Here is a 57,671-nt window from a genome sequence, read left to right as displayed (position 1 = left end):
CCAGCTCGGACTCCAGCTCCGCCACCCGGCGCCGCGCCGGCAGCGCGACAAGACCCCAGCAGAGCAACGCTCCGAGCAGGAAGGCGAGCGAGCTCCACAACCAGACCTGCCCAAAGATCGACATGGGCATCTCCCTCCGCGCCCCGCGCTTGCCGACGGGGTGCTCAGGCTACTGGGAGCGACCCGACCCGTTCTCGACCAGGGTGATGTCGCTCACCGCGTTCGCGCTACCACGTAGCGTGCCAGCATGTCCAGCGCGTCGCGCGCCGGGCCCTCTGGCAGGCTGACCAGCTCGGCACGTGCGCGGTCGGCGTACTCGGTGAGCGTCCGCACCGCGTGCTCCAGGCCGGGGGACTTGCGCAGCAGGGTCAGCGCCTCCTCCACCGCCTCGTCGTCGGGGAGCGGGCCGGCGAGCAGCTCCCGCAGCCGCGGATCCGGCTCCCCCGGTCCGTGCAGCGAGGACAGCGCGTAGAGCATCGGCAGCGTCCGCACGCCCTCACGCAGGTCGGTACCCGGCGTCTTGCCCGACTCGTCGGCCGGCGACGCGATGTCGATGATGTCGTCGGAGATCTGGAACGCGGTACCGATCAGGTCGCCGTACCTGTACAAGGCCTCGGTGTGCTCGGCCGGAGCCCCTGAGAACATCCCGCCGTAGCGGCCCGCCGTGGCGATCAGCGACCCGGTCTTCTGGGCGACGACCCCGAGGTAGTGGGTGATCGGGTCGTCCCCCTCCACCGGCCCGACGGTCTCCCGCATCTGCCCGGTGACCAGCTCCCCCATCGTCTCCGCGATGATCCGCGCGGCGTCGCTGCCCAGGTCGGCGACGAGCGCCGAGGCGTGCGCGAACAGGAAGTCGCCGGTGAGGATGGCGATCGTGTTGTCCCAGCGGGCGTTGACGCTCGCCGAGCCGCGGCGCATGGTCGCCTCGTCCATCACGTCGTCGTGATAGAGCGTGGCCAGGTGCACCAGCTCGACCGCAGCGGCCGCGGCGACCACGTGGTCGTTGATCTTCCCGCCGACCGAGGCGGCAAGCAGCGTGAACAACGGGCGGAAACGTTTGCCACCCGCCCTGACCAGGTGGGTGGCGGCCTCGTTGACGAACTCGATGTCGCTGCGCACCACCGCGTGCAGCAGGTCCTCGACCTTCACCAGACCCGTGGAGATCGTCTCAACCAGCTCCGGGTCCGCGCGGTCGAGACCGAGCGAGGCAGGTAGCCGCGGCACGGCATGGTCGGCTGTCACGTCGGCATCGCTCCATTCGAATTCCCTGGCCACAGCCTAATCTCCGGACCACCGACCGACGGCACGAAGGCGGCCCCGGGTGGCGATGCTCACCCGGGGCCGCCTGTTCGACCGAGTTCTACCGGAGGGCGAAGGTGCCGGCGTTCGCCCAGTCGAGGGCGAAGGCCGGAACCAGCCCGAGCAGCAGGGTGACGACCACCCCCAGCGTGATCGCCGCCGTGGTGAACGCACCCGGCACGACCACCGAGGGCCCGTCCGGCGCCGGCTCGCTGAAGTACATGAGCACGATCACCCTCAGGTAGAAGAACGCCGTGACCGCCGAGGCCACCAGGGCGACCACCACCAGCGGTGCCATGCCGTCGGACAGCGCTGCCGAGAAGACCACGAACTTGCCGATGAACCCGCTTGTCAGCGGGATGCCGGCCATCGCGAACAGCAGGAAGGCGAACACCGCCGCGACCAGCGGGGCCCGTTTGGCGAGGCCCGCCCACTGGCTGAGGTGGGTCGCCTCGCCGTCCGCGTCCCGCACGAGCGAGATCACCCCGAACGCGGCGAGCGTGGTGAAGCCATAGGTGAGCAGGTAGAACAGCGTCGAGGAGACGCCCTCAGGCGACAGCACGATCGCGCCGATCAGCAGGAAGCCGGCATGCGCGATGGAGGAGTACGCGATCATCCGCTTGATGTCGGTCTGGGTGAGGCCGAGCACCGCGCCGATGACCATCGACACGATCGCCACGCCCCACAGCACGCCACGCCACTCCCACTGCGTCGACTCGAGACCGACCGTGAGCACCCGCAGGATCGCGCCGAACGCCGCCACCTTCGTACAGGCCGCCATGAAGGCCGTGATCGGCGTCGGCGAGCCCTGGTACACGTCCGGCGTCCAGGTGTGGAACGGCCCGACCGAGCCCTTGAACAGCAGGCCCACGATCAGCAGCGCCATGCCGCCGAACAGCAGCGTGTCGGAGCGATCGGAGCCGGCCGCGGCGTCGGCGATGTCGGCCAGGCGAACCGAGCCGGAGTAGCCGTAGAGCAGCGCCAGCCCGTAGAGGAAGAACGCCGAGGAGAACGCGCCGAGCAGGAAGTACTTGACGGCCGACTCCTGGGAGAGCAGCCGGCGCCGCCGGGCGAGGCCGCACATCAGGTACAGCGGCAGGCTCAGCACCTCGAGTGCCACGAACATCGTCAGCAGGTCGTTGGCCGCGCAGAACACCATCATCCCGCCGAGCGCGAACAGCGTGAGCGGGAAGACCTCGGTCTGCATCTGGTACTTCGCCGCGTCGCGCCGGTGCGGCTGGGCGCCGAGCCGCTGCTCGCGGTCCTGCACCGTGCCCGGCCGGATCGCCGCCTGGGCGACGAACGCGCCCCCCGGCTCCACCGACCGGTCCGCGATCATCAGCACCGAGCCCAGCCCGAGCGCGAGCAGCGTGCCCCAGAGGAACAGCGCCGGCCGGTCGACCGCGATCGAGCTCGACAGGGTCAGCTCTCCGCCGACCGGCGCGTCGGTCATGTAGACCGCCATCGCGAGCCCGGCGCCGACCAACGCCAGCAGCGTGAGGAACACCTGGGCGGACCACCGCTGGTGCCTCGGCAGGAAGGCCTCGAGCAGGACCCCGACGCAGGCCGCTCCGAGGATGATCAACATCGGCAGGATCGCCGGGTAGTTGATCGGCGCGAGCGTCTCCTTCCCCGGTGGGTCCTGGGCGAGGAAAACCAGTGCGGACAACTCAGTTGCCTCCATCCGAAACACCCACCGCGTCGAGGGTGGCCTCGACCGACGGCGTGATCACGTCGAGCACCGGCGCCGGGTAGAACCCGATGCCGACGACGAGCACGAGCAGCGGGGCCAGCACCAGCTTCTCCCGGCCGCTCAGGTCCAGGATCGCCCGGCGCGCCCCGACCTCCGGGGCCACAGCGGTACCCGGGCCGCCGGTCACGTTCACCAGCGCGCTGCCGCGGACCGGACCGTGGAACACCCGCTGGTAAAGCCAGAGCACGTAGAGCGCGGCGAGGATCATGCCGACGGTCGCGAGGATCGTGTACACCGGCTCCGGCCCGTACGCCCCGACCAGCACCAGGAACTCGGAGATGAACGAGTTCGTGCCGGGCAGCGACAGCGAGGCAAGCCCCGCGACCAGGAACACGCCAGCCAGCGCCGGGGTGATCTTGGCCAGGCCGCCGTAGTCGGCGATCAGCGTGGAGCCACCGCGGGCGATGACCATGCCGATCACGAGGATCAGCATGCCGGTGGAGATCGAGTGGTTGAGCATGTAGGACACCGCGCCGACCTCGGACTGCGTCGTGAACGCGAAGATGCCCAGCGCGATGAAGCCGAAGTGCGCGATCGAGACGTAGGCGATGAACCGCTTCATGTCCCGCTGCCCGGTCGCCAGCAGCGCGCCGTACAGCACCCCGGCGACACCCATGACCAGCACGAGCGGCGCCAGCGTCGTGCTGGCGTCCGGCGTCATCGGCAGCAGGTAGCGCAGGAAGCCGAACGTGCCGACCTTGTCCAGGATGCCGACCAGCAGCACCGCGACGCCGATCGGCGCCTCGGCCGCCGCGTCCGGCAGCCACGTGTGCAGGGGCACCAGCGGCGCCTTCACCGCGAACGCGAGGAAGAAGCCCAGGAAGATCCAGATCTGGTTGCTCAGCGGCGCGTCCGAGACCACCCGCACCAGCGTCGCCCAGTCGAAGGTGCCCTCGCCGAGCTCGTCGGAGGCCATCGAGTAGGCCCCGATCGCCGAGGCGAGCATGATCAGGCCGCCGAGGAACGAGTACAGGAAGAACTTCACCGCCGCGTACTGCCGCCTGGCCCCGCCGTAGGAGCCGATCAGGAAGTACATCGGGATCAGCATGATCTCGAACAGGACGTAGAACACGAACACGTCGGTGGCGGCGAACACCGCGATCGTGATCGCCTGCTGCAGCAGGATCAGCGACAGGAACCCGCCGGCCGTGCGCTCGGCCGGGAGCTTCTCCGTCCAGCCCGCGCCGATCACCAGCGGCACCAGCAACGCGATGACCGCCACCATGACCAGCGCGATGCCGTCCACGCCGAAGGACAGGTGCACGCCGAAGGCCGGGATCCAGTCGAGCGAGAAGTGCTGCTGCAGCCGCGCGCCGGCCGGGTCGTACGCGATCCAGGAGGCCACCGCGACGCCGAACTCGACCAGCGAGAAGGCGAGCGCCGCCTGCTTGGCGAGCGTGTCGTTCTTCCGCAGGAACACCACGGCGATCGCGCCGACCAGCGGGATCAGCAGGAGCGCGACCAGCAGCGCCGCGCCGGAAGAGGAGGTCATACGTACCTCACCGCCAGGAATGCCACCAGGACGAGGATCGAGCCGCCGAGGATCGAGGCCGCGTAGGAGCGGACGAACCCGGTCTGCATCCGGCGCAATCGTCCGGAACTGCCGCCGAGCATGGCGGCGATGCCGTTCACCAGCCCGTCAACTCCCTTGTTGTCCACATAGACCAGTGCGCGGGTGAGCCAGGTACCCGGCCGGGCGACCAGGGCCTCGTTGAGCGCGTTGCCGTACAGGTCGCGCCGGGCCGCCCGAACCGGGAAGGACACCGGGTCGGGCTTGACCACCGGCACGTCGCGTCGGCCGACGACCGCCCAGGCCAGCAGCACTCCGAGCAGCGACAGGCCGACGGTCAGCCACGGCACGAGCGCGTGCGGGATGACCGTGTGCTCCGCCTCCTCCAGCGCACCCAGGGTCGGGGAGAGCCACTCGGCGAGCGTGTCGCCGCTGGCGAAGAACCAGCCGGCGCCGACCGAGCCGATCGCGAGGATCACCATCGGCACCCACATGACCGCGGGCGACTCGTGCGGGTGGAAGTCGCGGCCGTCCTCGGACTTCAGCTCCTTCCAGCGCTGCTTGCCGAAGAAGGTCATCAGCATCAGCCGGGTCATGTAGAAGGCGGTGAGCCCGGCGCCCAGCAGCGCGGCGCCACCGAAGACCCAGCCCCGCCAGCCCTCCTCGCCGAACGCGGCCTCGATGATCGCGTCCTTGGAGAAGAAGCCGGAGAACGGCGGGATGCCGATCAGCGCGAGGTAGCCGAGCGCGAAGGTGCCGAAGGTCCAGGGCATGATCCGGGCCAGGCCGCCGTACTTGCGCATGTCGACTTCGTCGTTCATAGCGTGCATGACCGACCCGGCGCCGAGGAAGAGCCCGGCCTTGAAGAAGCCATGGGTGAGCAGGTGCATGATGCCCAGCGCGAACCCGAACGGCCCGAGGCCGACGGCCAGCATCATGTAGCCGATCTGGCTGACCGTCGAGTACGCGAGGACCTTCTTGATGTCGTCGTAGGCGCAGCCGATGACGCACCCGATCAGCAGCGTCAGCGCGCCGATGATCACGACGACCAGCCGGCCGTCCTCGCTCTGCAGGTAGATCGGGTTGGCCCGGGCCACCAGGTACACGCCGGCGGTGACCATGGTCGCGGCGTGGATCAGGGCCGAGACCGGGGTCGGGCCCTCCATGGCGTCGGGCAACCAGGCCTGGAGCGGGAACTGGCCGGACTTGCCGCAGGCGCCGAGCAGGAGCAGCAGCGTCAGCGCGGTGATCGTGGCCGGCGAGAGCTGGTCGAGGCCGGCGAAGACCTCCGTGTACTGGGTAGTGCCGAGCTCGGCGAACATGATGAAGATCGCGATGGCCAGGCCGACGTCGCCGACCCGGTTCATCAGGAAGGCCTTCTTGGCCGCGGTCGCCGCCGACGGGCGGTTCGTGTACCAGCCGATGAGCAGGTACGACGCCAGGCCGACGCCCTCCCAGCCGAGGTAGAGGGTCACGAACCCGTTGCCGAGCACCAGGATCAGCATCGCGGCGACGAACAGGTTGAAGTACCCGAAGAAGCGCCGGCGGTCCGGGTCCTCGGCCATGTAGCCGATCGAGTAGATGTGGATCAGCGAGCCGACCCCGGTGATCAGCAGCACGAAGCTGATCGAGAGCGGGTCGATCCGCAGCCCGAACTCGACCTGGAGCTGTTCCACCGGGATCCAGTCGAAGAGCGAGACGTTCTGCACGCGCTCGCCCTCCTCCAGCCCGGTACTGGAGAAGAACAGCATCGCGCCGTAGACGAACGACGCGAGCACGGTCAGGCAGCCGAGCAGGTGGCCCCAGGCGTTGGTGGCCCTGCCGCCCAGCAGCAGCACTGCCGCGCCGACGAGCGGGAACAGGATCAGCAGCCACGCCGATCCCGCCAGCCCCGACGCTTCGGTTACCTCGGCGACCTGCTGCGCCGCCAAGTGCGTACCAGTCACGGCCTTCCCCTCAGTACTTCAGCAGGTTGGCGTCGTCGACCGAGGCCGAGCGGCGGGTGCGGAAGATCGACATGATGATCGCGAGACCGACCACGACCTCGGCCGCGGCCACCACCATCACGAAGAAGGCCATGATCTGGCCGTCGAGCGAACCGTTGATCCGCGCGAAGGTCACCAGCGAGAGGTTCACCGCGTTGAGCATCAGCTCGATGCACATGAACACCACGATGGCGTTGCGCCGCACCAGCACTCCGACCGCACCGATCGTGAACAGCAGCGCGGAGAGCAGCAGGTAGACGGTCGGGGTCACGACGACTCCCCTTCCCGGGTGGACGGATTGAGGGCGCGACCCTCGGCGGTGTGCGAGGTTCCGGCGACCGCCTTGCGCTCCTCGTGGAGCTCCTCGGCCGCGACCGAGTCGATGAGCCGGGACAGCGACTCCGGCGCGACCGAGCCGTCGGGCAGCAGCGCGGGAGTGGCCACCGAGGTCGAGGTGGCGAACACGCCGGGGCCGGGCAGCGGCGATGGCCGGTCGTGCTCGCCGCGGAAGCGCGCCTCGACCAGCTCGCGCTGGGTCTTGCGACCGCGGGTGTGCCGGTCGACGTAACCGAGGACCATGGCGCCGACCGCGGCCGTGATCAGCAGAGCCGAGGTCAGCTCGAACGGGAACAGCCAGTCGGTGAAGATCGACCGGCCGATGTTCTCCACGTTCCCGTTGCCGCCGTTGGCCTCCTGGCCCTGGAGCCCCACCGGGGTGACGTCGGTCAGCGCCCGGGAGATCGCGGTGACGACCAGGGCGGCGAGCCCGACGCCGAGCACCGTGGCGGCCAGGCGCTGGCCGCGCAGGACCTCGACCACCGAGTCGGAGGAGTCGCGGCCGACCAGCATCAGCACGAACAGGAACAACATCATGATCGCGCCGGTGTAGACGATGATCTGCACGAAGCCGAGGAACGGCGCCTGCTGGACCATGTACATGATCCCGAGGCAGAGCATGGTCAGCACCAGGAACAGCGCCGAGTGCACGGCGTTCTTGGCGAAGATCATGCCGAGCGCGCCGAGCAGGGCCAGCGGTCCGAGCACCCAGAAGGACGTGGCCTCGCCGGTGGACATCACGTTCTGGACGCCCTGGGCGAGCGCCGCCGAGGAACTCACTTGACTTCCCCCTTCACCGGGTCGGGGTAGCCCCACTTGCGCGCCAGGCGCGGTCCGTCGACGTAGTAGTCCTGCTCGTCATCGCCGAGGCGCATCGGGTGCGGCGGCTGCTCCATCCCCTTGAGCAGCGGGGCGAGCAGGTCCTCCTTGGTGTAGATCAACCGCTGGCGGTCGTCGTCGGCCAGCTCGTAGTCGTTGAGCATGGTCAGCGACCGGGTCGGGCAGGCCTCGATGCACAAGCCGCAGCCGATGCAGCGCAGGTAGTTGATCTGGTAGTCCTTGCCGTACCGCTCGCCCGGGGAGTACCGCTCCTCCGCGGTGTTGTCCGCGCCCTCGACGAAGATCGCGTCCGCCGGGCAGGCCCAGGCGCACAGCTCGCAGCCGACGCACTTCTCCAACCCGTCCGGGTGGCGGTTGAGCTGGTGACGCCCGTGGTAGCGAGGCGCGGCCGGCGCGCCCGCCTCCGGGTACTCCTCGGTGACGACCTTCTTGAACATCGTCGAGAAGGTGACACCGAAGCCCTTGAACGGATCAAAGATCCCCATCGTTCGACTCCTTCTCGGCGTCAGTCCGGCCTTCGCTCCCGGCGCCGACCGTGGCCGGACGGCGGCGGTTGCGGCCCCGGACCGCCTTGCGCTTGGGCGCGGTGGGTATCTCGAGGTCGAGCGGCGGGACCGGGTAGCCGCTGCCGGTGACCGGCACCTGGTCGGGGTCCTCCTCCGGACGGCCCCGGTCGAACACGAAGCTCAGCCCGATGATGATCAGTACGATGATGCCGCCGAAGGTGAGGATCTGGCCGGTGCTCACCTCGGCCTCGCCGCGGATCGCCCGCAGGCCGGCGATCAGCACGATCCAGATCAGGTTGAGCGGCACCAGCACCTTCCACCCGATCCGCATGAACTGGTCGTAGCGGAACCGGGGCAGGGTGGCCCGTACCCAGATGAAGCAGAACAGCAGCAGGAACGTCTTGCCGAAGAACCAGAGGACCGGCCACCAGCCGCTGTTGAAGTAGTTGTCGCCGATCAGCGAGATCGGCCACGGGGCCATGTACCCGCCGAGGAACAGCGTCGTGGCGAACGCCGAGACGATCACCATGTTCACGTACTCGGCGAGGAAGAACAGCGCGAACTTCATCGAGCTGTACTCGGTGTGGAACCCGCCGACCAGCTCGGACTCCGCCTCGGGCAGGTCGAACGGGGCACGGTTGGTCTCGCCGACCATCGAGATGAGGTAGATGACGAAGCTGAACGGCAGCAGGAAGAAGAACCATCCGGTCTGCTGCGCGCCAACGATGTCCCCTGTGGACAACGACTGCGCGTAGAGCACCACGCCGACGATCGACAGGCCCATCGCGATCTCGTAGGAGATCATCTGCGCCGCCGAGCGGAGGCCACCGAGCAGCGGGTAGGGCGAGCCCGAGGACCAACCGGCGAGCACGATGCCGTAGATGCCGAGCGAGGAGCACGCGAGCACCACGAGCACGCCGACCGGGAGGTCGACCAGCTGCAGCACGGTCCGCTCACCGAAGATCGAGACCTCGGGCCCGATCGGCATCACCGAGAACGCCATGATCGCCGGGATCACGGTGATGATCGGGGCGAGGAAGTACACCTTCCGGTCCGCGCCCGCCGGGATGATCTGCTCCTTGAACGGCAGCTTGATCGCGTCCGCGACCGACTGGAGGTAGCCGCCGGGGCCGACCCGGTTCGGGCCGGGCCGCTGCTGCATCCGGCCGATCGCCTTGCGCTCCCAGATGATCAGGAAGATGGTCATGACCGGCCCGATGAGGAGCACGATCACGACCTTGATCAGGATCAGCCAGAGCGGGTCGTCGGCGAGGAGTTCGGCCCTGGTCACGCTGACTCGCCTCCTGGGTTGCTCGTCGCGCCGGGCAGCAGGTTCTCGACGCTGACCGACACCACGTCGCCGTGCCCCGCGCCGAGCGTGCGCCGGACTGTGGACGGGCCGGAGTTCGCGGGCAGCCAGACGACTCCGTCCGGCAGGTCCGCGTGCTCGACCGGCAGGGTGATCGAACCGTGTGCGGTCTTGACGGTGACCACCGGGTTCCCGTTGAGGCCGATTCGGGCCGCCAGGTCGGGCGAAACCCGGGCGACGGTCGGTCGCGCCGTGCCCGCGAGGTGCGGCTCGTCGGACTGCATCGTCCCGTTGTCCAGCAGCTGGCGCCACGTCGCGAGCAGGGCCTGACCCTCGTCGATCGTCACCGCCGGCGGCACCGCCACGGCCGGTCCCGGGGCGGTCGGGCGGACCGTGGGCAGCCGGGCCAGGTCGGTCGCCGCGGCCTGCGGGGTCTGGGTGAACAGGTCGACGTCCATCTCGACGCCGAGCGTGTCCAGCACCCGGCAGTCCGACAGCGAGCCGGTGGTCGCCAGCGTCGTGCCGAACTCACGCCGCCGTCCCTCCCAGTTCAGGAAGGTCCCCGGCTTCTCGACGGCCGCGGCCACCGGGAGCACCACGTCGGCGCGTTCGGTCACCGCGCTCGCCCGCAGCTCCAGGCTGACCACGAAGCCCGCGTTGTCCAGCGCCGCCACGGCGAGGTCGGGGTCGGGCAGGTCGTAGGGGTCGACCCCGGCCACGACCAGACCGTCGAGCTCGCCGGCCGCGGCCGCCGCGACGATTCCGGTCGTGTCGCGCCCCTGGCCAGCCGGGAGCGTGCCGGTCGGCAGGCCCCACGCCTTCTCGACCTCGGCCCGGGCCGCCGCGTCGGTGACCGGCCGGCCACCGGGCAGCAGCGTCGGGACCGCACCGGCCTCCAGCGCGCCGCGCTCGCCGGCACGCCGCGGGATCCAGGCGACCTTCGCCCCGGTGGACTCGGCCAGCCGGGCGACCGCGGTGAACAGACCCGGAATCTGGGCAGCCCGCTCGCCGACCAGGATCACCGCACCGGCGGCGCCGAGCTTGGCCGCCACGTCCGGGGCGTGGGTCGCGAGACCCTCGACCGCGGCTGCCTCGGCGCCGGGCAGGCAGGCGAGCAGCGTCCCGGTGAACGGCTTGTCCGGGCCGTGCGGCTTGATCGTCTTGAGCACGGCCGGGGAGGACCACTGTCCGATGTGGAACACCTGGGCGCCGCGCCGGCGGGCCGCCTTGCGCAGCCGCAGGAAGACGATCGGCGACTCCTCCTCGGGGTCCAGCGCCACGCACAGCACCGCTGGCGCCGCCTCGATCGCCTTGAACGTCACCCCGGTGTCGGGGTTGGTGCCCACCACGTGCGAGGTGAGGAAGTCCAGCTCCTCGGCCGAGTGCGCCCTGGCCCGGAAGTCGATGTCGTTGGTGCCCAGGGCGACCCGGGCGAACTTCGAGTATGCGTAGGCGTCCTCGAGGGTCAGCCGGCCGCCGGCCAGCACGCCGACGCCCTTGCCGTCGCGGGCCTTGGCCAACCCGTCGGCGGCCACCCGAAGCGCCTCGGTCCAGGACGACTCGACCAGCTCGCCCGTCGCGGCGTCACGCACCATCGGCCGGGTGATCCGGTCGCCGGCGGACACGTAGCGGAACGCGAACCGGCCCCGGTCGCAGATCCACTCCTCGTTGACCTCGGGGTCCTCGGCGGCGAGCTTGCGCATCACCTTGCCCCGGCGCCAGTCCGTGCGCTCCGCGCAGCCGGAGCTGCAGTGCTCGCAGACACTCGGCGTCGACACCAGGTCGAACGGACGGGAGCGGAACCGGTAGGCGGCACTGGTGAGCGCACCGACCGGGCAGATCTGGATCGTGTTGCCGGAGAAGTAGCTCTGGAACGGCTTGTTCTCCGCGACGCCGATCTGCTGCAGCGCGCCGCGCTCGAGCAGCTCGATGAACGGGTCGCCGGCGATCTGGTCGGAGAACCGGGTGCAGCGCTGGCAGAGCACGCAGCGTTCGCGGTCCAGCAGCACCTGGGTGGAGATCGGGATCGGCTTGGCGAAGGTCCGCTTGGCCTCCACGAACCGGGAGTCGGTGCGGCCGTGCGCCATCGCCTGGTTCTGCAGCGGGCACTCGCCGCCCTTGTCGCAGACCGGGCAGTCCAGCGGGTGGTTGATGAGCAGCAGCTCCATCACGCCCTGCTGCGCCTTGTCGGCGACCGGCGAGGTGCGCTGGGTCTTGACCACCATGCCGTCGGCGACGGTCATCGTGCAGGAGGCCTGGGGCTTGGGCATCGGGCGCCCGCCCATCTCGACCTCGACCAGGCACTGGCGACACGCGCCGGCCGGGTCGAGCAGCGGGTGGTCGCAGAACCGCGGGATGATCGTGCCGAGCCGCTCCGCCGTGCGGATGAGCAGCTCGCCCTTGGGCGCGACGACCTCCACCCCGTCGATCGTCAGCCGGACGTGCCCCTCGGGTACCGGGGCCGCCTCTGGCTTCTCTTCAATCGCAGTCATCTCAGTGGGCTCCCGCAAGCGCTGGGGTGGTCTTCGCCTTCGAGTTCTGGTCGCACAGCGCGAGGAACTCGTCCCGGAAGTACTTGATGCCGCTGGTGATCGGGCTGACCGCGCCGTCACCGAGCGCGCAGAACGAGCGCCCCAGGATGTTGTCGCAGATGTCGAGCAGCGTCTCGATGTCCGAGGCGGTGCCGTTGCCCTCGACCATCCGCTCGAGGATGCCCGCGAGCCAGTAGGTGCCCTCCCGGCAGGGGGTGCACTTGCCGCAGGACTCGTGCTCGTAGAACTTCGTCCACTTCATCACCGCCCACGGGACCGACACGGTCTCGTTGAAGACCATGACCGCGGTGGTGCCGAGCATCGAGCCCGCCTCCGCTGCGCCCTCGAAGTCCAGCGGGACGTCGAGGTGCTCGGCGGTGAACAGCGGCGTCGAGGAGCCACCCGGGGTCCAGAACTTCAGCGGGATGCCGTCCTTCATGCCGCCGGCGAGCTCGAGCAGCTCGCGCAGCGTGATGCCCAGCGGCGCCTCGTACTGCCCCGGCCGCTCGACGTGCCCGGAGACCGAGTAGATCTTCGGCCCGGGCGAGCGCTCGGTGCCCATCGTGCGGAACCAGTCCGCGCCGCCGTTGACGATGAACGGCACGCTGGCGATCGTCTCGACGTTGTTGACCGTGGTCGGCGCGGCGTAGAGGCCGGCGGCCGCCGGGAACGGCGGCTTGAGCCGGGGCTGGCCGCGACGGCCCTCGAGCGAGTCGAGCAGCGCGGTCTCCTCGCCGCAGATGTAGGCGCCGGCGCCGGCGTGGACGGTGATGTCCAGGCCGAACCCGGAGCCCAGGATGTCCTGGCCGAGGTAGCCGGCGTCGTAGGCCTCGCGCACCGCCGCGTTGAGCCGGCGGATGCAGTGCATGGCCTCGCCCCGCACATAGATGAAGCAGCGGTGCGAGCGCATCGCGTAGGCCGCGATGATGCAGCCCTCGATCAGCGAGTGCGGGTCGGCCATCATCAGCGGGACGTCCTTGCAGGTCCCCGGCTCGCCCTCGTCGGCGTTGATCACCAGGTAGTGCGGCTTGTCCTCGTTGGGCGGCATGAACGACCACTTGACGCCGGCGGGGAAGCCCGCGCCGCCGCGACCACGCAGGCCGGCGTCCTTCACCAGCTGGACCAGCTGCTCCGGGGTGCCGGTCAGGGCCTTGCGCAGCGCGGTGTAGCCCTCGAGCTGCTCGTAGGTGGACAGCCGCCACGAGTTGGGCGACAGCCAGCGCTTGGTCAGAACCGGGGTCACCGGGTCGGGCCTGGGGGTCGTCTCGGTGGTGGTCACTTCTTTTCGACCTCCGGGAGTGCCGGCGTGTTCTCCGGCATGGTCGGCGCGGTCCAGCCGCGGTCGGCGGCGAGCTGGGCACCGCGCAGGGTCTCCACCGCGGCCGACGGACCGTCCACATGGGAACGATAGGTCGCCTCGTCCTCGGGGAAGAACCCGGCCAGCTGCAGCGCGACCGATCGCAGGTCGGTCAACGGCGCGCCTCGGGTCGGCGCCGGCTTCTCGCCACGACGCAGGGCGTCGACGAGCTCGACCGCCGACTCCGGCGTCTGGTTGTCGTAGAACTCGTAGTTGACCTGCAGCACGGGGCCCAGGTCGCAGGCGGCGAGGCACTCGGCGTGCTCGATCGTGATCGAGCCCGGTTCACCCGGCGTGCCGGAGGTGTCCTCGTGCCCGAGCGGGCGACCCTCCTCGCCTAGGTGCTCGCCCAGGCGCTGGAAGATCGCGTCGCCGCCGAGCATCGCGCACAGGGTGTTCGTGCAGACGCTGACCAGGTGCTCGCCACACGGCTTGCGCTTGAACATCGTGTAGAACGTGACGACCGCGCTGACCTCGGCGTTGGTGAGGTTCAGCTGCTGGGCGCAGAACTGGACGCCGGCCTGGCTGACGTGCCCCTCGACCGACTGGACCAGGTGCAGCATCGGCAGCAGGGCCGAGCGGGACTCGGGGTAGCGGCCGATCAGGATGGCGGCCTTGGCCACGATGTCCGGCCCGAACACCGACAGGTCCGGGGTGGCCTCGGTGATCAGGCGCTCGGTCTCCGCGCGGCTGAGCGCGGACGCGCCGTCCACCACGTCGACCTCGGGACCGGCCGCGACGTGGGTCTCCCCCACGCCGACGTTCGAGCCCCCGTAGCTCTTGCCCAACGACAGCGGGTCAGTGCTCGAAGTCACCGGTCAACTCCTCCCATCACCGGGTCGATCGACGCGATGGCCGCGATCACGTCCGCGACCAGTCCGCCCTCGGACATCGCGGGCATCGCCTGCAGGTTCACGAAACTTGGGTCGCGCACGTGGACGCGCATCGGCCTGGTGCCACCGTCGGAGACGATGTGGTAGCCCAGCTCGCCGCGCGGCGACTCGACCGGCATGTACACCTGGCCGGCCGGGACCTGGAAGCCCTCGGTGACCAGCTTGAAGTGGTGGATCAGCGACTCCATCGACTGGCCCATGATCTTGCGGACGTGCTCGAGGGAGTTCCCCATGCCGTCCGAGCCGATGGCGAGCTTCGCCGGCCAGGCGATCTTGCCGTCCTCGACCATCACCGGGCCGGGCTCGATCTTCTTCATGCACTGGCTGATGATCCGCAGGCTCTGGTGCATCTCCTCGACCCGCAGCAGGTAGCGGGCGTAGGAGTCGGCCGCGGTGGAGGTCGGCACCTCGAAGTTGTAGTCCTCGTAGCCGAGGTAGGGCTCGGTCTTGCGCAGGTCCCAGGGCAGCCCCGCGGAACGCAGGACCGGACCGGTGACGCCGAGCGCGAGGCAGGCGTCCACTGGCAGGTATCCGACGCCGATCAGCCGGTTCTTCCAGATCGGCTGGCCGGAGAGCAGCTTGTCGTACTCCGGCAGGCGCTTGTTCATCGTCTTGACGAACTCGGCGACCGCCAGCTCCCAACCGTCCGGCATGTCCTGGGCGAGCCCGCCCGGCCGGATGAAAGCGTGGTTCATCCGCAGGCCGGTGAGGAACTCCAGCAGGTGCAGGCACTCCTCGCGCTCGCGGAAGCCCGCCGTCATCGCGGTCATCGCGCCGAGCTCCATGCCCCCGGTGGCCAGCGCCACCAGGTGCGAGGCGATGCGGTTGATCTCCATCAGCATCACGCGGAGCACCTGGGCCCGTGCGGGCACGGTGACCCCGAGCAGCTTCTCGATGCCCATGCAGTAGGCGGCCTCGTTGAACAGCGGGGAGAGGTAGTCCATCCGCGTCACGAACGTGACGCCCTGGGTCCAGGTGCGGTACTCGCAGTTCTTCTCGATGCCGGTGTGCAGGTAGCCGATCACCGACCTCGCCTGGGTGACGGTCTCGCCCTCGAGCTCGAGCACCAGCCGCAGCACGCCGTGCGTGGACGGGTGCTGGGGCCCCATGTTGATGACGATCCGCTCGTCGCTGGTCGCGTCCTCGAGGACGTCGTCCCAGTCGCCGCCGGTGACGTTGTAGATCCGACCCTCGGTGGTCTCACGCTCGGTGGCGTAGGCACCGGCGTAGTTGTCGTCACCGCGGCCGGTGTCGGCCTGGGTGCCGGTGGTGAAGTCCGAGATCTTGTCGGTCACGAGTACGACCTCCGCTGGTCCGGTGGCGGGATCTCCGCGCCCTTGTACTCGACCGGGATGCCGCCGAGCGGGTAGTCCTTGCGCTGCGGGTGGCCGTCCCAGTCGTCCGGCATGAGAATCCGGGTGAGCGCCGGGTGCCCGTCGTAGACGATGCCGAACATGTCCCAGGTCTCGCGCTCGTGCCAGTCGGCGGTCGGGTAGACCGAGACGACCGACGGGCAGTGCGGCTGGCCGCCGTCCTCCGGCGACCAGTCGATGGCGACCTCCAGCCGGATACGGCGGCGGAAGGTCATCGAGGTGAGGTGGTAGACGGAGTGGAGCCGCTGCGGGATCCCGATCCCGTAGTCCACACCGGACACCGAGCTGCACAGCTCGAACCGCAGCAGCGCGTCGTCGCGCAGCAGCTGGCAGAGCGCGACCAGGTGCGCCGGGTCGACGTAGTAGGTGATCTCGCCGTGGGCGACGGTCACCTGGAGGATCGCCTCGACCGGCACGTCGTTCTCGCGCATGGCGCTGATCAGCTGGTCGGTGAACTCGTCGAACCAGCCGCCGTAGGGACGCTCGGCCGGCGGGGCGACGTAGGCCGGGAGGCGCAGCCCGCCGAAGCCCGAGGTGTCGCCGGAGCCGGACACGTTGAACATGCCCCGCCGCTCGCGGCCGGCCACCAGCGGCTGACGCGGGCCGAGCGGCATCGCGTCCTCCTCGTGGCGGCGCAGCTCGGTGTCGGCGGGCCGCTCGGCGCTGGTCTGCTCGTCGCCGGGTACGGGGTTGGCGTCCGGCCTGGTCTCGTCGGGCATGTCGTTCACTTCTTCGCAAACTTGACGGAGGACGCGACCAGCTCGGTGCGGTCACCGCGCTCGGCGCGCAGCGCGGCGCGCTTGGCGTTGATCGGCTCGTCCTGGATCTTCGCGTGCAGCTTGAGGATGGAGTCGAGCAGCATCTCCGGCCGCGGCGGGCAGCCGGGCAGGTACATGTCCACCGGGACCACGTGGTCGACGCCCTGGACGACCGCGTAGTTGTTGAACATGCCGCCGGAGGAGGCGCAGACGCCCATGGCGAGGACCCACTTGGGCTCGGCCATCTGGTCGTAGATCTGCCGCAGCACCGGGGCCATCTTGTTGGTGACCCGACCGGCCACGATCATCAGGTCGGCCTGTCGGGGGGTGGCGCTGAACCGCTCCATGCCGAACCGCGCGATGTCGTAGCGCGGGCCGCCGGTCGTCATCATCTCGATGGCGCAGCAGGCCAGGCCGAAGGTGGCCGGCCACAGGGAGTTCTTGCGCCCCCAGTTGACCAGCTTCTCCAGGCTGGCCAAGAGGATGCCGTTCGGGAGTCGCTCTTCGAGACCCATGTCGATCGCCTCCGTCAGTTCCAGTCGAGGCCGCCGCGCCGCCAGACGTAGGCGTACGCGAAGCCGAGGGTCGCGATGAACAGCACGATCTCCACCAGCCCGAAGAAGCCGAGCGCGTCGGCGGAGACGGCGAAGGGGTACAGGAACACCATCTCGATGTCGAAGAGGATGAACAGCATCGCGGTGAGGTAGTAGGCCACCGGGACGCGCCCGCCGCCGATCACCGGCTGGGGCGAGGGCTCGATGCCACACTCGTAGGCCTCGAACTTCGCCCGGTTGTAGCGCCGCGGGCCGACCAACGGGCCGAGCAGGGCCGAGAACACCGCGAACGCCGCCGCGAGAACGAAGAGCAGAAACAGCGGGAGGTAACTTCCCAACCCCGCCGAGACGTTCTCGTTCTGTGCTACAGATGTGCTCACAGCTTGGAGTACTGGCACGTCGCCGTCCTTTCCCGCTCCTCAGTCGGGCACCCTATGGGGTGGGCATCGCGTCGCCGCCGGTTAGGCAGACCTAACCTGATCGGCCAGGTCGCTTGTGAAAATCTTCACAAGCGACCTCGTGAATACCTTCACAAGGTTCATGTTCGAGTGTAGGACCCGAGGTTTCGCGCCGCGCGAGCAGCTACCCCTTGAGTGTGTGGGAAGTTCACCCCACCCGCACCGCACGGCCCCCGCCGCCACCGGATGGGGTGGTAGCGGGGGCCGACTGTGTGAGTTCAGCAATGAGACGCGCCGTGCGGGTGGGCTCGGGCCTTTGTTTGTTCCCCGACCGGGTGATGCCACTCCCGACCGGGCGGTCCTGCTCCGGCTTCGGACGAGCTGGCCCGAGGTGGGAGCGGCGGTTCGACCCTCTACAGCCGGAAGGGGCGCCCGGCCAGCGGCCGGACGCCCCTTCCCTGGGGAAAGACCTCACTCGCTCTGGAAGTAGGCCAGCAGTCGAAGGATCTCGAGGTACAGCCAGACCAGCGTGGTCATCAGACCGAAGGCGACGTACCAGGCGTACTTCGACGGGGTCCCGGTGCGGATCATCTGGTCGGCCATGTCGAAGTCCAACAGGAAGTTGAACGCCGCGATGCCGATGAACAGCAGGCTCACGATGATGGCGATCGGGCTGCCGTCGCGGATGCCCATGTTCACGCCGAACAGCGCGAGCACCAGGTTGATCAGCATCAGGCCGGCCGCGCCGACCGTGGCGCCGATGATCCAGCGGGTCAGCTTGGGCGTGACCTTGACCGCGCCGGTCTTGTAGACGACGAGCATCGTGATGAACACCAGCGCGGTGCCGAGGATCGCCTGGAGGGCGATGCCCTCGATGAACATCTCGAACACGCCGGTGACCGCGCCGAGGAACACGCCCTCGGCCGCCGAGTACAGCAGGACGAGCCCCGCGTTCGGCGTCTTCTTGAAGATGATGACCAGCGACAGGACCAGGCCGACGATCATCCCGCCGATCATCGGCGGGAACGGGCTGATGGTCTCGCTCAGCACGGCGACGGCGGTGATGATGCCGGTGATGAGTGCGAGGCCGAGGGTCGCCGCGGTCTTGGTGACCACGTCGTCGACCGTCATGGGGCGATCACCCGTGGTCGGCGGGGCCTGGTAGCCGCCGTATCCCGGCATGTTCGCCTGCGGCTGGGTCTGGAAGCCCGCGTAGCCGCCGCCGAACCCGCCCTGCGGCAGGTTCCGGAACGCGGGATTACTGGTTGAACGCACCTGTTCCTCCTGGGCCTGATGGCTCCTGCACCGGATTCAACGCCGAACCACGCCGGTGAGTTCCCGATGGGTAAAGTCAACTTTACCTCTAGCGGCGGAGCCGCCCAGCGGCAACCCGGGAAACCCGCACGACGCGGCCCACACTAGACCGTGCGACACAGCCGGCTCGGGTTCTCACCAAATCGTGACCGCCCCACCCGGCCCAGCGTCCCCCGTCCCGGCTACTACCCTCGCCTAGCCTCTACTCACGGCGACAGGGGGAGGACGCATGAGGACGGCGGCGGGACGTCGCTGGGAACCGATCGCCTTCGGCGTCGCGCTCACGCTCACCTTCCTGATCCTCGTCGGCCTCGGCACGATGGGGCCGGTCTGGCACGACGACACCGACCCGCTCGCCGCGGACACCGGCACCCGGCCCTCCTGGATGCGCAAGCTCGCCGCCGGCGAGAAGCCGCCCCAGTTCGTCCTGTTCTCCTTCGACGGCGCCGGCTCGCACCCGCACTGGCAGCGCTTCCTGCCGCTGGCGAAGCGCTCGGGTGCCCGCGTCACCGGCTTCCTCACCGGGATCTACCTCCTGCCCGACGACCGGCGCGGGCAGTACACCGGCCCCGGGCACGAGCGCGGGCGGGCCGCGATCAGCTTCGGCGGCTCCGACGACCAGGTGGCCGTGCGCATCGAGGACCTCAACGCGGCCCTGGCGGCCGGGCACGAGATCGGCACCCATTACAACGGCCACTTCTGCCGCGGAAACGAGCCGAGCGCGGCGAGCTGGACCAGGGCCCAGTGGGAGGCCGAGCTCGGCCAGTTCCTCACGTTCGTCCGCCGCGCCGCCGAACACGGTCTGCTGGTCGACGAGGACGACATCAGGGGCGGGCGCACCCCCTGCCTGGAGGGCGAGCTCGACGCGCTCGCACCCGTGCTCGCCGCGCACGGGTTGACCTACGACTCCAGCCGCACCTCCGACGGCATCGCCTGGCCCGCCCGCCAGCAGGGGATCTGGGAGTTCCCCGTGCCGATCGTGCGGGTGCCGGCGCTCGACGGCGAGAAGGTCCTCATGCAGGACTACGACCTCTGGTACGCGCTCAACGGCGCCCAGGAGGACCCCTCGCGTGACGCGGAGCTCACCGAGGCGACCCTGGACACCTACCGCGCCGCGTACCAGGCCGCGCGGAACACCAACCGGGCCCCGCTCACCATCGCCACCCACTTCAACGACTGGTCGGGCGGGGCGTTCAGCCGCGCGGTGGAGCAGTTCATGGCCGAGGTGTGCGTCCGCGACCAGACCGTGTGCGCCACCTACAGCCAGGTCGTCGAGTGGATGGAGCTGCAGGACCCCGAGGTGCTCCGCCGGTTCCGCGACCTGCCTGCGGCGCAGGTGAGCTGACCGGCCGCGGGATCGGCGGTCGGCCCGGCCCCGGCGTGGAATGCTGGCACCGGCACGCGTACGGAAGGGACGGGCAATGACCACCTACCTGGTCACCGGGGCCACCGGACTCATCGGCCGGCACCTCGTCGCCGAGCTGCTCGAGCGCGAGGACACCGAGCGGGTGTGGCTGCTGGTCCGCGAGCGCTCGCAGGACCGGTTGGCCGCCGCGTCGCGGGGGTGGCCGAACGTGGCGAAGACCCGCACCGTGTTCGGCGACGTGCGTGAGCCGGAACTCGGGGTGGGCGCGGAGCAGCTCGCCGAGCTGGCCGGCGCCGTCGACCACCTCGTGCACCTGGCCGCGCTCTACGACATCGCCGCGGACGACGACGCCAGCATCGCGGCCAACGTCGAGGGCACGCGGCACGTGATCGACCTGGCCAGGACGATCCAGGCCGGGTGCCTGCACCACGTGTCGTCGGTGGCCGTGGCCGGCGACCACCGGGGCCGGTACACCGAGGCCATGTTCGACACCGGCCAGCGGCTGGTCACCCCTTACCACCGGACGAAGTTCGAGTCCGAGCGGCTGGTGCGCACCCAGACCGACGTGCCGTGGCGGGTGTACCGTCCGGCGATCGTGGTCGGGAGCTCGGTCACCGGTGAGATGGACAAGATCGACGGGCCGTACTACTTCTTCGCCGCGCTCAGCCGGCTCCGCGGGCTGCCGAACGTGCCGCTGGTGTTCCCCGACATCGGGGACACCAACATCGTGCCGGTCGACTACGTGGCGGCGGCGATGGCGCACCTGGTCACCGCGCCCGGCCTGGACGGGCGGGCGTTCCACCTGGTCAGCCCGGAGCCGCAGTCGGTGCGCCAGGTGTACGACGCGTTCGCCCGAGCCGCCGGCGCGCCGCTGGCGGCCGCCGAGCTCAACCACCGCCTGTCCCAGCCGCTGATCGGTATGGCCAAGCTGGCCGAGCACCTGCCGGGGGTCACGATCGCCCGCGACGCCGTGCTCGACCGGTTCGGCATCCCGCCGATCCTGCTGTCGACACTGACCTTCCAGCCCCGCTTCGACTCGACGGCCACCCGCCTCGCTCTGGCCGACAGCGGCGTCGACGTGCCGCCGCTCGAGGAGTACGCGGACGTGCTGTGGCGCTACTGGCGCGAACACCTCGACCCGTTCCGGGCGCGCCGGCACGGCGGACGACGCGGCTCGCTCGAGGGGCGGCGGGTGGTCATCACCGGCGCGTCCTCGGGGATCGGCCGGGCGGCCGCGCTGAAGGTGGCCGAGGCGGGCGCGGTGCCGCTGCTGGTCGCCCGCCGGCAGGCGGAGCTGGAGGAGGTCCGCGCGGAGATCGCGGCCGCGGGCGGGCAGGCCTTCGTCTACCCGTGCGACCTGACCGACGACGAGTCGGTGGCCAAGGTCGTCGAGCGGATGCTCGTCGAGCAGCCGGGTGTCGACATGTTGGTGAACAACGCGGGCCGGTCGATCCGGCGCTCGGTACAGCTGTCCTACGACCGCATGCACGACTACGAGCGGGCGATGGCGATCAACTACTTCGCCGCGGTGCGGCTGATCCTCGCGCTGCTGCCGCACATGATCGAGCGACGGTTCGGGCACATCGTCAACGTGTCCTCGATCGGGGTGCAGGGCATCGCGCCGCGGTTCTCGGCCTACGTCGCGTCCAAGGCGGCGCTGGACTACTTCAGCAAGATCGTCGCCACCGAGACGCACGGCGCCGGCATCACGTTCACGACCGTGCACATGCCGCTGGTGCGCACGCCGATGATCCGGCCCACCAAGATCTACGACGCCTTCCCGGCCAAGTCGCCGGACCAGGCCGCGGAGATGGTGCTGGAGGCGTTGGTCAGGCGGCCCAAGCAGCTCGGCACGCCGACCGGACGGATGATCTCGGCCGCCTACAGCGTGGCGCCGGGTCTGGTGGACGCGATCGCCTACCAGGGGTACCGGATCTTCCCCGACTCCACGGCGGCCGGTGGCGACGGCCGGGTCAAGATCGGGAAGGGCGAGCGGCACCTCGGCGCGGCCGCCACCGCGCTCGCCCGGCTGACCCGCGGCTTCCACTGGTGACGCAGTCCACTGCGGACTGAACGGGAAGAGGAACTGTTGCGGCCGGTAGCGTGCCGAGTACGGTCACCTCATGGGCGCCGCCGATGATCGTGACCCCGACGAGGTCAGCTTCGCCGTTGTTCGCCACGGCTTCGACCGCACCGCGGTGCGCGAGCACGTGGCGGAGCTGCTGGAGCGGATCGAGCGGGCCGAGGCCGACCGGCTCGAGGCACAGGCGCAGGCCGCCGAGCTCCAGGGTGAGCTGGAGATCGCCCGGCGGGAGATCACGGCGCTGACCGAACGGCTGGACTCGTTGGGCACTCCAGAAGGCGCCGACAGCGAGCGGATGGTCGAGGTCGCGAAGGCGCAGGCCGCCGAGATCACCGCCCGGGCGAAGGCCGCGGCGGAGGACACCTGGTCGGCGGCGGAGCAGGCATCGGCCGCGCTGCGTGACCGGTACCGAGCCCTGCTCACCGAACTCGACGAGCAGCACCGCCAGCTGACCGCGAGCCACACGTCGATCATGAGTACCGCGCAGGCCCAGGCCGAGGAGCTGACGACCGTCGCCGAGCGCCGCCGCCGCGAGCTCGACGCCGAGGCGGAACGCGACCGCATCCGCATCGACCGCGAGTTCTCCGAGTCGATCACGTCGAAGCGCGAGGCGCTGACCCGCGAGCTGGAGGCCAGGCGAACGGCGTGCGAGCGGGAGGTCGGCGAGAAGCTGCGGGCGGCGGACGAGGAGGCCCGGCGCCGGGTGGAGTCGGTGACCGAGCAGGTGACCCGGTTGACCGAGGTGCGCAGCCAGCTCTCCGAGCGGCTGCGCGGCACCCAGCAGCTGCTCGAACGCAGCGCCGCCCTCCTGGAGCCCTCGGACCTGGAGAAGGAGCACGACCCGGACGAGCGGCTGACGATGCCCGACCCGGCCGGAGCCGGGCCGACCACGAACGCCGCCACCAAACGGACCGTCCCGCCGCCTCGCGCCAAGCGGTCCCACCCGGCCAAGCGCTGACACCCGACCGGCGCGACGCGGTCAAGCCAGGACGTGTCCCGCAGTCCCGTCGACAACCGGGTTGTACTCGGGGCGAGCTGGCGCGAAGACCGCGATCGAGGGCTGTACGTACCTGCCTACGCCGCAGCCGGGGACGCGGCGTCGCAGGTGGCGAGGATGAGGGCGGCCACCTGGTCCGGGTCGTCGACCATCGGCACGTGCCCGCAGCGGTCCAGCCACACGTGCCTGGCTCGGGGCAGGGCCTCGGCGGCGCGTCTGGCCTGCCGCGGCCAGAGGATCCGGTCGCGGGTCCCCCAGCCGACCGTCGCGGGGACGGTGGGCGGCGGGCTCGCGTAGACGTAGTTCCGGCCGGCGGCGGCCACCAGGTCGAACGCGGGAGCACCGACCATGGCGACGAGGTCGCCGAGCATGGTCTCGGCCGTCATCCGCGAGGGGCGACCGTAGAGCAGGCTCGCGGCGGCCATGCGGGGGTACTTCCACCTCAGCACGGCCGAGCCGAGGGGCAGCCGGCCGCTCTGCCTGATCATCCGCAGCACCGCCAGCGCCCAGACCCGGTCCCAGCGGGTCCAGAAGCCGGCCGGCGCGAGCGCGGTCGCCGAGCGGACCAGGCCGCGCGAGGCGAGCTCCAGGCTGAGCACCCCGCCCAGCGAGTTGCCCGCCACGTGCGGCCGGTCCAACCCCATGTCCTCGAAGACCTCCGCGCAGGCCGCCACCGCCGAGGGCATCTCGTAGCCGCGACCCTCGGGCAGCAGCGGGGAGCGGCCGAACCCGGGCAGGTCGAGGGCGATGACGTCGTGCCGGGCGGCCAGCAGGTCGAGCACCGGCTCCCAGGCCTGCCAGCGGTGGCCGATGCCGTGCAGCAGGACCAGCGGGTCGCCCTGACCCCGCCGTTCGAACGCGACCTCGATGGGCTGCCGAGACATGCGGAGGATGTTACCGCGATTTACAGGTAATCAGGGAGCCTCGGTGAGGAAGTCGGGCATGGCGGCCGGGAACCGGGTCTGGAAGTCGAGGACGCCCACCCACTCGGGGCGCACAATGATCCGCTCCATCGGCGTGCCGCGTCGACGCAGCTCGCCGAGGTAGGCGTCGGCCTGATCGGCCGGCATGCCGCGCCGCATCATCGTCTCGTACTCCGGCACGACCCCGTCGACCTCGGTGATCTCCGCCCGGCCGCGGACCAACAGGACCTCCGGCGGAGGGCCGGCGGTGTCGATGGTGAGCGCCACCGCGGGCCGGGCGCGCAGCGCGCGGGTCTTGGCCGAGGGCCTGAACCCGGCCATCACGACCTCCTCCCCGGTCCAGAGGAAGTTGATCGGCAGGACCCGGGGCGTGCCGTCGGGCGCGACGAAGGCCAGCCGGGCGGGGATGTCGGCCGCCAGCAGCCGCCGGGCGAGGTCGGTGTCGAGCAGGGCCGGGTCGCCCTGCCGCACGGCGGCTGTCACAGCGCGCCGCCGAGGTGGCGAACCAGGTCGTCGAAGGCCGACTGCCAGCCCTCGATGTGCCCGTCCCGCGACTCGTCGGTGCGGAAACCGGTCTGGTGGAAGGTCATCTCGGTCTTCCCGTCCAGCTCGGCGAACGTGACGGTGACCAGGGTGTCCTCGGCGTCCTCGCCGTCCCAGGCGAAGCTGAACACCAGCCGCCGCGGCGGCACGACCTCGAGGTAGACGCCGCTGCACCAGTACTCCGCGCCGTCGGCGGAGTTGCGCATGCCGATGCGCCAGGCGCCGCCGCCGGTCACGTCGACCGCCACGGACTCCGCGGCGACGCCGGTGGGCCCCCACCACCCCACCAGCTGCTCGGGGTCGGTCCAGCAGCGGAACACCAGCTCGCGCGGCGCGTCGAAGACCCTGGTGATCGCCAGCTCGCGCGCGGTCTCACTCATCGTCGCCATCCTTGTCGTCCTCCTTCTCCCGTAGTTCTCGCAGGCGCTCGTCGAGGCGGTCGAAGCTGTCCTCCCAGAACCCGCGGTAGCTCTCCAGCCAGTCGGTCGCATCCCGCAGCGGCGCCGCACGGAGCCGGCACGGCCGCCACTGCGCGCTGCGGCCCCGCTCGATCAGGCCGGCGCGCTCCAGGACCTTCAGGTGCTTGGACACCGCCGGCAGGCTCATCTCGAACGGCGCGGCCAGGTCGGTGACCGTGGCCTCCCCGTCGGCCAGCCGGGTGAGGATCGCCCGGCGGGTGGGATCGGCCAGCGCCGCGAAGGTGCTGCTCAGTTGATCGACACTCATGCTCAACCGCCTAGTTAATTAACCGATAGGTTCAGCATGCGGGTTCGACGCGGCCCTGTCAAGGGCTATGCCCACCATGCGCAGAGTCTGCGCTGGTCAGAGGAGCGCGCAGAAAAAACCCGAATGCCCGCCACACAATTGCCGACACGCTCCGTGTCAAATCAAGTGCGAACAGTCGCGGAGTGAGGGAAGCAGAAATAGTGGTGATCTGTGTGCCCCCGACCGGATTCGAACCGGCACTCCACCCCTTTTAAGGGGGCTGCCTCTGCCAGTTGGGCTACGGGGGCAGCCGCAGCCTAGGGCGCGACCACCTGGTATGGATGGGTTTTCGCGAACTTGCGCTCGCTGGCCCAACCGGCGATACGCCATTTAGCTCTACCGCAACATGGTCCGGTAAGGCTACCGGGTGCGCGTACTGCCCGGTAAGGGAATTAGCCCCTGGACACGCGGTCGAACTCGGCCCGCGGATTGTTGATCTGACCCATCGAGATGACCTCGCGCCGTAACAGTCCACTCAGTAACCAGTCGGCTACTACCCGGAATTTGCGGTTGAAGGTCGGTACCCGTGCGACGTGGTAGCCGCGGTGCATGCCCCAGGCCAGGAAGCCCTTGGCCTTGATGTTGTAGACGTCCGCGACTCCCTTGTGGAGCCCGAGGCTGGCCACCGAGCCGACGTTCTTGTGGTAGTACTCCTTCGGCTGACGACCCCGGAGCACCGCGATGATGTTCTTGGCCAGGAGGTGGGCCTGGCGGACTGCGTGCTGGGCGTTGGGCGCGCACAGCGCGGCCGGGTCCTCCTCGATCCGGGAGAGGTCCGGCACGGCGGCGTTGTCGCCCGCGGTCCAGGCGTCGTCCAGACCGTCCACCCGCAGCGCGGCGGTCGCCTTGAGCCGCCCGCGCTCGTCCAGCGGCAGGTCCGAGTCCGCGAGCACCGGGTTGGCCTTCACGCCGGCCGTCCACACGATGGTGTCGCTGTCGAACTCGGTGCCGTCGGACAGGACAACGTGACCGTTCTCGAACGACTTCGCCAGTGTGGACAGATACACCTCGATGCCCCGGCGCTCGAGCTGTAGGACGGTGTACACGCCCAGGCTCTCCCGCACCTCGGGCAGGATCCGCCCCGCCGCCTCGACCAGCACCCAGCGCAGGTCGTCTGGCTCGATGTTGTCGTAGTACCGGGTGGCGAACCGGGCCATGTCCTCGAGCTCGGCCAGCGCCTCGATGCCGGCGAAGCCGCCGCCGACGAACGTGAACGTCAGGTACTTGCGGCGCTGCTCCGGGTCCAGCGTGGTGCTCGCGGCGTCCAACCGCGACATCACGTGGTTGCGGAGGAAGATCGCCTCGCCGATGGTCTTGAACGCGATGCCCTGCTCGACGAGGCCGGGGATCGGCATCAGCCGGGCGACCGAGCCGAGCGCCACGACCAGCACGTCGTACTCGATGTCCTCGCTGTGCCCGTCGGGCGCCTCGATCGTGACGGTCCGCTGGGCGTGCGCGATCCTGGTCACCCGCGCGGTGAGCACGTGGCAGCGCTTGAGCGCCTTGCGCAGTGGCACCACCACGTGCCGCGGCTCGATCGAGCCGCCGGCGGCCTCCGGCAGGAACGGCTGGTAGGTCATGTGCGGCTGGGGGTCGACGACCGTCACCGACGCCTCCGCACCGCGCAGCTTCCGCTGCAGCCCCAGCGCGGTGTACAGCCCAACGTAGCCGCCGCCGAGAATCAGGATCCGCGTGGTCTTCCCTCGCCCCATACCACCATGGTGGCACCTCGACCGGGCGTGCGCCCGTCACCAGGGGTGTGACAGTCATCGCCCGGCCGCCTCGGTTGACCAGTGCGCCCAGCATCGCACCGACCCGGGCGAAACCCGCGACCACGCCCGGTGTCCAACCCCGCCTCGGCACCGCTCACCGCCCCCGCGTCATCATCTTGGCGTCCGGTACGCCGACCATGAGGCCCCCGCCGGGCCCGAGGTCGTCCGAGCCGCTGGGGAGCGGGGCCTCGAGGTCGGCGAGGACCACGCGCTCCCCCTCCTCGAGCCCGTCGGTGATCTCGGTCCGCAGCGGGCCCACCACCCCCAGGACGACCTGGCGGACCGAGATCTGCTCCCCCTCCAGCACGGTCACCGTGGAGGCCGGGGCGCCGCCGAGCGCCGAGGTCGGCACGGTCAGCACGTCCTCGGCGCTGGCCACCACGATGGCGACGCCGGCCGCACTGCCCGCCGGCATCGATGCAGGCGGCTCCTCGACGGTGATCGTGACCGGGTAGGCGACCGACTCCAGCCCGTCGTCGGGCAGCCGCCCGATCCGGGTGACCGTCCCCGGCACGCCGGTCGTCGAGCCGGTCGGGGTCACCGTGGCCGACTGGCCGACCCGCACCGCGGCGACCCGCTCCACCGGCACCGTCGCCTCGACGACCGCCGCACCCGCTCCGACCAGCACCAGCACGGCGTCGCCCGAGGCCACCTCGTCGCCCTCGCCGGCGTTCACCGACGCGACGGTGCCCGCGATCGGGGCGGTCAACGTCGCCCGCGCGAGCGCCTGGTTCGCCGCCACCAGCTCGGCCTCCGCCTTGTCGACCGCTGCCTGGTCGGCGGCGATCGTGGCGGCGGTCGGGACGTCCTCCTCCCGCTCGTCCGGCCGCTCCGCCTGCGACGTGGCGGCCTCCAGGGCCGCCGTCAGCTCGGTCATCCGCTGCTGGAGGGTGTCCTGCGCCTCGGCCACCGCCTCCTGGGCGGACCGCGCCGCCGCGAGCGCCGCCGGGCACTCCTCGCCGGGCTCGACACAGGCCTCCGCCTGCGCCGCCGCGGCCGTCGCGGCGGCCGCGAGCGCGCGGTCGGCCGCGGTCTTCGCGGTCCGCACGGCCTGCTGCAGCTCGGGCAGCTCCGCGGCGGGGTCCGGCTCCGACTCGGCGGAGTCGTCCTCCTCGAGTGCCTCCGCCTGCCGCTGCTGGTCGGCCGCCAGCGTGGCGCGCGCCGCCGCGACCTCGGCCTCGGCGGCGTCCACCGCACCCTGAAGCCCCGAGGTGTCCAGCGCACCCAGCCGCTGGCCGGCCGAGACGCGGTCGCCCTGGGCCACGGACAGCTCGGCGAGCCTGCCGCCGGTCCCGAACGAGACGTCGGCCCGGTTCACGAAGTCCACCGTGCCGCTGGTGGACACCGTCTGCGAGACGTCACCGACCGAGGCCGTCGACACCCGGTACCGGCTGGTGGGGTCGTCCTCGGCGGCCAGTGCCAGCCCACCCAGGGCGGCGCCGAGCCCCACCACGCCCGCCACGGCCACCCACCTCAGAACCCTCCGCATGCCAAACTCCTCTCACTCGCCGCGCAGGGCGTCGATGGGGGTGAGCCGCGCGGCGCGACCAGCCGGGTAGACGCCGAAGCCCAAGCCGATGACCAACGCGACACCAATGGCGACCGCCGCCGCGAGCACGGACAGGCTCACCGGCTGGTCGATCAGGTCGGGCAGCAGGAACGCACCGGCCGTCCCGATGCCGACCCCGAGGACCCCGCCGACCGTGCCCAGCACGCCCGCCTCCACCAGGAACTGCCGCCGGATCGCCCCCGCGGTGGCGCCCAGTGCCTTGCGCAGGCCGATCTCGCGGACCCGCTCGGTGACCGCGACCAGCATGATGTTCATGACGCCGATCCCCCCGACCAGCAGGGAGATGGCGGCGATCCCGCCGAGCAGGATCGTCAACGTGCGGTTCGTGGCGTTCGCCGTCTCCAGCAACGACTCCTGGGTGGCGATCGAGAAGTCCGGCTCCGCCGCGGTGACCCCGTGCAGGGTGGTCAGCAACGCGCTGGTCTCCTGGTGGGCGGCGCTCAACAGCTCCCCCGACCTGGCCTGGACGTAGATCGTCGACACCGACGCGGTGGCCGAACCGGTGAGCCGCTTGGCGGTGCCGACCGGGACGATCGCGACGTCGTCCTCGCTCGACTCGGTCCCGGTGGTGCCGGTGGAGGCGAGCACGCCCACCACCGTCGCCGGCGTCCCCCCGATGGTCACCGTCCGGCCCACCGGGTTGCCGACCAGGAACAGCTCGGCCGCGGTGTCCGGTCCGAGCACGACGACGTCGGCCGAGCCGCTGACCTCCTCCTCGGTCAGGAACCGGCCCGCGTCCAGGGTTCGGCCCCGTACCGCGGGCCATGAGGTGGTGGTGCCGACGAGGTTGGTCGTCCAGTTCGTGGTCCCCGCCTTCAACGTGGTCGAGTCGCTGGTGACCGGCGCGACATCCGCGACGTCCGGGGCGACCGAGCGGTCGGCGAGGGCCGTCGCGTCGGCAAGGGTCAACGTCGAGGCCGACCCGAAGCCGCCGCGCACCCCACCCTCGGAGGTGTCGCTGCCCGGCGAGACGATCAGCAGGTTGCTGCCCAGCGCGTCGATCTGCCGGCGCACCTGGTCCTGCGCGCCGAGCCCGAGCCCGACGGTCAGGATCACCGAGGAGACACCGATGACGATGCCCAGCATGGTGAGCGCCGACCGGAGGCGGTGCGCGCGGATGGCGTCCAGCCCGCTTGCGAAGGTGTCAGTCCAGTTCATGCCGCCAGCACCCCGTCCCGGATCAGCACGGTTCGCTGGGCTCGCGCCGCGACGTCCGGCTCGTGGGTGATCAGCACGATCGTCCGGCCGGCGGCGTGCAGCTCGGTGAACAGCGCGAGCACCTCCGCCGAGGAGCCGGAGTCGAGGTTGCCGGTGGGCTCGTCGGCGAGCAGCAGCGCCGGGTCGGTCACCAGCGCGCGGGCCACCGCGACCCGCTGTTGCTGGCCACCGGACAGCTCTCCCGGCCGGTGCTCGGTCCGGTCGGCCAACCCCACCCTGGCCAACGCGGCCAGCGCCCGCTCCCGCCGCTGCGGACGCGGCACGCCGGCGTAGGCAAGCGGCAGCTCCACGTTGCGTGCCGCCGTCATCGTGGGCAGCAGGTTGAACTGCTGGAACACGAACCCGATGTGCTGGTTGCGGATCGTCGCGAGGTGGCTGTCCGGCAGCTCGCCGACGTCCCCGCCGGCCAGCCAGTAGCTGCCCGAGGTCGGCACGTCGAGGCAGCCGAGGATGTGCATCAGCGTGGACTTGCCGGAGCCGGAGGGACCGGCGACCGCGACGAACTCGCCGTCCTCGATGGTCATCGACACCCCGCGCAGCGCCTCCACCTCCAGCGCGCCGGTGGCGTAGGTCTTGCGCACGTCCCGCATCCGGATGATCGCCGCCATCACGGCCCCTTGCGGACGACCGGGCCGCCGGGGCCGGTACCGCCGCCGGGCAGGATCTTCATATCCCCCGGTTCGCCCTGCTCGTCGTTCCCGCCCGGGCCGCGCACGAAGCCGGGGAGCTCGACCTCGTCGCCCTCCTCGAGCCCGGACCGGATCTCGGTGTTCGGCCCGTAGGCGGTGCCGACCTCCACCTCGGTGCGGACCGTACGGCCGTCGACCACCAGGTCCACAAAGGTCGCGCCGTCCTCCTGGCGGATGGCCTGGCTCGGCACGGTGAGCACGTCCTCCCGCTCCTCGACGACGACCGCGACGGTGGCGGAGGAACCCGCGAACAGATCCTCGTGCTCGCCGGCGACCTCGACGGTGACCGGGAACGAGGCCACGCCCGCCTCGTCGACCTCGGCGACCAGCGCGACCGAGCGCACCGTGCCGTCGACCGGCTCGGCAGCGTCCACCGGCACGACCTCCGCGGCCATGCCGGCCTTGACCTCCTCCACCGCCGTGGCGGCGAGCTCGGCCTCGACGACGAACCGGTTCGGCGAGACGACCGTGATCGTGCCGGAACCGCTCTCCGGCGAGGCGGAGTCGGACTCGGAGTCCGGCGGCGCGTCCCCGCTGACCTGGTCGCCCACCGCGATGTCGACCTCGACGACCGTGCCGGCGATCGTGGCTGTCAGCTCGGCCCGTTCGAGCGACTCGCGGGCCGCGGCGAGCCGGCTGTCGGCGGAGACCACCGCCGCCTCGTCCGCGGCCAGCTGGGTGTCCGAGGCACCCGCGGCCTCGTCGTCGTCGCGCCGAGCCTGCGCGGCCTCGAGCTCGGCCGCCGCGGCCGCCTCCTCGGCCCGCAGGAGCTCGTCGTCGACGGTGGCCACCACCTGACCCGCCCGCACCGTGTCGCCCTCGGCGACCAGCACCTGGTCGACCTCGCCGGACACACCGAAGGTGAGGTCGGCCCGGTGCGCCGGCTCGACCGTGCCGGTGGCCGAGACCGTCCGGCGCTGCGGGCCGACCGAGGCTGCCGCGGTCGTCGTGGAGCCCTCGGCCTCCGACGGCTCCGGCCACCACAGCCACCATGCCCCCGCCCCGGCGGCCACGAGCACGACCGCGACCGCCAGCCACACCACCCGACTTCGTTTACGCGGCAACCGGATGCGCACCACTACTCTCCCTCGTCGCTCGACAGCGTCGAGGGACGAGCGTGGTGTCCGGGGCTGTGTCCTGCCTTCGGTGTGCCTGTGGATCAGCTATGAAGCCCGGCGGCGGCCTTCGCGTCGGTCAGCACCGCCTCGACCATCGCCGGGGTGAGCCTGCCGGTGAAGGTGTTCTGCTGGCTGACGTGGAAGCACCCGAACAGGTCCAGCGGCGTCGGGCCGGTCAGTCGCACGTGGACACCGTGGCCGAACCGCGGCCGCGGGCGAGGAACCTCCCAGCCGGCCGCGGCGAGCACGGGAAGCAACGCCTGCCAGCCGAACGCGCCGAGCACGACGACCGCCCGCAACGTCGGGCGCAGCAGGGACAGCTCCCGCGCGAGCCAGGGCCGGCAGTTGTCCCGCTCCTGCGGCGTCGGCTTGTTCGCCGGCGGCGCGCACCGGACCGGGGCGGTGATCCGCACGCCGTAGAGCTCGAGGCCGTCGCCGAGGTGGGTGGAGGTCGGTTGGGAGGCTAGTCCGACGGCGTGCAGCGCGGCGTAGAGCACGTCCCCCGAGCGGTCACCGGTGAACATCCGGCCGGTGCGGTTCGCCCCGTGCGCGGCGGGAGCCAGGCCGACGATCGCCAGCGCGGCGTCCGGCGGGCCGAAACCGGGAACCGGCCGCCCCCAGTAGGTCTGGTCGGCGAACGCCGCCCGCTTGACCCGCGCGACCTCCTCCCGCCAGGCCACCAGGCGCGGACAGCGGCGGCACGTCGACACCGCGCGATCCAGCTCGTCCAGGTCCGCCACACCCCAGATTCAACACGTAGGGTCGGATCATGAACGACGAGCCCACCGCGGAGCCCAACACCGAGGAGAAGCCGGCCGAGCCGACCGACGACCTGGTCAGCACGACGCACAGCATCACCGTCAAACGCCGCAAGCTGACCTACACGGCGACCACCGGCCGGGTCGTGCTGCGCAAGGAGGTCGTCACCGACGGCAAGTTCGAGGGCCACCAGCCCAAGGCCGAGGTGTTCCTCACGGCGTACACGGTGGACGGCGCGGATCCCACCCGCCGGCCGGTGACCTTCGCGTTCAACGGCGGCCCCGGCTCGTCGAGCGTGTGGCTGCACCTCGGCCTGCTCGGGCCGCGCCGGGTGGTCTCCGGGGACGCCGGGGACCTCGCGCCGCCGCCCTACGGGCTGGTCGACAACGCCGAGACCCTGCTGGCCCACAGCGACCTCGTGTTCATCGACCCGGTCGCGACCGGGTACTCGCGGGCGGCGAAGGGCGAGAAGCCGGGCGAGTTCCACACCTTCAAGGGCGACATCGAGTCGGTCGGCGAGGTGATCCGGCTCTGGACCTCCCGCAACGGCCGGTGGATGTCACCGAAGTTCCTCGCCGGGGAGTCCTACGGCACCACCCGCGCCGGCGGGCTCGCCCACCACCTGCAGACCCGGTACGGGATGTACTTCAACGGGCTCATGCTGATCTCCGCGGTGCTCGACTTCGCCACCCTCGACTTCACCGTCGGCAACGACCTGCCGTACACGTTGTTCCTGCCGACCTACACCGCCATCGCGCACTACCACGGGCTGCTCGGCGACCGCCCGCTGCGCGAGCTGCTGGACGAGGCCGAGGAGTTCGCGGCGCGCGACTACCCGTGGGCGCTGGCCCGCGGCAACCGGCTCTCCGCGGAGGAGCGGGCGGCCACCGTGGCCAGGATCGCGGAGCTGACCGGGCTGTCCGAGGACTACGTGGACCGGGTGGACCTGCGGATCGAGCACGTGCGGTTCTTCACCGAGCTGCTGCGCGACCGCAGGCTGACCGTGGGCCGCCTCGACGCGCGCTTCACCGGATGGGCGCCGGACTACGGGCGCGAGCACTTCGACGACGACCCCTCCGGCTCGGCGCTGATGGGTGCCTACACCGCGGCGCTCAACCACTACCTGCGGGCCGAGCTCGACTACCCCAACGACCTGCCGTACGAGATCCTCAGCATGGACACCCACGCGGCCTGGTCGTTCAAGGAGTTCGAGAACCAGCACGTCACGGTGACCGACAAGCTCGCGGCCGCGATGCGGGCCAACCAGCACCTGAAGGTCCACGTCGCGTACGGCTACCTGGACGGGGCGACCCCGTACTACGCGGCCGAGCACACCGTCGCGCACCTGCAGATCCCCGAGGAGCTGCGCGGCAACGTCTCCGGCGCCTACTACCAGGCCGGGCACATGATGTACGCCCACGAGCCGTCCCGGATCCAGCAGTCCCAGGACCTCGCCGACTTCGTCGCCGCCGCGTCCAACCGCTGAGCACGCCCACGAGAACGAACAGGGCGCCCGTGCGGATCTCCGCACGGGCGCCCTGTCGCTTTCGAGAAACTAGCCGAGGAACTCCTCGCCGCGGGTGACCGCGGCCCAGGCGTCGACGGCGCCGTTACCGTAGAAGCCGTTGAACTCGAGGTCGCCCTCACACGTCGCCGTGTAGGTGTCGTCGCGGCCCTCGTCGAGGTAGTCCACCGTGCGGGGCTCCGGGCACGGGATGGCGAACGCGGTGCCCTCGAGCACGGCGCGGACCGAGGTCGGCCGCATCGAGACCGAGCCGCCCGAGTACCTGCCGTACTCGCTGACGATCAGCGCGGCCACGCCGCTGGCGTGCGGCGAGGCCATCGAGGTGCCCTGCAGGAACTGGTAGTACCCGCAGACGGTGCCCTGGCAGTCCTTCTGCACGCCCAGCGCGACGCCGTCCGGGGTGATGTTCCCGTTGGGGTCGATCGTGCCCTCGGCGACGCCGACGTTCTTCGGGTACGTCGAGAGGATCATGTTCTCGTTGGTGCGGAACCACGGCGTGCCGAAGTAGTCGCGGTAGAACCCGCCCGGCGCGGACACCGAGATCAGCTCGGTGCCGTAGCTCGAGTAGTCCGCCTTGGCGCCCGAGGGACCGTACGCGGAAACCGTGATCGCGTTGGGCCCGTCGACCGGCATTGACTTGCAGGTGTCGTTGTCGATCACCCGGTCGTAGTTGGTGCCCTTGGGGTAGTTCGGGCTGTCCTTGTCGACCTGCGGACGGCCGGTGTCCTCGTGCCCGTTGCCCAGCGACACGATCTGCGTGACGCCCTTGCGGTGGGCGTAGTTCATCGCACGGGTCATCGCGGTGATGATCGTGCGCTGCTGCGCCTGCTGCGCGGGGGTGTCGGCCGGGTTGTCCAGGCAGTTGTACCGCCACGGGTCGACGTAGAACGACATGTTCACGATGTCCAGGCCGGCGTCACCGGAGTAGGTGATCGCGTCGACCACGGGCTGCAGGAAGAACGACCCGGAGTCCTGCCCGCCGCGGATGTTGACGATCGACACGTTGGGCGCGACGCCGGAGACCCCGAGGCCGTTGGCCGCCGCGGCGATCGTGCCGGCGACGTGCGTGCCGTGGCCGCCGTCGTCCCAGTTCGCCGGGTCGACGCAGCCGCGGAACTCGCACGGGCCGTCCACGACCTGACCGAGTTCGTCGGTGGGGATGTCGCGGGTGAAGTTGCGCGACCGGGCGGCGTCGAAGTTCGGCTTGATGTCCGGGTGGTTGCCGTCCACGCCGGTGTCGAGCACGCCGACCAGGACCTTCCGGTTACCCGCCTGCACGGTGCGGGCGAGGTCCGAGCGCACCGACGTCAGGCCCCACAGCTGGGAGTCGAGCGGGTCCATGCCGACGGCGGCCTTCTTGGCCTTGACCGCCCGGGACGCCGCCGCGCCCTGCCGGTTCTCCTTCTCGACGACCGACTCGTCCGGCGCCCGGCGCGCGCTCGGCGACTTGCCGACGACCAGCGACCGGCTCGAGGAGAGCACGTCGCGGGTCTTCGCCAGCCGCTGGGTGAAGCCGTTCTCCGGCGCGGTCGCGGTGACCAGGCCGACCGCCGCGTTGCTGCGGAGCACCTTGCCGCCCGCGGCCCGCACCGCGCGCTCCGCCTTCGCCACGGACACCCCGTCCGCGGCAAGCACGTTGTACTCCACCGTCCTGCCGGACAAGCCCGGCTGGGCGGTGGCACTCGGCACCGCGAAGACCGTCACCCCGGCGAACACCGGTACGGCCAGCAGCGCCAGCACTGTCCTACGTCTCACGAAAACTCCTCCTCGCTCGCTACCTCATGCCCCGACTGCCCCGCATCAGGGCACGACCGACCGTTCCTCGGCGAAGTGGCACGCGCTCGGATGCCCCGCCACGCGCGTGACCAGCTCGGGCACCTCCTCGGCGCAGACATCCTGCGCCTTCCAGCACCTCGTGCGGAACCGACAACCGGATGGAGGATCCACCGGGCTCGGCACGTCGCCCTCGAGCCGGATGACCTGGCGCTGCCCGCGAACGGTCGGGTCGGCCACCGGGACGGCGGAGAGCAACGCCTGGGTGTACGGGTGCGTGGGGTGGGAGTAGATCTCGTCCTCGGTGCCGATCTCGACGATCTTCCCGAGGTACATCACCGCCACCCGGTCGGACAGGTGCCGCACGACCGAGAGGTCGTGCGCGATGAACACGTAGGAGAGCCCGAACTCCGACTGCAGGTCGCCCAGCAGGTTCATCACCTGGGCCTGAATCGACACGTCCAGGGCGGACACCGGCTCGTCGCAGATGATGATCTCTGGGCGCAGCGCGAGGGCGCGGGCGATGCCGATGCGCTGGCGCTGCCCGCCGGAGAACTGGTGCGGGTAGCGGTTGATGTGCTCGGGGTTGAGCCCGACGACGTCCAGCAGCTCCCGCACCTTCGCCCGGCGCTCACCCTTGGGCGCGACCTCGGGGTGGATGTCGAATGGCTCGCCGACGATGTCGCCGACGGTCATCCTCGGGTTCAGCGAGGTGTACGGGTCCTGGAGCACGATCTGGATGCTCCGCCGGAGCTTGCGCAGCTCCGCGCCCCGCATGGCGAACATGTCGCGGCCCTTGTACAGCGCGGTGCCGCTGGTGGGCGGCTCGAGGCGCATGAGCACCTGGGCCAGCGTCGACTTCCCGCAGCCGGACTCGCCGACCACGCCGAGCGTCTCGCCGCGCCTGAGCTCGAAGGAGACCCCGTCCACCGCCCGTACCTGGCCGATGACGTGCTTGAACAGCACACCCACCCGGACCGGGAAGTGCTTGACCAGGTCACGCACCTCGAGGATCGCCTCCCCGGGGGCGGGCTCGGTCGCCGCGCGCTCCGACACCGTCTCAGACACGGCCGACCAACTCCTCCGCGAAGTGGCACTTGCTGGTGCGACCCAGGCCGAGCCGGTGGTCGCCCGGGACCTCCGTGCGGCAGCGGTCCTCGGCCATCGGGCACCTCGGGTGGAACGGGCAACCGGGCGGGATCGCGAGCAGGCTCGGCGGCAGGCCGCGGATCGTCTTCAGCTCGGTCCCCTTGAGGTCGAGCCGGGGCAGCGACTCCAGCAGGGCCGCGGTGTAGGGGTGGCCCGGGTTCCGGTACAGCGACACCGCGTCCGCGTGCTCGACGATCTTGCCGGCGTACATCACCGCGATCCGGTCGGCGACCTCGGCGACGACCCCGAGGTCGTGGGTGATGAGGATCAGCCCCATCTTCCGTTCGACCTGGAGCTCCTTGAGCAGGTCCATGATCTGCGCCTGCACGGTGACGTCGAGCGCGGTCGTCGGCTCGTCGGCGATCAGCAGCTCGGGGTCCAGCGCGAGCGACATCGCGATCATCGCCCGCTGCCGCATGCCGCCGGAGAACTCGTGCGGGTACTGGCGCACCCGCCGTGCCGCGTTGGGGATCCGCACCAGGTCCAGCAGCTCGACGGCGCGCTTGCGGGCGTCCTTGCGGGACATCCCGAGGCGCACCCGCAGCTGCTCCTCGATCTGGAAGCCGACGGTGAACACGGGGTTCAGCGCCGAGAGCGCGTCCTGGAAGACCATCGCCAGGCCCTGGCCGCGCAGCTCGGTCCGCCGACCGTCGGACACCTTCAGCAGGTCCTCGCCGCGGAAGCGGATCGCGCCGGACCGCACCACGGCCGGCGGGACGTCGAGGATGCCCATGATCGCCTGGGCGGTGACGCTCTTGCCCGAGCCGGACTCGCCGAGCACCGCCAGGGTCTCCCCGGCGTCGACGTGGTAGCTGACCCCGTTGAGCACCTTGGCCACCCCGTCGCGGGTGTGGAACTCGACGAACAGGTCCTCCACCTCGAGCAGCGGGGCGTCGGGCACCACGCCGGTGCCCTCCCCGAGGTCACCGGTACCGGACATGGACTGAACCGCCATTCGGCTACCTCAGCTTCGGATCGAGTGCGTCGCGGACCGCGTCGCCGAGCATCACGAACGCCAGCACGGTGAGCGTGAGGATGCCCGCCGGGAACAGCAACAGGTGCGGCGCGACCCGGATGTAGTTGCGGGAGTCGGAGATCATCACGCCCCAGGAGACCGCGGGGTCGCGCAGGCCGATGCCCAGGAACGACAGCGTGGCCTCGATCGCGATGAACGAGCCGAGCAGGATCGTGGCGTAGACCAGGACCGGCGCGAGGCAGTTGGGCAGCATGTGCCGGAAGATGATTCGCCAGGGGCTCGCCCCGAGCGCCCTGGCCGCCTTGACGTAGTCCTGCTGCTTGGCCGAGATCGCCGCCGAGCGGATGATCCGCATCGAGATCGGCCAGGTCAGCAGCGCCAGCGCGAGAACGACCATGCCGACCAGGGCGAGCGCGCTGTCCACCCCGGTCGAGCGGAACGCGTTGAGGATGACGATCCCACCGAGCACGAACGGCAACCCGGAGAAGACCTCGCCGACCCGGGACAGCAGCCCGTCCAGCCAGCCGCCGAAGTAGCCGGCGAGCAGGCCGATCGTCCCGCCGATCAGCACGGTCAGCAGGCTGCCCGCGACGCCGACCAGCAGCGACCACCGGGTTCCGTACACCACGCGGGCGTAGATGTCCTGGCCCTGCACGTCGTAGCCGAACCAGGCATCACCCGAGGGTGGCTGGCGGGAGCGGGTCAGGTCCCGGTGGTTCGGGTCGACGGAGGTGAACCACTGCGGGAACAGCGCCACCACGGTGAGGAACAGGATCACCACGACCGCGATGATGAACAGCGGCCGGCGGCGCAGGTCGCGCCACGCGTCGGACCAGAGGCTGCGGGGCTTGCCCGGCCGGCCCGGCTGGCCCGTGGTCGGCTCGGCGTGCTCGAGAGCCGTGACGTAGGCGCCGCCCGCGTCCGCCTGCTGGGTCGCGATCGTCGGGTCAGTCATAGCGGATCCTCGGGTCGAGAACGGCGTAGAGCAGGTCGATGATCAGGTTCATCAGGAGGAACACGATCACCAGCAGGACCACGACCCCGGTGACCGTGACGCCCTCCTTCTGCAGGATGGCCTCGTAGACCAGGCCACCGACACCGGGGATGCCGAAGATGCCCTCGGTGACGATCGCGCCGCCCATGAGGCTGCCGAGATCGGTGCCGAGGAACGTGAGCACCGGGATCGCGGAGTTGCGCAGGAGGTGCACCCCGACGATGCGCCGCTTCGGTTGCCCCTTGGCCAGCGCCGTGCGCATGTAGTCGGCCCGCGTGTTCTCCGCGATCGAGGTCCTGGTCAGCCGGGAGACGTAGGCCATCGACAGGCTGCCGAGGACGAAACCGGGGAGGAGCAGGTCGTAGAAGCTGGGGTCGGTGCCGACCACCGGTGGGAACCACTCGAGCTCGAAGCCCATCAGGATCTGCAGCACGAAGCCGGTGACGAACACCGGAATCGAGATGAGGAACAGCGTGGCCACCAGGACCAGGTTGTCCAGAAAGCCGCGGCCGTAGAGGCCGGTCAGGATCCCGGCGGCGAGGCCGATCACGGCCTCGATGCCCACCGCGACCAGCGCCAGCTGGACCGAGACCGGGTAACGCAGCTCGATCAGCTCGCCCACCGACAGGCCCGAGAACGTGGTGCCGAAGTCGCCCTGGAGGAGGTTGCCCAGATAGAGGAAGTACTGGACGACGATGTTCTCGTCCATGTTGTACTTCTCGGTCATCATCTGGATGAACCCGGGTTCACACCGTCTCTCGCCGCACATGCCGGCGAACGGGTCACCGGGTACCGCCCACACCAACACGTAGATGAGAAACGTGGTCCCGACGAACACCGGGATCAGCTGCAGCAGCCGCCGCAGGACGTACCGGCCCATTGCTGACTCTCCCTAGACCGGCCAGACAGGGCTGGCCCACCGGGTAACCGGTGGACCAGCCCCGTCCGAGCCAGGTTGTTAGGCAATCTCGACGTAGGACAGGTCAAGCTCGCGGTCGGGGGTCATCCGAACGTTCTTCACCTTCGTCGACCACCCGTACTGCGCGGGCGTGTTCCACAGCGGGACCGCCGGCATGTCCTCCGCGATCATCTCCTCGGCCTCGTGGTAGAGCTCGTAGGCCTCCTCCTCGGTCGGAGCGCTGTCGGCCTCGGCCAGCTTCGCGTCGACCGCGGGGTTGGAGTAGCCGTTGTCGTTGGAGGAGCCACCGGTCCGGTAGATCGGGTTGAGGAAGTTCTCCACCAGCGGGTAGTCGGCCAGCCAGCCCGAGCGGTAGACCTGGGTCATCTCGCGGGCGTTGATCTTCTCCCGGACCTCACCGAAGGTCTGCACCGGCACGAACACGCAGTCCAGGCCGAGGGTGTTCTTGATGCTGCCGCAAGCCGCCTCGATCCACTCCTTGTGACCGCCGTCGGCGTTGGAGGTGATCTCCAGCCGCCCGGAGAAGTTCGAGGCCTCGAACAGCCGCTTGGCCTCGTCCGGGTTGAACTTGCACAGGTCACCGCAGGCGCCGTCGGTCCAGCCCGGCACCTTCGGCACCGCGTAGCCGTCGACCGGCTTGCGGTTGCCCTCGAAGATCGTCTTGGTGATCGTCTCGCGGTCGATCGCCATCGAGATCGCCTTGCGGAAGTCCGCGTTGGCGTACTTCGGGTCGTACAGCGGGAACGCGATCGCCTGCAGCGACAGGATCTCGGCGCTGCCCGAGCGGCCCTCGAGGTCGGTCTGCCAGATGTTCCCGGCCAGACCGGACGGCGGGATCGTGTCCAGGAAGTCGAGCTGGTTGCCCTTCACCGCGGCGTAGGCGGCGTCGGCGCTCTCCGGGAACGTGAACCGGACCGTCTTGATCTTGCCCTTGTCCTCGCCCTTGTAGTCGTCGTACCGCTCGACGACGACCTCCTGCTCGGGGACGCGGGAGATGAACTTCCACGGCCCGTTGCCGACCGGCTTGGCCTCGTAGGCCGCCTTGTCCTTGAAGAACGACTCCGGCAGCGGGCTGAAGGCGGGGTAGCCGAGCTTCACGCGGAAGATCGGGTGCGGCTGGGTGAAGGTGACCTTCAGGGTGAGGTCGTCGACGGCCTCGAGACCGGTCATGGTCTTCGCCGGCGGCGTGGGAGCGGGCTTGGGGCCCTCGGGACCGTCCGGGTCGGGCAGGTTGACCTGGTCGAAGCCCGCGACCTGGGCGAAGAAGCTCGCACCCTGCTGCCCGTTGGGACCGTAGGCGGTGTAGTTCCACGCGTCGACGTAGCTCTTCGCCGTCACCGCCGAGCCGTCGTGGAACGTCCAGCCCTCCTTGAGCTTGAACGTCATCACCTTGCCGCCCTCGGACGGGGTGATCTCGTCGGCGTGCGCATTGCGCGGCTCCCCGGAGACCGGGTCGTAGTCCACCAGACCGGTGAACATGGCGTCGACGATCTTGCCACCACCGGTCTCCGTGGTGTCGCCGGGCACGAGGGGACGCTCCGGCTCCGTACCGAAGACCGTGATCTCGCCGGTCTCGTTCTTGCTGTTGTTGGCGCCGCTGCCGTCGCCGTCGTCCCCAGACTCATCACCGCCGCAGCTCGTGATGACGAGCGCCGTCGCGAGCGGCATCACCACAGCGGCCATCCAGCGCGGTCTACGCATCTGGTCTCTCCTCCAGTCACCTTTCACAGATCGCGGGTCGCCGTCGAATCCGTGACCCGGGAGCACGCGCGCGCCCGGAATGTGAGGGGACGTTAACGGTGCGGATGCGCCTTCTCACCCCCGGCTGCGTCACAAACCAGTCACAATCGAGCGCGCTGCGTTAAAGCACGACTCATCGGAATTGTCCGGTAACGGGTAGCGATCACCGGACGCGTCATAACTGGGAAAAAGCAATACCGTCGAGTATGTCGTGTTCGCTCACGAGCAGCTCGGCGATACCTGCCGCCTCGGCGAACTTTTCCGCCAGGACCTGGGTGATCAGCGCGCCGGCGCCGATCACGTCCACCCGACCGGGGTGCATGGACCCGATGGCCGCTCGCTCGTCATGGCTGGCGGCGAGCAGCCGGCCGGCCACCTCGTCGATCTCCGCGTCCGACAGCCGGGACAGATGGGTGCGTTCGGAGTCGTACTCGGGCAGGTCCTGCCGCACGGCGGACAGGGTGGTGATCGTGCCAGCGACCCCGACCCACGTGCGCGCGTCCGCGACCGGCACCACGTCGAAGGCCTTCTGCAGCGTCTCGGCGGCCAGCTCGCGCCCGGCCGCGACCTCCTCGGGGGTCGGCGGGTCGCCGCGCAGGCACCGTTCGGTGAGCCGCACGCACCCGATGTCGACCGACAGCGCGCCGGTCACCTCGGCGCGCACGCCGTCCCACGTGCCGGTGACGACCTCGGTGGACCCGCCGCCGATGTCGGTGACCACGAACGGACCGTCGTCCGGGTCGAGGTCACCGACCGCGCCGGTGAAGGAGAGCCCGGCCTCCTCGTCGCCGGTGATCACCTCGGCGGTGACGCCGAGCACCGACTCGGTCATCGCGAAGAACTCGTCCCGGTTGCTCGCGTCCCGGGTGGCCGAGGTGGCCACCATGCGGACCCGCTCGGCCCCCCTGCGGCGGCAGATGGCGGCATAGTCGGTCAGCGCGGCGCGGGTGCGGTCCAGCGCGGCCGGAGCGAGCCGGCCGGTGGCGTCCACCCCCTGGCCGAGCCGCACGATCCGCATCTCGCGGTGCACGTCACGCAGGCTCCGCCGGCCGTCCTCGTGCACGGTCACGTCGGCCACCAGCAGGCGGATGGAGTTCGTCCCGCAGTCGATCGCGGCGATCCTGGGCATGGCAAGAGCCTATTGAAGGCCGGCGCCGCGCACCCGTCGGCTCGAACGCCGTGGCGCCTTACCGCCAGCCACGCGGGGTCCCCGGCCCCCAGGCTGTGCCGCATGGATCTCAACCTGAAGGACAAGGTCGCCGTGGTCACCGGCGGCAGTCGGGGCATCGGTCTGGCCATCGCCGAGCTGCTGGTCGAGGAGGGGGCGCGGGTCGTGGTCGGCTCGCGGACGCTCAGCCCCGAGCTCGCGGCGCTGGACGCCCTGCCGGTCGCGGTGGACCTCGCGACCGCGGCCGGCGCCGACGCGCTGGTGGACGCGGCGGTTCGGCGGCACGGCGGGATCGACGTCCTGGTCAACAACGTCGCCCACTCCGAGCCGGCGGCCGGCGTCGCGGAGTTCAGCGACGAGCAGTGGCGGCGAATCCTCGACCTGACCCTGTTCGCCGCAGTCCGCACGACCCGTGCGGCGCTGCCGGCCATGCGCGGGCGGCACGGCGCCTCGATCGTCAACATCGGATCACTGAACGCCCGGGTGCCCGCCGGGATGATCGCCCCGTACTCGGCGGCGAAGGCGGCTCTGGCCAACCTGGGCACGGCGCTGTCGGAGGAGCTCGCCCCGGCGATCCGGGTGAACACGGTCTCGCCGGGACCGGTCCGGACCCCGCTGTGGACGGCGCCGGGCGGCTTCGCCTCGCTGATGGGTGAACCGGGGATGACCCCCGACCAGGTGATGGACGAGGTGATCCCGGCGGCGATGGCGATCACCACCGGCCGGGTGTCCGAGCCGCGGGAGGTAGCCGGGCTGGTGGCCTACCTCGCCTCGCCGATCGCCGCGAACATCACCGGCGCCGACTTCGTGATCGACGGCGGGATGAACAAGGCGGCCTGACTCCGGCACAGCTGGCGGCCGACGACGGCGGCGGTCCCGGCGTGGCGCGAACGCCTCGTCCGGGACCGCCGCGTCGGTGCCCGCTCAGCAGGGCTCGGTCGTCGTCGTGGTGGTCGTGGTCGGCTCCGACGGCGGGGGCGACTCCGGCGCGCTGTCGTTCGGCGTCGTCGTCGTGGTCGTCGTCGTGGTCTCCTCCGACGACCCGCACGGGGTGGTGGTCGTGGTGGTCGTGGTCGTCGTCGTGGTGGTGGTCGTCGTGGTCGTGGTGGTGGTGGTGGTCGTCGAGCTGCTGTTGTTGCCCGAGCCACTACCCGAGGGCTTGCCGCCCGGCTTGGGCTTGTTGCCCGGCTTGGCTCCCGACTGCTTGCCTCCGGAGGGCTTGGCGGCGGAGGGCTTCGCGCCGGGCGTGTTGGCCACCACCGACGACGGGCCCAGGGCGTTGATACCGGGGTCGACGGGGTAGCTGTCCAGGACCGGCGCCCCGTTCTTGTACGCATCGGCCCAGACCAGCACCGTGGTGACGTAGGTGTCGGAGTGGTTGTAGCGGAAGACGGCCGTCGCCCTGTCCTGCGGGTCGGACAGGTCCATGCCGCCCGAGCACAGGTACTTCCCGGCGGCCAGCGTCGCGTCCCACACGTTGTGCGGGTTGGACAGGCCGTCGTTGTTGCCGTCGGCGGCGTAGCCACGCCAGGTCGACGGAATGAACTGCATGGCCCCGACCGCGCGGTCCCAGCGGGAGTCGCCGTCGAGGCGACCGCCGTCGGTGTCCTGGATCGCGGCGAAACCACCGCCGTTGAGCGGGGGCCCCAGGATCGGGTCGATCGTGTTGCCGGCGTGGTCGACCTTTCCACCCCGAGCGTGGCCGGACTCGATCCGGCCGATGCTGGCGAGCAGCGACCAGTGGATCTTGCAGTTGGGCTGCTCGCTGGCGAGCATGTCGGCCGCGTTCTGGTAGGCGTCGAGCATGACGCCCGGCAGGCCGAGCTCGTCGACCGGGAGGTCGCCGGCGGTGCCCATGTCGAGCAGGCGGCCGATGTCGCCGGCGCTGGCCAGCACCTCGTCGCCGATCCGGTCGTCCTCGCCGAGCTCGCCGTCCGCGCTGACCTCGCTCGGGTCGGTCATGCCGTGCAGGCCTCCGCCGACCGCCGCCGCGGCGTGAACGGAGTTGGACTCGGCGCCGACTGGCTCACCCGCCACCGCGGCCGCGACGAGCAACACGGTGCTGGTCGCTGCCGCCACCTTGCGGCGGCGCCGCCTGGTCCGGCGCTCGTCCTTCGCGGTCGACCTCTTCCTCTTCGCCCCGCTCACCAGTACCGATCCCCTTCGCTGAGCTAGGTGACACCCGACCCCGTGGCGAGGTCGCAGGCAGTGGCAGCCCGTACGCCGACTGCCACCGTCTCACGAACCATCATCGCAAGAAAGGGGTGATCCGACAGTCAAGACGATCGTCTTGGCCTCGCCGCCCGGAATCCATGAACGCTGGGTTGCCCTTTAGGGAATCATGTCTGACCAGATTGTGCCTGGTCAGACCACGCAGTTCCCGGACGGCCACTCCTCGCGCAGCAGCTCCAGGACCTCGTCGCCGAACGGGTTCACCCCGGGGCCCGCCGCAAGTGCATGTGCAACGTGCACATGCAGGCACTTCACGCGTCCCGGCATGCCGCCCGCGCTCACGTCGGTTCCCAGCGGCTCGATGGCGTCCCGCAGCGCCAGGTACTCGCGGTGGGCGAGCAGGTAGGCCGCGGCCAGCTCCTCGTCCTCGCCGAGCCGGGCGGTCATCTCCCGCATCAACCCGCTCGCCTCGAGCCGGCTGACCAGCGAGGTCAGCCGCGGGCAGGTGAGGTAGAACAGCGTCGGGAACGGGGTGCCGTCCTCCAGCCTCGGGCTGGTCTGAACGACGGCGGGGTGCCCGCTCGGACAGCGGGCGGCGACCGCGCGCATGGCCCTCGGCGGGCGGCCGAGCTGCTCGGCCACCACCGCCCGGTCCGCGGCCAGTCCGCCTCCCCGGGTTTCGTCACGGTCCCCTGGGGTGTCGGTTGGGGAGGTCGACAGCGGTTCGGTCATTCGTCGGACACCGCGTTCCAGAGGGTGAGGTACCAGGACTCCTCGAGCACCTGGTCCCGCTCCTCGCCGTTCTGGCCGCCCTCGGCGTCGCCGGGCAGCTCGACCATGTACGGGGTCTCCCCCGGCATCACGTAACGCAGCCGCCGCCGGGCCTCGGCCTCCACCTGGGCGGGGTCCTCGAGCTCGGCCTTGCGCCGCTTGAGGCCCTCGACCTGCTCCCGCAGTTCGGCCTGGCGCTGCTCCTGGATCTGCACCTCGTCCCGCTGCGAGAGGTACGTGCGCAGCGGGACCGACACCGTAAGCGCGAGCGCGCACACCACGATCGCGAGCACCGCCGCCCGACGGGTGGTGGACAGGCCGAACGCGGCCGCGGCTCGTACTGTGCGCCCCGGCCGCTCCGGCACGCGGTCCGGCTCGGGGGTCACCGGCCGAGCCGGGCGCCCGTCCCGGGGGCGGGTGCGGCGGACGCTCTGCGGACGCCGCGCCGACCGGCCGGCGCGGGAGTCGCTGGTTCCACCGCCCCGCCGCCGGCCGCGTTCGCCGTCGCGCCCGGCCATGGGCTCAGGACTCCGGGGTGAACCGGGGGAAGGCCAGGTCGCCGGCGTACCGGGCGGCGTCGCCGAGGATCTCCTCGATGCGCAGCAGCTGGTTGTACTTCGCCGTGCGCTCGCCCCGGGCCGGGGCGCCCGACTTGATCTGGCCGACGCCGGTCGCGACCGCCAGGTCGGCGATCGTGGTGTCCTCGGTCTCCCCGGAGCGGTGGCTCATCATGCTGCGGTAGCCGTAGGAGGTGGCCAGCGAGATCGCGTCCAGGGTCTCGGACAGGGTGCCGATCTGGTTCACCTTGACCAGCAGCGCGTTCGCCGCGCGGCGGGCGATGCCCTCCTCGAGGCGCTCGGGGTTGGTCACGAACAGGTCGTCGCCGACCAGCTGCACCCGCTCCCCGATCTCGTCGGTCAGCCGCACCCAGCCGTCCCAGTCGTCCTCGGCCAGCGGGTCCTCGATCGAGACCATCGGGTAGGCGTCGAGCAGCTCGGCGTAGTAGCCGAGCATCTGCTCGGCACTGCGCTTGGTGCCCTCGAAGGCGTAGGAGCCGTCGGCGAAGAACTCGGTCGCCGCCACGTCCAGGGCCAGCGCGATGTCCCGGCCGAGCGTGAAGCCGGCCTTCTCGACGGCGACCGCGATCAGGTCGAGCGCCTCGCGGTTGTTGCCGAGAGCGGGAGCGAACCCACCCTCGTCGCCGAGGCCGGTGGCGAGCTTCTTGCCCTTGAGCACGCCCTTGAGCGCGTGGTAGACCTCCACGCCCCAGCGCAGCGCCTCCCGGAAGGAGTCGGCGCCGATCGGCGCGATCATGAACTCCTGGATGTCGACGTCGGTGTCGGCGTGCGCACCGCCGTTGAGGATGTTCAACATCGGCACGGGCAGCACGTGCGCGTTCGGGCCGCCGATGTAGCGGAACAGCTCCAGCCCGCTCGACTCGGCGGCGGCCTTGGCCACGGCGAGCGAGACGCCGAGGATGGCGTTGGCGCCGAGCCGGGACTTGTCCGGGGTCCCGTCCAGGTCGACCAGCTTCTGGTCGACGATCCGCTGGTCGACCGCGTCGACGCCGGCGAGCTCCGGGCCGATCTCGTCGAGCACGGCCGTCACGGCCTTCTCGACGCCCTTGCCGTTGTAGCGCCCCGCGTCCTTGTCGCGGAGCTCGACCGCCTCGTGCTCGCCGGTGGAGGCACCGGAGGGCACCGCGGCACGGGCGAGGGTGCCGTCGTCGAGCGCGACCTCGACCTCGACGGTGGGGTTGCCTCGCGAGTCCAGGATCTCGCGCGCACCAACCTGCTCGATAACCGCCACGTGCCTGCTCCAACCGGGATGGGGGACGTTCCAACGCAGGTGTCGGCACACCCACACATCGCAGCGTAGCGGGGGGCCGGAGTGGGTCGACGGAGGCTCGCGCGAAGGTGGTTCTCGGAACAGGGCAGCTTTGGGTAGCGTTGACATCGACCATGGGCGAGGACCGGCAGGACACGTTTGAGGCGTTCCGACGCGCGGAGGCGCTGGTGGCGGCGCGCCGGCCGCTCGACGCCCTGGCGGCGTTGGGCCCGGTCCTGGACGCCGAGCCGGACTCCTCGTCGGTGCACCTGCTCGCCGGCCGCGCCTACCTCGGCTCGGCCCAGCTGCGGCGTGCCGAGCAGGCGTTCCTGCGCGTGCTGGAACTCGACCCGACCGACCACTACGCGCGGTTCGCGCTGGGCAAGGCGCTCCAGCGGCAGGGCCGGATCACCGAGGCGCAGACCCAGCTCAGGCTGGCCGTGGCGATGCACCCCGTGCCCGAGTACCAGGAGGCGCTCGGCGAGGTCAGCGCCAGGATCGCGGTTGAGCGGGACCGCTGACCCGTTGCTCAGCCGAGTTCCCGCGCCGCCTTGGCGTAGGCGTCGGCGCCGCTGAAGACGTCCTGGCCGTAGGCGACCGAGCGGTTGTAGGTCAGCACCGCGCGCCACCAGCCGTCGGCGGAGGAGAGGTCGCCGCCGCTCGCGCAGAGGTACTTCGCGGCGGACAGGGCGGCGTCGTCGATGTTCTGCGGGTCGGGCGCCTCGCCGTCCCCGTTCGCGCGCGCGCCCCAGCGCGACCAGGTCGTGGGCAGGAACTGCATCGCGCCGACCGCGCGGTCCCACTCGACGTCGCCGTCGAGCCGGCCGTCGTCGGTGTCGGGGATGGCCTTGACCCCTTCCGACCCGTCGAGCGGGATGCCCACGATCGGGGGCGAGAGTCGACCGTCGTCTCCGATCGTGGTGCCGCCGTAGCGGCCGTGGTGGGACTCCACCCGGCCGACGCCGGCGAGGGTGGTCCAGCTCAGCCCGCACTCCGGGGCCGAGGCACGCACGGCCAACTCCGCCTCGGCGTAGGCCACCAGGGTGCGCGAGGGGATCTGGGTCTTCTCCGACACCGTCGTCGCCCAGTCGCGGACGGCGGCGGTGGTGGGCCGGACCGTGGTCCGGTCACCGCCCGGTGCGATGGCCGCGGCCTGCGGAACGGCGCTCCTGGGGAGCACCTGCTGTTGCGGCACTTCGAACGCGGGGTCCGCGGGCGGGCGGCGCGCGGACTCCTCGGAGCGGTCCAGCACGACGACGCCGACGAGGCCGGCGACGAGCACGATGACGATGAACAGCGGGCCGACCACCCGCCTGCGGTGCGGTCCCCGCGGCGGGCTCGAGGGCTCGATGGGCGTGGTCGACGGTGGAGTTGCGGATACGGCCACGCCCTCAGGCTACGTAATCCGCCGCCGCCGATGTGGGGTCCGGGCCGGAAGTTACCGCTTTCCGTGCCCCATTAACGTCCTGAGCTGGGCAAATAGCTCAAAAAGGACCCGTTCGGACGACCTTGGGTCGCCGGCGCCCCGGTAGCTGCCCGCTGGGAGGCCCTCGTCTAGGGCTTGCGGGCGAGGACCGCGTAGAGCAGCGGGATCCGCGGCGCCTCGGCCGGCAGCGACCACCAGCCGTCGGGGTCGCGCTCCATCGACGGCCAGCGGGGCCACGGCAGGCGCGGGTCCTCGCGCACCCGCTCGATCCGCAGACCGGCGCCCGCCAGCGCGGTCACCACCTCGCCGACGCCGTGCCGCCACTCGTAGGCCACGGTCCCCTCGGTCAGCGCCGGACCGTCGGTGTAGGTGAACGTGGCGTCGCGCCTGTCCGCGCCGCGCCCGGCCAGGTAGTCGCCGCGCAGCGTCAGCCCCTGGTCGCCGTCGGCCGGTGGGACCACGCCGAGCGAGTAGAGCAGCGGGTGGAACTCCACGAGGTAGCAGCACCCACCGGGGCGCAGCAGCTCGGCCACGACAGCCGCCCACGGGTCGAGCTCGGGCAGGTAGCACACCGCGCCCTTGCCGGTGTAGACGACGTCGAAGGTGCGTCGGCCGAGCGCGTCGGCGGCGTCGTACACGTCCGCCCGGACATAGGAGATGTCCAGTCCGCGCTCGGCGGCGAGCCGGCCTGCCTCGCGCACCGACTCCCCGGAGATGTCCAGCCCGACCGGCCGCGCACCCTTCTCGGCGAACGCGAGGGTCTCCGTGCCCAGGTGGCACTGCAGGTGCAGGACGTCAACACCGGCGAGCTCCGGCAGGTCCACCCACTCGTAGTCGGCGAACCAGCCGGCGGCCGGGCGGCTGCCGTCCAGGCCGTAGAACGAGCTCACCACGTGGATCGGGGTCCTGGCGTCCCAGTTGACCCGGTTCGCCTCGATCATCGCCTCGGTCTCGGCATCGAACGTCGACACGGCATCACTCCAGCGGGGGCAGCTCGGGCGGGGTGGCGGCCGGGTTCTCGGCCAGCGCGTCCAGCGCCAACCGGATCGCGGTGTCCAGCTGCGGGTCGCGACCGGCGACGTGGTCCTGCGGTGCCATCGGAACCTCCACGTCCGGGTCGACGCCGTAGTTCTCCACGCCCCAGCCGGGCCCGCGCAGCCAGGTGGCGTACTTGGGCTGTGTCACCAGGGTGCCGTCCACGAGTCGGTAGCGCATGTCGATGCCGATCACACCGCCCCAGGTCCGCACGCCGACCACGGGCCCGATCCCCAGCGCCCGGATCGCCGCGTTGACGATGTCGCCGTCGGAACCGGAGAACTCGTTGGCCACGGCCACCACCGGGCCGCGCGGCGCGTCGCCCGGGTAGCTCTGGGCGCGGCGGCCGTTGCGGCTGACCTGCCAGCCGACCACCGTCCGGCCGAGCTTCTCCACCACCAGCTGCGACAGGTGCCCGCCCCGGTTCTCCCGCACGTCGACGATCAGGGCCTCCCGGCGGACCTCCAACCGCAGGTCCCGGTGCAGCTGGGCCCAGCCGTTGGCCACCATGTCCGGCACGTGCACGTAGCCGATGCGCCCGTCGCTCGCCTCGTGCACGTGAGCGCGCCGGCCGGCGACCCAGTCGTGGTAGCGCAGCGTCATGTCGTCCAGCAGGGGCACCACGACGACGCTGCGGGCCGGTCCGCCGCCGGCCGGCCCGATGGTCAGCTCCACCGGCTTGCCCGCGGTCCCGAGCAGCAGTGGGTACGGCCCGGTGGAGGACGTGACCGGACGGCCGTCGACGGCGAGGATCGCGTCGCCCTCGCGGACCGCGACGCCCGGTGCGTGCAGTGGCGAACGGGCGCGCGGGTCGGAGGTCTCGCTGGGCAGCACCCTGGCGACCCGCCACCGGCCGTCCTCGTCGAGGGTCAGGTCGGCGCCGAGCAGGCCCACCCGGCGTGCGTCCTCGACGTCCCGACCGGGCGGGGTGACGTAGGCGTGGGAGGTCCCCAGCTCGCCCTGGACCTCCCAGAGCAGGTCGACCAGCTCGTGGTGCGAACCGAGCGTGTCGACCAGCGGGCGGTACCGGTCGCCCACGGCGGTCCAGTCGACCCCGCCCATGTCGGCCCGCCAGAAGTTGTCCCGCATCAGCCGCCAGGCCTCGTCGAACGACTGGCGCCACTCCGCACCAGGGTCGACCTGCACGCGGACGCGCGACAGGTCGACGCGGACCTCGTCGGCGCTGTCGGAGTCGCCGTCGGACTTGCGGTCGGCTGGCTGCACCCGCAGGTTCCGGCCGTCCCGCAGCACCAGCCGCTCCCAGTCGCCGGTGACCCACACCTCGTCGACGCCGTCGGCGAGCTCCTCCCGCTTGCGCTTGGCGAAGTCGTACCGCTCCAGCACCGGCCGGTCGCCGTCCTCGTCGAGCTCCTCGTCGCCGAGCACCCCGGTCAGCGGCGGGCGCAGCCAGACCAGCCCGCCCTTCACCGCGCGCAACGAGCGGTACCGCGCGGGGGCCACCGGCACCGGCACCACGCGGTCGCCGAGGCCCTCGAGATCCACCTCGGTCCGCGGAGCGGTGTCGTCGTCCTTGCCGTCCTTGTCCTTGCCCTTGCCCTTGCCCTTGTCATCGTCCTCGTCCTGCACCGGCCGCCCCCGCAGCTGCGGGGAGAACGGCGACGGCGTGGTCGCGGCCAACGGCACCAGGTGCGGCCGCGAGCCGTTCGGGAAGGACACGTCGAACACGTGTACGTCGTAGACGGGGTCGAAGCTGCGTGCCGACAGGAACGCCAGGTGCTTGCCGTCGGCGGTGAACACCGGGTCGGTGTCGACGAACCTGATCGGCGTCACGTCCACCGCGGACAGGTCGGTCACGTTGGCCAACCGGATGTTGCGCAGCGGCGGCGGACCGGGGTGGGACCAGGCGAGCCAGCTCGAGTCGGGCGAGAAGGCGGGGTCCACCGGGTCGGCGTGCTCGCTGCTCGCGACCTCGCGCAGGTCCCCGCTCGCCAGGTCGACCAGCAGGAGGCGACCGTCGTGGGTGACGACGGCGACCCGCCGCCCGTCCGGCGACCCGACCAGCTCGATCACCCGGCCGAGCCGCCCGGCGCCGATGCGCCGGGGCGCGGCGGCCGGGTCGGACGGGGAGCCGGCGATCGGCGCGACCTCCAGGGCGTCCTCGCCCTCGGCGTCGGTGACCCACACGACCTGGTCGCCCAGGGTGCGGGGCATCCGGGCACGCACCCCGTGCGTCGCGGCCAGCGCGCGGACCGGGCCGTCGCGGTGGGTCAGCCAGTGCACGGTCCCGCGGACCTCGACCGCACTGCCCCGACCGGTCCGGTCCGGACCGACGTCGTCGAGCTCGTCGGCCGCCCGCACCGGGTAGGGCACCCTGGCCGTGCGGGGGCCGCCCAGCCGGATGTCCAGCTCCCGGGGCTCGGCGTCCCCGGTCAGGTCCTCGACCAGCCACAACCGGCCCGCGCGGTGGAAGACGATTCGCGTCCCGTCGGTGGTCGCGTTGCGGGCGTAGAAGCCACCGGGCGCGTCGACCGCGTGCCGACGCAGGTCCTGACCGTCCGGCCGGCAGGAGTAGAGGTCGGCGACCCCCTCGTGGTCGGAGAGGAACGCGATCCGGTCGCCCACCCACATCGGCGCGGAGATGTTGCCGTTCACGTCGGGCAGGAACCGGGTGAACTCCCCGTTCCCCTCGGCGTCGAGCCAGAGCTTGCCGGCGGTGCCGCCGCGGTAACGCTTCCACCAGGCCGGCTCGCGGGAGTACGCGCCGAGCAACAGCACGGCGCCGTCGGGTCCGCTGGCGAGGCCGCCGACCGGACCGAAGGGCAGCCGGCGGGTTCGCCCGTCGTCGGTCGCGACCGCGTGGGCCCAGCTCTGCCGGATCGAGTGCTGGCCGACGGTGCTGGCCGCGACCACCTCCTCGTCCGACAGCCAGCCGAGGACCTCGGTCGCCGGGTCGCCCCAGTAGGTCAGCCGCCGGCTCGGGCCGCCCTCGGTGGGGCCGAGGTGGATCTCCGGCTCCACGTCGCGCCAGCTGGTCCAGGCGATCCGGGTGCCGTCCGGGGAGAACCGCGGCGAGCCCGCCCCGGCCTGGTCCGCGGACACCCGCCACGCGCGGCCGCCCTCGACGGGGGCCAACCACACGTCGTCCTCGGCGACAAAGGTCACCAGGTCTCCGTGCAGGTGGGGGAAACGGAGGTAGGAGTCGGTCACGCCGCCACGTTAGTCACCGGCACCGACACGCGCCGCCACATTCGCCGGGCGGCCGGGGAGTCAGCCCTCCCGCCGGGTGTCCCCGCCCGGGCCGGTCGGCCAGAACCGGCGCCAGGCTGCCGGGTCCATCGCGGCCACTCCGGCCGCCCTGGCCGCACTCTCGGCGGCACGGACGTCGGCGGCGAACCGCCTGGCGACCGCCCGCAGCTCGTCCTCGGGGTCGGCCCCGGCGAGCTTCGCGGCCGCCGCGAGGGCGAACAGCTGGGCGCCGGTGTCGGTTCCGGTCGGCAGCAGCTCCTCGGGGAGCTTGGCGTTCTTGGTGCGGGAGACGAGCTTCGCGGCCAGCGCCAGGGCGGGCTGCCCGCCCGCCACTCCGTCTACACAGGACTCCCGACGTTTCTCCTGCTGCTTGAGCTCCTCCCAGCGCTGCTGTTGGGAGGAGGCGTCGCGCACCGCGGGATCCCCGCCGGCGAACACGTGCGGGTGCCGGGCGACGAGCTTGGCCACCAACCCCGCCGCGACGTCGTCGATCGAGAACGGGTCGTCCGGGTCCTCCTGGGCGACCCGGGCGTGGAAGAGCACCTGCAGCAGCACGTCACCGAGCTCCTCGCGCAGGGCGACGCGGTCGCCGTCCTCGATGGCGTCCAGCAGCTCGTAGCACTCCTCCACCAGGTACTGGCGCAGCGACTCGTGGGTCTGCTCGGCGTCCCACGGGCAGCCGCCTGGCGAGCGCAACCGGTCCATGACCGCCGCCGCGTCGAGTAGGCCCGCTCCGGCCGGCGGCCCACCGACCAACGCGGCCCCGGCGGCGAGCAGCGCGGCCGCGGACGGGTCGTCGAGGTCGTCGGTCACGAGCACGACCGGGCCCGCGAGTGAGCGGTCGGTCAGGTCACCGGGCACCGGCGGCAGGCCGAGGCCGACCGCGCCGGTGGCGAACACGGACCCGGCGGAACGCAACAACGGGATCGCCGCCGCCGGCACCTGGTCGCGGTCGACGAGCACGACCGCCGTGCCCGGACCCGCGCCGGCAGCGGTCACTGCGAGGCGTTCTCAGGCGTCAACACCAGGCCGACGGTCTCGTCGTCGCTCGGCGCGACACCCATCGCGGCCAGGTCCCAGACGCCGTACCGGGGGCTGACCTCGATCGAGGTCTCCTCGGCGTAGGGCTGGAGGAAGCGTCGGCCGATGGCGACCAGCTGCTCGGGCTCGACCTGCGGCTGCTCGGCGACCTCGGGCGAGGCGTCGGTGTCGCGGGAGCGGATGAGGCCGACCACCCACAGCGCCTGCCCCGGCGAGGGCTCGAAGGCGACGACGGAGCCCTCCTCGGCGCCGAACATCACGGTGGAGGCCAGCGCCGGATCCTGCAGCGCGGCGAACTCGGCACCCTCGCTCGCGTTCACCCCGGCCTCGGTGTCCTTCGCGATGAGGTCGCCCACCTTGTCCGGGTCGGCCGCGAACTGGCGCGCCTTGTCCTCGGCCTGCTCGCGCATCGACGACGGGTCCCCGCCGGTCTGGTCGCCGGAGATGACCGTGAAGTCCATCGTGATCTGGAGCCGCTGGTAGTACTTGGCGGCGAGCTGGGCCAGCAGGAGCTGGTCGATGACGGCCTCCCGCTGGTCGCGGGCCCGGTAGACCAGTTGGCTGGCGAGCGCCTCCGGCGGGACGCTGCCGTCGTCGGGCAGCTCGTCACCGAACGGGTTGCCCGACAGCGCCCGGCTCAGCTCCTCGCGGCTGACGGTGATGTCCTCCTCCCGCGCGGCGTCGGTGATCAGCTCGTGCACGACGAGCTGGCTCACCGCCTCCCGGGCGACAAGGTCGAGCTTGCGCTGCTGGGCGAGCGGACGGGCGGCCGGCTGCTCCCGCACGACCTTCTCGACCAGCCCCTGCACGGTGTCGACGGAGATCGATGTGCTGCCGTCGACGATCACCGCGGAGTTGACCCGGCTCGGCCCGGAACCACACGCGGTGAGCGTCGCGACCAGAGCGGTCAGAACGGCGAGCACCCCGTGCCGGCGGAACTTGGCAGTCGTCACGGCTGGTTAGCCTCTCACAACGCCGTGCCCGCCTCTCAGCGCGGTGGCCGCGCGTCGGGCGGGACACGTTTAGGCGACCGGGGCGGGGGCGATCTCCAGCGACCCGAGCAGGTTCGCGCACCAGTCGAGCAGGGCGGTGTCGCGCAGCGGGGGCGCGCCGATGCGGCCGCCGGCCGCGCCCTCGGTCGGGCGCGGTACCGAGACCAGGTTCGACACGGTCTTGAACGTGGCCTTGGGGTGGAGGCGCTTGAGGCGCACCGTCTGGGAGTCGCGCAGCGGGAGCGGGGCGAAGCGGATGAGGTTGCCCTGCATCGTGACCTCGGTGACCCCGTGCCGGCGGCACGTCTGGCGGAACGCGGCGACCGCGAACAGCCGGCGCACCGGCTCCGGCGGTGCGCCGTACCGGTCCTTCAGCTCCTCCTCCACCGCGGTGAGACCCTCGGCGTCGGCCGCCGCCGCTATCTTGCGGTACGCCTCGAGACGCAGCCGCTCGCCCGGGACGTAGTCGTGCGGGATGTGGGCGTCGATCGGCAGGTCCACCCGCACCTCGGCGAGCTCGGCCTCCTCCTCGCCCGGCTCGGCGCCGGCGTGCCTGCGGAACGCGTCGACCGCCTCGCCGACCAGCCGGACGTACAGGTCGAAGCCGACACCGGCGATGTGCCCGGACTGCTCGGCGCCGAGGATGTTGCCGGCGCCGCGGATCTCGAGGTCCTTCATGGCGACCGCCATGCCCGCCCCGAGCTCGGTGTTCTGCGCGATCGTGGCCAGCCGGTCGTGGGCGGTCTCGGTGAGCGGGGCCTCCGGCGGGTAGAGGAAGTAGGCGTAGCCGCGCTCCCGGCCCCGGCCGACCCGGCCGCGCAGCTGGTGCAGCTGGGCCAGGCCGAGCAGGTCACCGCGCTCGACGATGAGCGTGTTGGCGTTGGCGATGTCCAGTCCGGTCTCCACGATCGTGGTGCACACCAGCACGTCGAACTCGCGCTGCCAGAACCCCTCGATGATCTTCTCCAGGCGGTCCTCGTTCATCTGGCCGTGCGCGGTGACGATCCGCGCCTCGGGTACCAGCTCCCGCAGCCGCCGGGCGGCCTTCTCGATCGAGGAGACCCGGTTGTGCACGTAGAACACCTGGCCGTCCCGCAGCAGCTCGCGTCGGATGGCGGCGCCGACCTGCTTGTCGTCGTAGCTGCCGACGTAGGTCAGGATCGGGTGCCGGTCCTCGGGCGGGGTGAGGATCGTCGACATCTCGCGGATCCCGGCCAGCGACATCTCCAGCGTGCGTGGGATCGGCGTCGCCGACATCGTGAGCACGTCGACGTGCGTGCGCAGGGCCTTGATGTGCTCCTTGTGCTCGACGCCGAAGCGCTGCTCCTCATCGACGATCACCAGCCCGAGGTCCTTGTACCGGACGCCGGTCTGGAGTAGCCGGTGCGTGCCGATGACCACGTCCACCTCGCCGGAGGCGAGCCCCTCGATCACCGCCTCGGCGTCGGGGCCGTGGGTGAACCGGGACAGGCCTCGCACGGTCACCGGGAAGGACTGCATGCGCTCGGTGAAGGTGTTGAGGTGCTGCTGGGCGAGCAGCGTCGTCGGCACCAGCACGGCGACCTGCTTGCCGTCCTGGACGGCCTTGAACGCCGCGCGCACCGCGATCTCGGTCTTGCCGTACCCGACGTCGCCGCAGATCACCCGGTCCATCGGCACGCCGCGCTGCATGTCGGCCTTGACCTCGTCGATCGCCGCCATCTGGTCGGGTGTCTCGGTGAACGGGAACGCGTCCTCGAGCTCGCGCTGCCAGGGGGTGTCGGCGCCGAACGCGTGCCCGGGCGCGGACTGGCGGGCGGCGTAGAGCTGCACCAGCTCCGCGGCGATCTCCTTGACCGCCTTCTTCGCCCGCGACTTCGTGTTCTTCCAGTCCGAGCCGCCGAGCTTGTTCAGCGTCGGCAGCTCGCCGCCGACGTAGCGGGAGACCTGGTCGAGCTGGTCGGTCGGCACGAACAGCCGGTCGCCCGGCTGGCCACGCTTGGACGAGGCGTACTCGAGCACGAGGTACTCGCGGGTGGCGCCGGAGACCGTGCGCTGCACCATCTCCACGTAGCGGCCGATGCCGTGCTGCTCGTGCACGACGTAGTCGCCCGAGCGCAGCGCGAGCGGGTCCACCGCGTTGCGGCGCCGGGACGGCATCTTCGTCGAGAGGTCACGGCTGGACGTGCCGTGCCGGCCACCGGTCAGGTCGGTCTCGGTGAGCACCACCAGCGCACGCCGCGGCGCGAGGAAGCCCTCCTCGAGGCAGCCCCTGGTCACCGTGACCACGCCCGGGCGCGGCGGCTCGGCCAGCCCGTCCTCGGCGAGCACGGTCGGCACCTCCGCCTCGGCCAGCTGCTCCACCGCCCGGCGGGCGGTGCCGGCGCCGGGCACGACGAGGACCGCGGCACCACCGGACGCGGTGTGTGCGCGCAGGTCGGTGAACGCGCGGGCGACC

Annotated in this window: 50 protein-coding genes and 1 tRNA gene (2 of these 51 only partly in view); 6 read left to right on the top strand and 45 right to left on the bottom strand. The window is 71.1% G+C overall.

From position 1 onward, the window contains the following. The 17 genes from BU204_RS40835 to BU204_RS22850 form a co-directional block, all read right to left on the bottom strand. Positions 1–124, bottom strand: the 5' end (the start) of a protein-coding gene (locus BU204_RS40835; RefSeq protein WP_075127782.1) for a sunset domain-containing protein. Its footprint begins 1,397 nt before the window's first position; the window shows 124 of its 1,521 coding nt (coding positions 1–124); its start codon is at positions 122–124; the stop codon falls past the left edge of the window. Positions 125–213: 89 nt separating this feature from the next. Beyond that, complete coding sequence (locus BU204_RS22925; RefSeq protein WP_075127781.1) at positions 214–1,242, bottom strand: polyprenyl synthetase family protein; 1,029 nt, start codon at positions 1,240–1,242, stop codon at positions 214–216. Positions 1,243–1,360: 118 nt separating this feature from the next. Beyond that, positions 1,361–2,983, bottom strand: a complete 1,623-nt coding sequence (gene nuoN, locus BU204_RS22920; RefSeq protein ID WP_083661537.1) for an NADH-quinone oxidoreductase subunit NuoN — start codon at positions 2,981–2,983, stop codon at positions 1,361–1,363. Next, on the bottom strand, positions 2,970–4,544 hold the full coding sequence (locus BU204_RS22915) for an NADH-quinone oxidoreductase subunit M (protein WP_075127780.1): 1,575 nt from the start codon (positions 4,542–4,544) through the stop codon (positions 2,970–2,972). Before BU204_RS22915 ends, nuoN begins: the two co-directional genes overlap by 14 nt. Then, on the bottom strand, positions 4,541–6,451 hold the full coding sequence (nuoL, locus tag BU204_RS22910; RefSeq protein ID WP_075127803.1) for an NADH-quinone oxidoreductase subunit L: 1,911 nt from the start codon (positions 6,449–6,451) through the stop codon (positions 4,541–4,543). Before nuoL ends, BU204_RS22915 begins: the two co-directional genes overlap by 4 nt. A gap of 67 nt (positions 6,452–6,518) precedes the next feature. Continuing rightward, entirely contained in the window at positions 6,519–6,818 is a 300-nt protein-coding gene (gene nuoK, locus BU204_RS22905; protein WP_075127779.1) for an NADH-quinone oxidoreductase subunit NuoK, read from the bottom strand. Beyond that, positions 6,815–7,663: an NADH-quinone oxidoreductase subunit J gene (locus BU204_RS22900; RefSeq protein WP_269844653.1), complete on the bottom strand. Its 849-nt coding sequence runs from the start codon at positions 7,661–7,663 to the stop codon at positions 6,815–6,817. The genes nuoK and BU204_RS22900 overlap by 4 nt, the downstream gene beginning before the upstream one ends. Then, on the bottom strand, positions 7,660–8,208 hold the full coding sequence (gene nuoI / locus BU204_RS22895; RefSeq protein WP_075127778.1) for an NADH-quinone oxidoreductase subunit NuoI: 549 nt from the start codon (positions 8,206–8,208) through the stop codon (positions 7,660–7,662). Before nuoI ends, BU204_RS22900 begins: the two co-directional genes overlap by 4 nt. Further along, complete coding sequence (gene nuoH / locus BU204_RS22890; protein ID WP_075127777.1) at positions 8,195–9,520, bottom strand: NADH-quinone oxidoreductase subunit NuoH; 1,326 nt, start codon at positions 9,518–9,520, stop codon at positions 8,195–8,197. Before nuoH ends, nuoI begins: the two co-directional genes overlap by 14 nt. After that, positions 9,517–12,030: an NADH-quinone oxidoreductase subunit G gene (locus BU204_RS22885; protein ID WP_075127776.1), complete on the bottom strand. Its 2,514-nt coding sequence runs from the start codon at positions 12,028–12,030 to the stop codon at positions 9,517–9,519. Before BU204_RS22885 ends, nuoH begins: the two co-directional genes overlap by 4 nt. A gap of 1 nt (position 12,031) precedes the next feature. Next, positions 12,032–13,348 (bottom strand): NADH-quinone oxidoreductase subunit NuoF, encoded by a 1,317-nt coding sequence (gene nuoF / locus BU204_RS22880; RefSeq protein WP_233160496.1) that lies wholly within the window; start codon positions 13,346–13,348, stop codon positions 12,032–12,034. Continuing rightward, the gene (gene nuoE, locus BU204_RS22875) at positions 13,345–14,214 is read right to left on the bottom strand and encodes an NADH-quinone oxidoreductase subunit NuoE (protein WP_083661542.1); all 870 of its coding nucleotides are present in this window, start codon (positions 14,212–14,214) and stop codon (positions 13,345–13,347) included. Before nuoE ends, nuoF begins: the two co-directional genes overlap by 4 nt. A gap of 23 nt (positions 14,215–14,237) precedes the next feature. Next, a complete protein-coding gene (locus BU204_RS22870; protein WP_075127775.1) occupies positions 14,238–15,614 on the bottom strand; it encodes an NADH-quinone oxidoreductase subunit D in 1,377 nt (458 codons plus the stop codon). After that, positions 15,611–16,411, bottom strand: a complete 801-nt coding sequence (locus tag BU204_RS22865; protein ID WP_075127799.1) for an NADH-quinone oxidoreductase subunit C — start codon at positions 16,409–16,411, stop codon at positions 15,611–15,613. The genes BU204_RS22870 and BU204_RS22865 overlap by 4 nt, the downstream gene beginning before the upstream one ends. A gap of 5 nt (positions 16,412–16,416) precedes the next feature. Beyond that, positions 16,417–16,965, bottom strand: coding sequence for a NuoB/complex I 20 kDa subunit family protein (locus BU204_RS22860; protein WP_075127774.1), 549 nt, complete (start codon positions 16,963–16,965; stop codon positions 16,417–16,419). Between the two features lie 14 nt (positions 16,966–16,979). After that, positions 16,980–17,384 carry an NADH-quinone oxidoreductase subunit A gene (locus BU204_RS22855; RefSeq protein WP_075127773.1) on the bottom strand — a complete coding sequence of 135 codons (405 nt, stop codon included), beginning with the start codon at positions 17,382–17,384 and terminating at the stop codon, positions 16,980–16,982. Between the two features lie 489 nt (positions 17,385–17,873). After that, the gene (locus BU204_RS22850) at positions 17,874–18,677 is read right to left on the bottom strand and encodes a Bax inhibitor-1/YccA family protein (protein ID WP_075127772.1); all 804 of its coding nucleotides are present in this window, start codon (positions 18,675–18,677) and stop codon (positions 17,874–17,876) included. Between the two features lie 268 nt (positions 18,678–18,945). Between BU204_RS22850 and BU204_RS22845 the strand changes: the two genes are divergently transcribed. The 3 genes from BU204_RS22845 (at position 18,946) to BU204_RS22835 (ending at position 23,123) form a co-directional block, all read left to right on the top strand. Then, the gene (locus tag BU204_RS22845; protein WP_075127771.1) at positions 18,946–20,061 is read left to right on the top strand and encodes a polysaccharide deacetylase family protein; all 1,116 of its coding nucleotides are present in this window, start codon (positions 18,946–18,948) and stop codon (positions 20,059–20,061) included. A gap of 76 nt (positions 20,062–20,137) precedes the next feature. Continuing rightward, positions 20,138–22,135 (top strand): SDR family oxidoreductase, encoded by a 1,998-nt coding sequence (locus BU204_RS22840; protein ID WP_075127770.1) that lies wholly within the window; start codon positions 20,138–20,140, stop codon positions 22,133–22,135. A 70-nt stretch (positions 22,136–22,205) separates the two neighbouring features. Beyond that, positions 22,206–23,123, top strand: coding sequence for a coiled-coil domain-containing protein (locus tag BU204_RS22835; protein ID WP_075127769.1), 918 nt, complete (start codon positions 22,206–22,208; stop codon positions 23,121–23,123). Positions 23,124–23,239: 116 nt separating this feature from the next. On the opposite strand, the gene BU204_RS22830 is transcribed toward BU204_RS22835, so the two are convergent. The 11 genes from BU204_RS22830 to BU204_RS22780 all read right to left on the bottom strand — a co-directional run bounded on the left by BU204_RS22830 (position 23,240) and on the right by BU204_RS22780 (position 32,509). Further along, positions 23,240–24,046 (bottom strand): alpha/beta fold hydrolase, encoded by an 807-nt coding sequence (locus BU204_RS22830; RefSeq protein ID WP_075127768.1) that lies wholly within the window; start codon positions 24,044–24,046, stop codon positions 23,240–23,242. A gap of 30 nt (positions 24,047–24,076) precedes the next feature. Then, positions 24,077–24,568 carry a pyridoxamine 5'-phosphate oxidase family protein gene (locus BU204_RS22825; RefSeq protein WP_075127767.1) on the bottom strand — a complete coding sequence of 164 codons (492 nt, stop codon included), beginning with the start codon at positions 24,566–24,568 and terminating at the stop codon, positions 24,077–24,079. Next, on the bottom strand, positions 24,565–25,008 hold the full coding sequence (locus BU204_RS22820; RefSeq protein WP_075127766.1) for an SRPBCC family protein: 444 nt from the start codon (positions 25,006–25,008) through the stop codon (positions 24,565–24,567). The genes BU204_RS22825 and BU204_RS22820 overlap by 4 nt, the downstream gene beginning before the upstream one ends. After that, positions 25,001–25,354 (bottom strand): ArsR/SmtB family transcription factor, encoded by a 354-nt coding sequence (locus tag BU204_RS22815; RefSeq protein WP_075127765.1) that lies wholly within the window; start codon positions 25,352–25,354, stop codon positions 25,001–25,003. The genes BU204_RS22820 and BU204_RS22815 overlap by 8 nt, the downstream gene beginning before the upstream one ends. 213 nt (positions 25,355–25,567) lie before the next feature. Then, positions 25,568–25,641: transfer RNA gene (locus tag BU204_RS22810), tRNA-Leu, on the bottom strand. Positions 25,642–25,785: 144 nt separating this feature from the next. Beyond that, positions 25,786–27,105 carry an NAD(P)/FAD-dependent oxidoreductase gene (locus BU204_RS22805; RefSeq protein WP_075127764.1) on the bottom strand — a complete coding sequence of 440 codons (1,320 nt, stop codon included), beginning with the start codon at positions 27,103–27,105 and terminating at the stop codon, positions 25,786–25,788. Positions 27,106–27,259: 154 nt separating this feature from the next. Beyond that, positions 27,260–28,654 carry an efflux RND transporter periplasmic adaptor subunit gene (locus BU204_RS22800; protein WP_075127763.1) on the bottom strand — a complete coding sequence of 465 codons (1,395 nt, stop codon included), beginning with the start codon at positions 28,652–28,654 and terminating at the stop codon, positions 27,260–27,262. Positions 28,655–28,666: 12 nt separating this feature from the next. Continuing rightward, positions 28,667–29,893: an ABC transporter permease gene (locus BU204_RS22795; protein WP_075127762.1), complete on the bottom strand. Its 1,227-nt coding sequence runs from the start codon at positions 29,891–29,893 to the stop codon at positions 28,667–28,669. Continuing rightward, entirely contained in the window at positions 29,890–30,561 is a 672-nt protein-coding gene (locus BU204_RS22790) for an ABC transporter ATP-binding protein (protein ID WP_075127761.1), read from the bottom strand. The genes BU204_RS22795 and BU204_RS22790 overlap by 4 nt, the downstream gene beginning before the upstream one ends. After that, the gene (locus tag BU204_RS22785) at positions 30,561–31,685 is read right to left on the bottom strand and encodes an efflux RND transporter periplasmic adaptor subunit (RefSeq protein ID WP_158073494.1); all 1,125 of its coding nucleotides are present in this window, start codon (positions 31,683–31,685) and stop codon (positions 30,561–30,563) included. The genes BU204_RS22790 and BU204_RS22785 overlap by 1 nt, the downstream gene beginning before the upstream one ends. Positions 31,686–31,801: 116 nt before the next feature. Beyond that, a complete protein-coding gene (locus BU204_RS22780) occupies positions 31,802–32,509 on the bottom strand; it encodes a uracil-DNA glycosylase (RefSeq protein WP_075127759.1) in 708 nt (235 codons plus the stop codon). Between the two features lie 20 nt (positions 32,510–32,529). Here BU204_RS22780 and BU204_RS22775 point away from each other — a divergent pair, with 20 nt between their 5' ends. Further along, the gene (locus BU204_RS22775; protein ID WP_075127758.1) at positions 32,530–34,005 is read left to right on the top strand and encodes a S10 family peptidase; all 1,476 of its coding nucleotides are present in this window, start codon (positions 32,530–32,532) and stop codon (positions 34,003–34,005) included. Between the two features lie 69 nt (positions 34,006–34,074). Here BU204_RS22775 and BU204_RS22770 read toward each other — a convergent pair whose 3' ends face one another. The 7 genes from BU204_RS22770 to BU204_RS22740 form a co-directional block, all read right to left on the bottom strand. Further along, positions 34,075–35,799 carry a S8 family peptidase gene (locus BU204_RS22770; RefSeq protein WP_233160491.1) on the bottom strand — a complete coding sequence of 575 codons (1,725 nt, stop codon included), beginning with the start codon at positions 35,797–35,799 and terminating at the stop codon, positions 34,075–34,077. A gap of 45 nt (positions 35,800–35,844) precedes the next feature. Beyond that, entirely contained in the window at positions 35,845–36,885 is a 1,041-nt protein-coding gene (locus BU204_RS22765) for an ABC transporter ATP-binding protein (protein WP_233160489.1), read from the bottom strand. Beyond that, on the bottom strand, positions 36,878–37,906 hold the full coding sequence (locus tag BU204_RS22760; RefSeq protein ID WP_075127797.1) for an ABC transporter ATP-binding protein: 1,029 nt from the start codon (positions 37,904–37,906) through the stop codon (positions 36,878–36,880). The genes BU204_RS22765 and BU204_RS22760 overlap by 8 nt, the downstream gene beginning before the upstream one ends. 19 nt (positions 37,907–37,925) lie before the next feature. After that, positions 37,926–38,897, bottom strand: a complete 972-nt coding sequence (locus tag BU204_RS22755) for an ABC transporter permease (protein ID WP_075127756.1) — start codon at positions 38,895–38,897, stop codon at positions 37,926–37,928. After that, on the bottom strand, positions 38,890–39,816 hold the full coding sequence (locus BU204_RS22750) for an ABC transporter permease (RefSeq protein ID WP_075127755.1): 927 nt from the start codon (positions 39,814–39,816) through the stop codon (positions 38,890–38,892). Before BU204_RS22750 ends, BU204_RS22755 begins: the two co-directional genes overlap by 8 nt. A 78-nt stretch (positions 39,817–39,894) precedes the next feature. Next, positions 39,895–41,556: a peptide ABC transporter substrate-binding protein gene (locus BU204_RS22745; protein ID WP_198942964.1), complete on the bottom strand. Its 1,662-nt coding sequence runs from the start codon at positions 41,554–41,556 to the stop codon at positions 39,895–39,897. Between the two features lie 214 nt (positions 41,557–41,770). Beyond that, on the bottom strand, positions 41,771–42,724 hold the full coding sequence (locus BU204_RS22740) for a Ppx/GppA phosphatase family protein (protein ID WP_075127753.1): 954 nt from the start codon (positions 42,722–42,724) through the stop codon (positions 41,771–41,773). 102 nt (positions 42,725–42,826) lie between these two features. Between BU204_RS22740 and BU204_RS22735 the strand changes: the two genes are divergently transcribed. Further along, positions 42,827–43,603, top strand: a complete 777-nt coding sequence (locus BU204_RS22735; RefSeq protein ID WP_075127752.1) for an SDR family NAD(P)-dependent oxidoreductase — start codon at positions 42,827–42,829, stop codon at positions 43,601–43,603. 84 nt (positions 43,604–43,687) lie between these two features. Here BU204_RS22735 and BU204_RS22730 read toward each other — a convergent pair whose 3' ends face one another. From BU204_RS22730 to eno, 4 genes are all read right to left on the bottom strand, one after another. Beyond that, positions 43,688–44,911: a lytic transglycosylase domain-containing protein gene (locus BU204_RS22730; RefSeq protein ID WP_075127751.1), complete on the bottom strand. Its 1,224-nt coding sequence runs from the start codon at positions 44,909–44,911 to the stop codon at positions 43,688–43,690. A 216-nt stretch (positions 44,912–45,127) separates the two neighbouring features. Then, positions 45,128–45,544, bottom strand: coding sequence for a DUF501 domain-containing protein (locus BU204_RS22725; protein WP_233160502.1), 417 nt, complete (start codon positions 45,542–45,544; stop codon positions 45,128–45,130). A gap of 119 nt (positions 45,545–45,663) precedes the next feature. Beyond that, a complete protein-coding gene (locus BU204_RS22720) occupies positions 45,664–46,224 on the bottom strand; it encodes an FtsB family cell division protein (protein WP_075127750.1) in 561 nt (186 codons plus the stop codon). A 4-nt stretch (positions 46,225–46,228) separates the two neighbouring features. Beyond that, entirely contained in the window at positions 46,229–47,515 is a 1,287-nt protein-coding gene (gene eno / locus BU204_RS22715) for a phosphopyruvate hydratase (protein ID WP_075127749.1), read from the bottom strand. A gap of 152 nt (positions 47,516–47,667) precedes the next feature. Between eno and BU204_RS22710 the strand changes: the two genes are divergently transcribed. After that, the gene (locus BU204_RS22710) at positions 47,668–48,054 is read left to right on the top strand and encodes a tetratricopeptide repeat protein (protein ID WP_075127748.1); all 387 of its coding nucleotides are present in this window, start codon (positions 47,668–47,670) and stop codon (positions 48,052–48,054) included. Between the two features lie 8 nt (positions 48,055–48,062). On the opposite strand, the gene BU204_RS22705 is transcribed toward BU204_RS22710, so the two are convergent. The 6 genes from BU204_RS22705 to mfd all read right to left on the bottom strand — a co-directional run. Beyond that, positions 48,063–48,920, bottom strand: coding sequence for a lytic transglycosylase domain-containing protein (locus BU204_RS22705; RefSeq protein WP_233160487.1), 858 nt, complete (start codon positions 48,918–48,920; stop codon positions 48,063–48,065). Between the two features lie 167 nt (positions 48,921–49,087). After that, complete coding sequence (locus BU204_RS22700; protein ID WP_075127747.1) at positions 49,088–49,930, bottom strand: class I SAM-dependent methyltransferase; 843 nt, start codon at positions 49,928–49,930, stop codon at positions 49,088–49,090. Between the two features lie 4 nt (positions 49,931–49,934). Next, positions 49,935–53,162 carry a S41 family peptidase gene (locus BU204_RS22695; RefSeq protein ID WP_075127746.1) on the bottom strand — a complete coding sequence of 1,076 codons (3,228 nt, stop codon included), beginning with the start codon at positions 53,160–53,162 and terminating at the stop codon, positions 49,935–49,937. Between the two features lie 60 nt (positions 53,163–53,222). Next, entirely contained in the window at positions 53,223–54,200 is a 978-nt protein-coding gene (locus tag BU204_RS22690) for a MazG family protein (RefSeq protein WP_075127745.1), read from the bottom strand. Then, on the bottom strand, positions 54,197–55,195 hold the full coding sequence (locus BU204_RS22685) for a SurA N-terminal domain-containing protein (protein WP_075127744.1): 999 nt from the start codon (positions 55,193–55,195) through the stop codon (positions 54,197–54,199). The genes BU204_RS22690 and BU204_RS22685 overlap by 4 nt, the downstream gene beginning before the upstream one ends. A 69-nt stretch (positions 55,196–55,264) precedes the next feature. Further along, positions 55,265–57,671, bottom strand: the 3' portion of a protein-coding gene (mfd, locus tag BU204_RS22680) for a transcription-repair coupling factor (RefSeq protein ID WP_075127743.1). The gene runs 1,145 nt beyond the window's last position; only the last 2,407 of its 3,552 coding nucleotides appear in the window; the start codon falls outside the window, past its right edge; it ends in the stop codon at positions 55,265–55,267.

Source organism: Actinophytocola xanthii (assembly GCF_001921205.1).
Lineage (GTDB): Bacteria > Actinomycetota > Actinomycetes > Mycobacteriales > Pseudonocardiaceae > Actinophytocola > Actinophytocola xanthii.
The sequence above is the reverse complement of the archived record's forward strand: the minus strand, read 5'-3'. Positions and strand labels throughout refer to the sequence as shown.

Excerpts from the sequence above, each read along its gene's own strand:
- BU204_RS22740 (WP_075127753.1), bottom strand. The coding sequence starts at position 42,724 with ATGCCCAGGATCGCCGCGATCGACTGCGGGACGAACTCCATCCGCCTG.
- BU204_RS22915 (WP_075127780.1), bottom strand. The coding sequence starts at position 4,544 with ATGACCTCCTCTTCCGGCGCGGCGCTGCTGGTCGCGCTCCTGCTGATC.
- BU204_RS22845 (WP_075127771.1), top strand. The coding sequence starts at position 18,946 with ATGAGGACGGCGGCGGGACGTCGCTGGGAACCGATCGCCTTCGGCGTC.
- BU204_RS22800 (WP_075127763.1), bottom strand. The coding sequence starts at position 28,654 with ATGCGGAGGGTTCTGAGGTGGGTGGCCGTGGCGGGCGTGGTGGGGCTC.
- BU204_RS22745 (WP_198942964.1), bottom strand. The coding sequence starts at position 41,556 with ATGCGTAGACCGCGCTGGATGGCCGCTGTGGTGATGCCGCTCGCGACG.
- BU204_RS22735 (WP_075127752.1), top strand. The coding sequence starts at position 42,827 with ATGGATCTCAACCTGAAGGACAAGGTCGCCGTGGTCACCGGCGGCAGT.
- BU204_RS22775 (WP_075127758.1), top strand. The coding sequence starts at position 32,530 with ATGAACGACGAGCCCACCGCGGAGCCCAACACCGAGGAGAAGCCGGCC.
- BU204_RS22755 (WP_075127756.1), bottom strand. The coding sequence starts at position 38,897 with ATGACTGACCCGACGATCGCGACCCAGCAGGCGGACGCGGGCGGCGCC.
- nuoN (WP_083661537.1), bottom strand. The coding sequence starts at position 2,983 with ATGGAGGCAACTGAGTTGTCCGCACTGGTTTTCCTCGCCCAGGACCCA.
- BU204_RS22815 (WP_075127765.1), bottom strand. The coding sequence starts at position 25,354 with ATGAGTGTCGATCAACTGAGCAGCACCTTCGCGGCGCTGGCCGATCCC.
- BU204_RS22865 (WP_075127799.1), bottom strand. The coding sequence starts at position 16,411 with ATGCCCGACGAGACCAGGCCGGACGCCAACCCCGTACCCGGCGACGAG.
- BU204_RS22840 (WP_075127770.1), top strand. The coding sequence starts at position 20,138 with ATGACCACCTACCTGGTCACCGGGGCCACCGGACTCATCGGCCGGCAC.
- BU204_RS22805 (WP_075127764.1), bottom strand. The coding sequence starts at position 27,105 with ATGGGGCGAGGGAAGACCACGCGGATCCTGATTCTCGGCGGCGGCTAC.
- BU204_RS22750 (WP_075127755.1), bottom strand. The coding sequence starts at position 39,816 with ATGGGCCGGTACGTCCTGCGGCGGCTGCTGCAGCTGATCCCGGTGTTC.
- BU204_RS22820 (WP_075127766.1), bottom strand. The coding sequence starts at position 25,008 with ATGAGTGAGACCGCGCGCGAGCTGGCGATCACCAGGGTCTTCGACGCG.
- BU204_RS22725 (WP_233160502.1), bottom strand. The coding sequence starts at position 45,544 with ATGCGCGCGGTCGCCGCCCGCTGTCCGAGCGGGCACCCCGCCGTCGTT.
- BU204_RS22790 (WP_075127761.1), bottom strand. The coding sequence starts at position 30,561 with ATGGCGGCGATCATCCGGATGCGGGACGTGCGCAAGACCTACGCCACC.
- BU204_RS22860 (WP_075127774.1), bottom strand. The coding sequence starts at position 16,965 with ATGGGTCTCGAAGAGCGACTCCCGAACGGCATCCTCTTGGCCAGCCTG.
- BU204_RS22885 (WP_075127776.1), bottom strand. The coding sequence starts at position 12,030 with ATGACTGCGATTGAAGAGAAGCCAGAGGCGGCCCCGGTACCCGAGGGG.
- nuoI (WP_075127778.1), bottom strand. The coding sequence starts at position 8,208 with ATGGGGATCTTTGATCCGTTCAAGGGCTTCGGTGTCACCTTCTCGACG.
- BU204_RS22835 (WP_075127769.1), top strand. The coding sequence starts at position 22,206 with ATGGGCGCCGCCGATGATCGTGACCCCGACGAGGTCAGCTTCGCCGTT.
- BU204_RS22710 (WP_075127748.1), top strand. The coding sequence starts at position 47,668 with ATGGGCGAGGACCGGCAGGACACGTTTGAGGCGTTCCGACGCGCGGAG.
- BU204_RS22795 (WP_075127762.1), bottom strand. The coding sequence starts at position 29,893 with ATGAACTGGACTGACACCTTCGCAAGCGGGCTGGACGCCATCCGCGCG.
- BU204_RS22720 (WP_075127750.1), bottom strand. The coding sequence starts at position 46,224 with ATGGCCGGGCGCGACGGCGAACGCGGCCGGCGGCGGGGCGGTGGAACC.
- BU204_RS22830 (WP_075127768.1), bottom strand. The coding sequence starts at position 24,046 with ATGTCTCGGCAGCCCATCGAGGTCGCGTTCGAACGGCGGGGTCAGGGC.
- BU204_RS22760 (WP_075127797.1), bottom strand. The coding sequence starts at position 37,906 with ATGTCCGGTACCGGTGACCTCGGGGAGGGCACCGGCGTGGTGCCCGAC.